59 protein-coding genes (1 of these 59 running past the window's edge) are annotated in these 57,671 nt (G+C 50.1%); 29 read left to right on the top strand and 30 right to left on the bottom strand.

Annotated elements, in window-relative coordinates; translation table 11 throughout:
* Positions 1-189 carry the 5' end (the start) of an RNA polymerase sigma factor gene (locus tag V7676_RS16330; RefSeq protein WP_335660674.1) on the bottom strand. It extends 426 nt beyond the left edge of the window, so only the first 189 of its 615 coding nucleotides appear in the window; it begins with the start codon at positions 187-189; its stop codon lies off the left edge, out of view.
* A 309-nt stretch (positions 190-498) separates the two neighbouring features.
* Here V7676_RS16330 and V7676_RS16325 point away from each other — a divergent pair, with 309 nt between their 5' ends.
* The 10 genes from V7676_RS16325 to V7676_RS16280 all read left to right on the top strand — a co-directional run bounded on the left by V7676_RS16325 (position 499) and on the right by V7676_RS16280 (position 12,435).
* A complete protein-coding gene (locus V7676_RS16325) occupies positions 499-768 on the top strand; it encodes a hypothetical protein (RefSeq protein WP_335660673.1) in 270 nt (89 codons plus the stop codon).
* A 283-nt stretch (positions 769-1,051) separates the two neighbouring features.
* Positions 1,052-2,626, top strand: coding sequence for an oleate hydratase (locus V7676_RS16320; RefSeq protein WP_335660672.1), 1,575 nt, complete (start codon positions 1,052-1,054; stop codon positions 2,624-2,626).
* A 347-nt stretch (positions 2,627-2,973) separates the two neighbouring features.
* Positions 2,974-4,371 carry a hypothetical protein gene (locus V7676_RS16315; RefSeq protein ID WP_335660671.1) on the top strand — a complete coding sequence of 466 codons (1,398 nt, stop codon included), beginning with the start codon at positions 2,974-2,976 and terminating at the stop codon, positions 4,369-4,371.
* Between the two features lie 18 nt (positions 4,372-4,389).
* Positions 4,390-5,832, top strand: a complete 1,443-nt coding sequence (locus V7676_RS16310) for a YfcC family protein (RefSeq protein WP_335660670.1) — start codon at positions 4,390-4,392, stop codon at positions 5,830-5,832.
* Positions 5,833-5,986: 154 nt separating this feature from the next.
* Positions 5,987-7,216 (top strand): arginine deiminase, encoded by a 1,230-nt coding sequence (locus V7676_RS16305; protein ID WP_335660669.1) that lies wholly within the window; start codon positions 5,987-5,989, stop codon positions 7,214-7,216.
* Positions 7,217-7,255: 39 nt separating this feature from the next.
* Positions 7,256-8,257: an ornithine carbamoyltransferase gene (gene argF / locus V7676_RS16300; RefSeq protein ID WP_335660668.1), complete on the top strand. Its 1,002-nt coding sequence runs from the start codon at positions 7,256-7,258 to the stop codon at positions 8,255-8,257.
* Between the two features lie 3 nt (positions 8,258-8,260).
* A complete protein-coding gene (arcC, locus tag V7676_RS16295; RefSeq protein ID WP_335660667.1) occupies positions 8,261-9,217 on the top strand; it encodes a carbamate kinase in 957 nt (318 codons plus the stop codon).
* Positions 9,214-9,888: a type 1 glutamine amidotransferase domain-containing protein gene (locus V7676_RS16290; RefSeq protein ID WP_335660666.1), complete on the top strand. Its 675-nt coding sequence runs from the start codon at positions 9,214-9,216 to the stop codon at positions 9,886-9,888. Before arcC ends, V7676_RS16290 begins: the two co-directional genes overlap by 4 nt.
* A 296-nt stretch (positions 9,889-10,184) precedes the next feature.
* Positions 10,185-10,910 (top strand): lysophospholipid acyltransferase family protein, encoded by a 726-nt coding sequence (locus tag V7676_RS16285; RefSeq protein WP_335660665.1) that lies wholly within the window; start codon positions 10,185-10,187, stop codon positions 10,908-10,910.
* Between the two features lie 241 nt (positions 10,911-11,151).
* On the top strand, positions 11,152-12,435 hold the full coding sequence (locus tag V7676_RS16280; protein WP_335660664.1) for a hypothetical protein: 1,284 nt from the start codon (positions 11,152-11,154) through the stop codon (positions 12,433-12,435).
* A gap of 116 nt (positions 12,436-12,551) precedes the next feature.
* Here V7676_RS16280 and V7676_RS16275 read toward each other — a convergent pair whose 3' ends face one another.
* Genes V7676_RS16275 through V7676_RS16265 form a run of 3 tightly spaced genes read right to left on the bottom strand, consistent with a single transcriptional unit; the run spans position 12,552 to position 14,138 of the window.
* Positions 12,552-13,319: a hypothetical protein gene (locus V7676_RS16275; RefSeq protein ID WP_066746010.1), complete on the bottom strand. Its 768-nt coding sequence runs from the start codon at positions 13,317-13,319 to the stop codon at positions 12,552-12,554.
* 22 nt (positions 13,320-13,341) lie between these two features.
* A complete protein-coding gene (locus tag V7676_RS16270; protein WP_335660663.1) occupies positions 13,342-13,794 on the bottom strand; it encodes a DoxX family protein in 453 nt (150 codons plus the stop codon).
* Positions 13,791-14,138, bottom strand: a complete 348-nt coding sequence (locus V7676_RS16265) for an ArsR/SmtB family transcription factor (protein ID WP_335660662.1) — start codon at positions 14,136-14,138, stop codon at positions 13,791-13,793. The genes V7676_RS16270 and V7676_RS16265 overlap by 4 nt, the downstream gene beginning before the upstream one ends.
* A gap of 220 nt (positions 14,139-14,358) precedes the next feature.
* Between V7676_RS16265 and V7676_RS16260 the strand changes: the two genes are divergently transcribed.
* Positions 14,359-15,381, top strand: coding sequence for an IS110 family transposase (locus V7676_RS16260; RefSeq protein WP_335660661.1), 1,023 nt, complete (start codon positions 14,359-14,361; stop codon positions 15,379-15,381).
* 280 nt (positions 15,382-15,661) lie between these two features.
* Here V7676_RS16260 and V7676_RS16255 read toward each other — a convergent pair whose 3' ends face one another.
* From V7676_RS16255 to V7676_RS16240, 4 genes are all read right to left on the bottom strand, one after another.
* The gene (locus tag V7676_RS16255; protein WP_335660660.1) at positions 15,662-15,928 is read right to left on the bottom strand and encodes a hypothetical protein; all 267 of its coding nucleotides are present in this window, start codon (positions 15,926-15,928) and stop codon (positions 15,662-15,664) included.
* Between the two features lie 53 nt (positions 15,929-15,981).
* Positions 15,982-17,052 (bottom strand): IS110 family transposase, encoded by a 1,071-nt coding sequence (locus V7676_RS16250; protein WP_335660659.1) that lies wholly within the window; start codon positions 17,050-17,052, stop codon positions 15,982-15,984.
* Between the two features lie 131 nt (positions 17,053-17,183).
* Positions 17,184-18,851 (bottom strand): SulP family inorganic anion transporter, encoded by a 1,668-nt coding sequence (locus tag V7676_RS16245; protein ID WP_335660658.1) that lies wholly within the window; start codon positions 18,849-18,851, stop codon positions 17,184-17,186.
* 5 nt (positions 18,852-18,856) lie between these two features.
* Positions 18,857-19,177: a helix-turn-helix domain-containing protein gene (locus V7676_RS16240; RefSeq protein WP_335660657.1), complete on the bottom strand. Its 321-nt coding sequence runs from the start codon at positions 19,175-19,177 to the stop codon at positions 18,857-18,859.
* Positions 19,178-19,285: 108 nt separating this feature from the next.
* On the opposite strand from V7676_RS16240, the gene V7676_RS16235 reads away from it, so the two are divergent.
* Positions 19,286-19,453, top strand: coding sequence for a hypothetical protein (locus V7676_RS16235; protein ID WP_335660656.1), 168 nt, complete (start codon positions 19,286-19,288; stop codon positions 19,451-19,453).
* Complete coding sequence (locus tag V7676_RS16230) at positions 19,446-19,979, top strand: DUF983 domain-containing protein (protein ID WP_335660655.1); 534 nt, start codon at positions 19,446-19,448, stop codon at positions 19,977-19,979. The genes V7676_RS16235 and V7676_RS16230 overlap by 8 nt, the downstream gene beginning before the upstream one ends.
* A gap of 336 nt (positions 19,980-20,315) precedes the next feature.
* Here the strand turns inward: V7676_RS16230 and V7676_RS16225 are convergent, their stop codons facing one another.
* From V7676_RS16225 to V7676_RS16180, 10 genes are all read right to left on the bottom strand, one after another.
* Positions 20,316-21,422 carry an ABC transporter permease gene (locus tag V7676_RS16225; RefSeq protein WP_335660654.1) on the bottom strand — a complete coding sequence of 369 codons (1,107 nt, stop codon included), beginning with the start codon at positions 21,420-21,422 and terminating at the stop codon, positions 20,316-20,318.
* Positions 21,423-21,427: 5 nt separating this feature from the next.
* A complete protein-coding gene (locus tag V7676_RS16220; RefSeq protein ID WP_335660653.1) occupies positions 21,428-22,573 on the bottom strand; it encodes an ABC transporter permease in 1,146 nt (381 codons plus the stop codon).
* The gene (locus V7676_RS16215) at positions 22,570-24,309 is read right to left on the bottom strand and encodes an ATP-binding cassette domain-containing protein (RefSeq protein WP_335660652.1); all 1,740 of its coding nucleotides are present in this window, start codon (positions 24,307-24,309) and stop codon (positions 22,570-22,572) included. The genes V7676_RS16220 and V7676_RS16215 overlap by 4 nt, the downstream gene beginning before the upstream one ends.
* Complete coding sequence (locus tag V7676_RS16210) at positions 24,306-25,304, bottom strand: HlyD family efflux transporter periplasmic adaptor subunit (protein ID WP_335660651.1); 999 nt, start codon at positions 25,302-25,304, stop codon at positions 24,306-24,308. The genes V7676_RS16215 and V7676_RS16210 overlap by 4 nt, the downstream gene beginning before the upstream one ends.
* Before the next feature lie 92 nt (positions 25,305-25,396).
* A complete protein-coding gene (petA, locus tag V7676_RS16205; RefSeq protein WP_335660650.1) occupies positions 25,397-25,954 on the bottom strand; it encodes a ubiquinol-cytochrome c reductase iron-sulfur subunit in 558 nt (185 codons plus the stop codon).
* Between the two features lie 64 nt (positions 25,955-26,018).
* Positions 26,019-26,687, bottom strand: a complete 669-nt coding sequence (locus V7676_RS16200) for a methyltransferase family protein (RefSeq protein WP_335660649.1) — start codon at positions 26,685-26,687, stop codon at positions 26,019-26,021.
* Positions 26,687-26,956, bottom strand: coding sequence for a DUF2933 domain-containing protein (locus tag V7676_RS16195; RefSeq protein ID WP_335660648.1), 270 nt, complete (start codon positions 26,954-26,956; stop codon positions 26,687-26,689). Before V7676_RS16195 ends, V7676_RS16200 begins: the two co-directional genes overlap by 1 nt.
* Positions 26,957-27,131: 175 nt before the next feature.
* Positions 27,132-28,289, bottom strand: coding sequence for an NAD(P)/FAD-dependent oxidoreductase (locus tag V7676_RS16190; RefSeq protein WP_335660647.1), 1,158 nt, complete (start codon positions 28,287-28,289; stop codon positions 27,132-27,134).
* 50 nt (positions 28,290-28,339) lie between these two features.
* Entirely contained in the window at positions 28,340-30,688 is a 2,349-nt protein-coding gene (locus V7676_RS16185; protein WP_335660646.1) for a heavy metal translocating P-type ATPase, read from the bottom strand.
* A gap of 181 nt (positions 30,689-30,869) precedes the next feature.
* On the bottom strand, positions 30,870-31,463 hold the full coding sequence (locus V7676_RS16180) for an RNA polymerase sigma factor (protein WP_335660645.1): 594 nt from the start codon (positions 31,461-31,463) through the stop codon (positions 30,870-30,872).
* A gap of 200 nt (positions 31,464-31,663) precedes the next feature.
* Between V7676_RS16180 and V7676_RS16175 the strand changes: the two genes are divergently transcribed.
* The 9 genes from V7676_RS16175 (at position 31,664) to mrdA (ending at position 42,240) form a co-directional block, all read left to right on the top strand.
* Positions 31,664-32,896: a cyclopropane-fatty-acyl-phospholipid synthase family protein gene (locus V7676_RS16175; protein WP_335660644.1), complete on the top strand. Its 1,233-nt coding sequence runs from the start codon at positions 31,664-31,666 to the stop codon at positions 32,894-32,896.
* A 171-nt stretch (positions 32,897-33,067) separates the two neighbouring features.
* Entirely contained in the window at positions 33,068-33,298 is a 231-nt protein-coding gene (locus tag V7676_RS16170; protein ID WP_066745965.1) for a hypothetical protein, read from the top strand.
* 109 nt (positions 33,299-33,407) lie between these two features.
* Positions 33,408-34,955, top strand: coding sequence for a CYTH and CHAD domain-containing protein (locus V7676_RS16165; RefSeq protein ID WP_335660643.1), 1,548 nt, complete (start codon positions 33,408-33,410; stop codon positions 34,953-34,955).
* 64 nt (positions 34,956-35,019) lie between these two features.
* Positions 35,020-36,060, top strand: a complete 1,041-nt coding sequence (locus V7676_RS16160; RefSeq protein ID WP_335660642.1) for an inorganic phosphate transporter — start codon at positions 35,020-35,022, stop codon at positions 36,058-36,060.
* 139 nt (positions 36,061-36,199) lie between these two features.
* Positions 36,200-37,459 (top strand): MgtC/SapB family protein, encoded by a 1,260-nt coding sequence (locus V7676_RS16155; protein WP_335660641.1) that lies wholly within the window; start codon positions 36,200-36,202, stop codon positions 37,457-37,459.
* Positions 37,460-37,704: 245 nt separating this feature from the next.
* A complete protein-coding gene (locus tag V7676_RS16150; RefSeq protein ID WP_335660640.1) occupies positions 37,705-38,382 on the top strand; it encodes a DUF47 domain-containing protein in 678 nt (225 codons plus the stop codon).
* 43 nt (positions 38,383-38,425) lie between these two features.
* A complete protein-coding gene (gene ppk2 / locus V7676_RS16145) occupies positions 38,426-39,199 on the top strand; it encodes a polyphosphate kinase 2 (protein ID WP_066745951.1) in 774 nt (257 codons plus the stop codon).
* Between the two features lie 76 nt (positions 39,200-39,275).
* A complete protein-coding gene (locus tag V7676_RS16140; RefSeq protein WP_335660639.1) occupies positions 39,276-40,169 on the top strand; it encodes a DMT family transporter in 894 nt (297 codons plus the stop codon).
* Positions 40,170-40,320: 151 nt separating this feature from the next.
* The gene (gene mrdA, locus V7676_RS16135; RefSeq protein ID WP_335660638.1) at positions 40,321-42,240 is read left to right on the top strand and encodes a penicillin-binding protein 2; all 1,920 of its coding nucleotides are present in this window, start codon (positions 40,321-40,323) and stop codon (positions 42,238-42,240) included.
* Here mrdA and cls read toward each other — a convergent pair.
* From cls to V7676_RS16120, 3 genes are all read right to left on the bottom strand, one after another.
* Positions 42,224-43,669, bottom strand: a complete 1,446-nt coding sequence (gene cls / locus V7676_RS16130; RefSeq protein ID WP_066745934.1) for a cardiolipin synthase — start codon at positions 43,667-43,669, stop codon at positions 42,224-42,226. The two genes, mrdA and cls, sit on opposite strands and share 17 nt — an antisense overlap.
* A 145-nt stretch (positions 43,670-43,814) precedes the next feature.
* Entirely contained in the window at positions 43,815-44,618 is an 804-nt protein-coding gene (locus tag V7676_RS16125) for an alpha/beta fold hydrolase (RefSeq protein ID WP_335660637.1), read from the bottom strand.
* Positions 44,619-44,701: 83 nt separating this feature from the next.
* Positions 44,702-45,499, bottom strand: a complete 798-nt coding sequence (locus V7676_RS16120; RefSeq protein WP_335660636.1) for a universal stress protein — start codon at positions 45,497-45,499, stop codon at positions 44,702-44,704.
* Between the two features lie 383 nt (positions 45,500-45,882).
* Between V7676_RS16120 and V7676_RS16115 the strand changes: the two genes are divergently transcribed.
* Together V7676_RS16115 and V7676_RS16110 are read left to right on the top strand one after the other, a co-directional pair.
* Positions 45,883-46,518, top strand: a complete 636-nt coding sequence (locus V7676_RS16115) for a methyltransferase family protein (protein WP_335660635.1) — start codon at positions 45,883-45,885, stop codon at positions 46,516-46,518.
* 108 nt (positions 46,519-46,626) lie between these two features.
* Positions 46,627-47,829: a hypothetical protein gene (locus tag V7676_RS16110; RefSeq protein ID WP_335660634.1), complete on the top strand. Its 1,203-nt coding sequence runs from the start codon at positions 46,627-46,629 to the stop codon at positions 47,827-47,829.
* Between the two features lie 110 nt (positions 47,830-47,939).
* On the opposite strand, the gene V7676_RS16105 is transcribed toward V7676_RS16110, so the two are convergent.
* The 8 genes from V7676_RS16105 to V7676_RS16070 all read right to left on the bottom strand — a co-directional run bounded on the left by V7676_RS16105 (position 47,940) and on the right by V7676_RS16070 (position 53,919).
* Complete coding sequence (locus V7676_RS16105; RefSeq protein WP_335660633.1) at positions 47,940-48,653, bottom strand: PepSY domain-containing protein; 714 nt, start codon at positions 48,651-48,653, stop codon at positions 47,940-47,942.
* Positions 48,654-48,696: 43 nt separating this feature from the next.
* A complete protein-coding gene (locus tag V7676_RS16100; protein WP_335660632.1) occupies positions 48,697-49,206 on the bottom strand; it encodes a YybH family protein in 510 nt (169 codons plus the stop codon).
* Between the two features lie 203 nt (positions 49,207-49,409).
* Complete coding sequence (locus tag V7676_RS16095) at positions 49,410-49,637, bottom strand: DUF2933 domain-containing protein (protein ID WP_335660631.1); 228 nt, start codon at positions 49,635-49,637, stop codon at positions 49,410-49,412.
* Between the two features lie 36 nt (positions 49,638-49,673).
* Positions 49,674-50,798, bottom strand: a complete 1,125-nt coding sequence (locus V7676_RS16090; protein ID WP_335660630.1) for a copper resistance protein B — start codon at positions 50,796-50,798, stop codon at positions 49,674-49,676.
* Positions 50,795-52,555, bottom strand: coding sequence for a copper resistance system multicopper oxidase (locus V7676_RS16085; RefSeq protein ID WP_335660629.1), 1,761 nt, complete (start codon positions 52,553-52,555; stop codon positions 50,795-50,797). The genes V7676_RS16090 and V7676_RS16085 overlap by 4 nt, the downstream gene beginning before the upstream one ends.
* A gap of 55 nt (positions 52,556-52,610) precedes the next feature.
* Positions 52,611-53,183: an RNA polymerase sigma factor gene (locus V7676_RS16080; protein ID WP_066745905.1), complete on the bottom strand. Its 573-nt coding sequence runs from the start codon at positions 53,181-53,183 to the stop codon at positions 52,611-52,613.
* Between the two features lie 20 nt (positions 53,184-53,203).
* Entirely contained in the window at positions 53,204-53,644 is a 441-nt protein-coding gene (locus tag V7676_RS16075) for a periplasmic heavy metal sensor (protein WP_335660628.1), read from the bottom strand.
* Positions 53,641-53,919: a hypothetical protein gene (locus V7676_RS16070; RefSeq protein WP_335660627.1), complete on the bottom strand. Its 279-nt coding sequence runs from the start codon at positions 53,917-53,919 to the stop codon at positions 53,641-53,643. Before V7676_RS16070 ends, V7676_RS16075 begins: the two co-directional genes overlap by 4 nt.
* Before the next feature lie 146 nt (positions 53,920-54,065).
* On the opposite strand from V7676_RS16070, the gene V7676_RS16065 reads away from it, so the two are divergent.
* From V7676_RS16065 to V7676_RS16055, 3 genes are read left to right on the top strand one after another with little or no spacing between them, the layout of a single operon-like run.
* On the top strand, positions 54,066-54,701 hold the full coding sequence (locus V7676_RS16065) for a DUF2231 domain-containing protein (protein WP_335660626.1): 636 nt from the start codon (positions 54,066-54,068) through the stop codon (positions 54,699-54,701).
* A 10-nt stretch (positions 54,702-54,711) separates the two neighbouring features.
* Entirely contained in the window at positions 54,712-55,179 is a 468-nt protein-coding gene (locus V7676_RS16060; protein WP_335660625.1) for a DUF411 domain-containing protein, read from the top strand.
* 25 nt (positions 55,180-55,204) lie between these two features.
* A complete protein-coding gene (locus tag V7676_RS16055) occupies positions 55,205-55,456 on the top strand; it encodes a hypothetical protein (RefSeq protein WP_335660624.1) in 252 nt (83 codons plus the stop codon).
* A gap of 57 nt (positions 55,457-55,513) precedes the next feature.
* Here V7676_RS16055 and V7676_RS16050 read toward each other — a convergent pair whose 3' ends face one another.
* Positions 55,514-55,786 carry a metal-sensitive transcriptional regulator gene (locus V7676_RS16050; protein ID WP_335660623.1) on the bottom strand — a complete coding sequence of 91 codons (273 nt, stop codon included), beginning with the start codon at positions 55,784-55,786 and terminating at the stop codon, positions 55,514-55,516.
* 127 nt (positions 55,787-55,913) lie between these two features.
* Between V7676_RS16050 and V7676_RS16045 the strand changes: the two genes are divergently transcribed.
* Together V7676_RS16045 and V7676_RS16040 are read left to right on the top strand one after the other, a co-directional pair.
* On the top strand, positions 55,914-56,201 hold the full coding sequence (locus V7676_RS16045; protein ID WP_335660622.1) for a hypothetical protein: 288 nt from the start codon (positions 55,914-55,916) through the stop codon (positions 56,199-56,201).
* The coding region (locus V7676_RS16040) for an HAD-IC family P-type ATPase (protein WP_442955457.1) at positions 56,194-57,671 on the top strand (1,478 nt) is incomplete at its 3' end. The genes V7676_RS16045 and V7676_RS16040, both read left to right, overlap by 8 nt.

The following is a 57,671-nucleotide window of genomic DNA, read 5'->3' as shown; positions in this document are numbered from 1 at the left end:
CTCGCAGCTTTGAAGATCATCGGCCCGTGTCAAAACACGGACGAAAAAATCCTGCAACACATCCTGTGCATCTTGTTCATTCCGGGTGTGCCGCAGGAGAAAGTGAAAGATACGATCTTTGGATTCCACCAGTGCCTCGTTTACTAATCTTCGATTTTTCGAAATGGAACTCTTAATCTGGGTAGACATTTTTATTCCTTCCCTCTTGCGTTTGATTTCCTGGTTTTGGCTCGCCTCAAAATTTGTATTTTACATAAGGAGATACGACCGTGCAGGAGGGACCCCTCAAAAAAATCGCCATTATACGTATAATTACTGAGGGGTGAAGCGAGCCCGCTCGTATGAGCGTACGGTGCCTTTGCAAAAAATATCGGCCGAGCAAGGGCACCGGGCGGCATGAAACCTTCTTTGTTTTTTCGTGCTGCGTGAGCAGAATTTATATGTGTTTGTCAGGGTAAGGAGTTACTAGATTGTGTCGCTGGCCGAGAGATAACATATTTGATTTATGTGACGGTGGTGATTGGCCCGCTTTTATTGTCCTCTATTCGTGACGTGCGTATCTTTGGCGTGCTCGCAGCTCTGGTTCTAGCGGTCACGTTCATGTTTTTCGCTTATGCCTATGCGTCGTTGTTTTGCTTTGGAGGCGCGTTGATGTCGGCCTATCTTGTCTGGATGATATTCCGTGGCCGCGAGCGTCCCGGCATGGCCGAGAATGTAGCCGACGGAGAATCCCAGGACAGCAACATTGCTTATAAAGCGTCGGTATAAGTATCAGCTGTTTATCTCAGCCATCGGCTGCCGCTTCAGCTTGCCGGATATATCGTTTGTTTCGCTTTTTGCATTCGATGAAAAATGCGTCACCTGCGTATTTTGTCGTAAAAATTGGTGTTCGATGGGAGCGTGGGTAGTGTTGATCAGAATGCTTCATCAACTCAATAGGCAGCGATTAAGAAAAATAGTGTAATATCGTACCGCAGCTCGCGTCCTTGTTTTTGTCCAGCTGATGCCGTGAAATATGTAACGCGGCTGACTTGACCGAAGGGAAAGCAGAATGGTTGAAGATAAAAAAGCATATCTTGTTGGCGGCGGGATAGGGTCTCTTGCTGCTGCTGCATTCATGATCAGGGATGGCGGCATGCCAGGCGCAAATATAACCATCTTTGATGCAATGGCTGTTTTAGGAGGAAGCCTAGATGGCGCTGGGGATCCAGAAAAAGGGTATGTAATACGTGGCGGCAGAATGCTCACAACCGATAATTATGAATGCACATGGGAGCTTTTCAAAACGATTCCCTCAATTCAAGATCCGGACGTATCGGTTTATGATGAGACAATCGCCTTTAATTTGCGGATGAAAGCGCATTCCAAGGCACGACTGGTCGATCATAATCGCTCAATTTTGGATGTCAGTTCAATGGGCTTTAGCATGTCAGACCGGATGGAGCTGCTAAAACTGACGCAAGCAAGCGAAGAAACACTGGGGACCAGCATTATAACAGACTGGCTTTCCCCGGCGTTTTTTACCACCAATTTCTGGCACATGTGGCAGACGACTTTTGCTTTTCAACCTTGGCATAGCGCTGTTGAATTTAGGCGATACCTGCATCGGTTCATGAAAGAATTTTCAAGAATTGAAACGCTCGCGGGCGTGAAGCGCACCGAATATAATCAATATGACTCGCTCGTTCTCCCGCTTTTAAATTGGCTTGAGGCAAAAGATGTGCGGTTTCTTCACGACACTATGGTGACAGACATTTCGCTCAAAACTGACAAATCCATGATCACAGTTACTGATATCAAGCTAAATCAAGACGGCGCGGAGAAATCCATCGCGGTCAATGAAAATGACATTGTCATCTTCCAAAATGGTTCAATGACTGATGCCTCCAGCCTTGGCTCGATGAAAAGCGCTCCCGATAAACTAACAAAAGCCGATAGCGGCGGCTGGGCCCTTTGGGAAAAACTGGCCGAAGGCCGACCGGATTTTGGCAATCCTGCGGCATTTAAATCGAGCATTCCGGAGTCCTATTGGGCTTCCTTTACCGTGACGCTGAAAGATCCATCTTTTTTTGATCAAATGGAGGCCTTCTCTGGCAATAAGGCTGGTACCGGCGGTTTGGTTACGTTCAAGGACTCCAATTGGCTTATGTCAGTTGTGTTGGCCCATCAGCCACATTTCATCAATCAGCCTGATAATATTCAGGTGTTTTGGGGTTATGCATTGCACCCAGATCGGATCGGCGATTTTGTAGCGAAACCAATGTCCGACTGTACCGGTGAAGATATTCTTCGGGAACTTTGCGGCCATCTCAACTTTGACATGAATACGACTTTCCAAAACGCAAACTGTATTCCGTGCCGGTTGCCCTATATTACCAGCATGTTTATGCCGCGGGCGTTGACCGATCGCCCGCTCCCGGTCCCGGAAATATCCCGGAACCTTGGATTTGTAAGCCAGTTTGTAGAAGTGCCCGAAGATGTAGTTTTTACAGTTGAATATTCTATCCGAGCTGCCCAGATGGCCGTGTACCAACTCATGGATATAGACATGGAAATCCCGCCAATCCGCCACCACGACAAATCTCTGAAGGTCAATATTGATGCCGTAATCAAGTCCTTCAAATAGGACCGGATATCCAGGATTGCCCGGTTAAACTCTGATATGAATTGAACATTCCAAGGCATTCCTGTTTGCATACAGCAATGCAGCGCCAAAGGCGTTTGACCTTTCAAGTTTAGGTCATTGGGATAATTGCATTTATTAAGCCGCTGCAGGAATGAGCCAAATCATCGGAAGCCTCAACCATCTGGCTCACTCTAGCGAGCTTGGAGGTCTCCAACACCACCTCATCGGCGCAGACGGACTGTAATGAAATACCTGGCTCTACGTCCTTCATAGTATCGTTCGAAGAATGTTTCAGCACCCGCTGCTCGGCAGCTGCGTGTCCGCAGTCTATCAGGAAATGACTTAATATGTATCCAATAGCCCATCATGTCGTCGTTCCACTACGCACTGGACGACTGTCAGGTCTGAAAAGCCATTCGCGAGGCTCATCCAAGACGGCCTTCATTTGCAGTTTACCATTCCTGTTAGCAGGATTGGTTGTCAATTCTGCGCCTGCCGCTGCGCAAGTGAACGTCTATGACTCCGAAGAATTATCGGTTGATGTTGCCCTTGATGCCTCTTCGGTGTTGTTCGTCCAGAGCAATTCCTGGTTTGGCGAGCCCGAAGCCAATATTGGTGTTGATAGCAAAAACTGGGCGGAATTTGCGATCGAACCGCAAATATACTTCAAAGTAAAAGATATTTTTGGAGGAGAGCTGTCTGCTGCGGCTTCCGTGGTCAGCACAAAAACCTATGGGGAAAGTGCGGACGGTTTCGCCGCAGGCCTCAACGATCCGGGCAAGACAACATTGGAGAAGCTCTATGTTGGATGGAAAGCTGAATTGGGCGCTGATGACTTTATCGAGGTGATAGGCGGCGATTTTGACTATCAGATTGGTACCGGATTTCTCGTCAAGGATGGGGGCCGCGATGGCGGCGACCGAGGTGGGTTTTATCTCGGCGCGCGGAGTGCTTCCAGAAACAGTGCATTGGTGCGGGTGAAATATGATAACCTGCAGGTAGAGGGTTTTTATCTCGGCAACAATCCTGGCCGTGGCGGAATTAAGGCGCATGTCGGAGGGGTTAATGCTGAATATAGCATCCCGGACCGTTTCTCGATTGGCGCGACATACATCCAGGTGGCTCACTTTGATGACCCTCTTTTAGCAAACACAGCTGAAAACCTGAAGACTTATGACGTTCGCGGTTCTGTCAATGTCAACGATCAACTCAAGCTGTCCGGTGAATATGCGATCCAGCGTGGCGCCGCTTTTTACCGCGGCCAGGGTTGGTATCTACAGACTGATTATACGGTCGATAGTCTGCCGTTCACGCCGACAATTACATATCGCTATGCGGTTGTTAGCGGCGATGACCCTGGCACTCCTCAGAACGAAGAATTTATTCCGCTAGCATATGGCTTCACCGATTATGGTCAATGGTATCAGGGCGAAATTGCCGGGAATTGGATATTCGGAAACTCAAATCAGAAAACTCACATGATAAAGGGCTCTGCGGCGTTAAGTGACAAAGTTTCGCTGACCGGATCATGGCTGAATTTCACTCTGGACGAACCTGAAAAACTTGGTGTCACGGACAGCGCATTTGGCAACGAATTTGACCTTTGGCTCGATTGGCAAGCCTCAGAGCGATTGTTCCTGTCTGCTGCTGGTGCGGTGCTGGTTCCACAAGACGGTGCCAAACAATTTACCGGGGGCAGCAAAACATGGGCTCATTTCATGCTCTATGCGAGTGTTTCATTTTAAAAAATAGGCGGGTTCAACATGACCGACAAGACCGACAGCGCTCCAACAAAAACCAGATCTTTCAAATTCCCAACCGCATATACGATCCTCTTCGCCCTGATTGCCCTTGCCGCGGCTGCAAGTTGGGTCGTTCCAGCGGGCCAGTATGACCGAATTGAAAGCGTTGAACTGGGACAGGAGGTTCCGGTTCCCGGTTCCTACAAGCCTGTTGAGGCCAACCCCCAAGGCGTCGTTGATGTTTTTCTAGCCCCAATTGGAGGCTTTTACGATTCTGATACCGGGAAAGCTCGTGCGATTGATGTCGCTCTATTCGTGTTAATAATCGGCGGATTTCTGGGAGTCGTGAACAGCACCGGAGCGATTGAGAAGGGCATTGCAAGAGCCATGCAGCGATTAAAGGGACATGAAATTTTGATGATCCCGATATTGATGGCGCTGTTTGCAGTAGGGGGCACGACGATTGGGATGGCTGAAGAGACGCTCGCATTTTATGCGCTTCTTATCCCGGTGCTGATTGCTGCGGGCTATGACAAGGTCGTTGCGGTTGCGGTGATATTGTTGGGTGCCGGCATTGGCGTTCTGGGCTCAACCATCAACCCATTTGCCACCGTGATTGCATCCAATGCCGCTGGTATTCCGTTCACAGATGGCTTGGCCTTGCGGGCCATATTGCTTGTCCTAGGTTGGACAGCGTGTGTGGCCTATGTCATGCGCTATGCTGCCCGTGTCAAAAAGGATCCGTCAAAATCGATTCTGGCAGACTTGGCTTCGCCAGTTGATACGCCTTCAACAGACGAAGTGACGGAAACCGACAGCGACAATCTGTCGTGGTCTCAATTCGCTGTTTTGGGCATCTTCATATTAACATTCGCTGTGATGATCTGGGGCGTATCCTCCCAAGGTTGGTGGATGGACAAAATGTCCGCCCTGTTTCTGTTTGCCGCCATTGTTGTAGCTTTGGTTACCTGGATGGGCGAAGAAAAATTCACCGGATCGTTCGTCAGCGGCGCCCGCGATTTATTAGGTGTGGCGCTTATCATCGGCATCGCCCGGGGCATTGTTGTGATCATGGACGCCGGAAAGATAACTGACACGATATTATTCGCTGGCGCGGACCTTCTCAGCGGCCTTTCCCCCGTGGGCTTTGTGAATGTGTCGTTTGGGATAGAATTGGTTTTATCCTTTTTTGTTCCGTCATCCTCAGGTCTCGCGGTGCTTACAATGCCCATTATGGCTCCTCTGGCAGACTTTGCCCAAGTTGATCGATCATTAGTGGTGACGGCGTATCAATCTGCCAATGGCCTTGTAAATCTTATCAATCCAACCTTCGCAGTTGTTATGGGCGCGCTGGCCATTGGCGGGGTCCCCTACAACCGGTGGCTTCGTTTTATGTGGCCGCTTTTGGTTCTGCTAACTGTACTCATCATGGCAGGGCTCAGCATTTCCGTGATAGCCGCCTGATGTTGGCACATTCTGGACAAACAGATGCCGTCAGTTGGTTTTCTGAAGACTTTGAGAACGGCTTTACGAGTCTCGCGGTACTTTCTGGTTCTCAAACGAATAGTTTTAGGATTGAATTTTTGCATTTTCAAAAAACGAAAAAAGGAAATTAGTCATGACCGGATTTGGTGTTCACTCAGAGATTGGTAAGCTTCGTAAGGTGATAACCTGCCAACCAGGTTTAGCGCATTCGCGGCTAACCCCGGAAAATGCTGAAAGGCTGCTGTATGATGATGTATTGTGGGTTCAAAAAGCGCGAACCGATCACGCCGATTTCAGAATGAAAATGACTGATAGAGGCGTCGAAGTCTACGAATTCAGCGAGCTTTTACGGGATATATTGAAGAAGGTTGAGGCGCGCGCGTGGGTTCTTGATCGTCGCATTACAGAGGATCAGGTGGGAATAGGTCTGATTGGCGAGCTTCGGGCTTGGTTGAACGAGCTTGCCGCTGATCAGCTGGCTCAGTTTCTAATTGGAGGCATCGCTGTTCATGATGTTCCTTTTGCAGTGCACGGTATGTTCGGAAGCTATTTGGGCGTTGACGGATTCATAATACCGCCCTTGCCAAATACGCAATTTCCGCGCGACAATAGCTGCTGGATAGGAAATGGATTGACTCTGAATCCAATGTATTGGCCAGCGCGTCGACCCGAAACCCTTTTGGTCGCTGCGGTTTATCGTTTTCATCCAGCTTTTTCAGAGGGAGACTTTAAAATATGGTGGGGAGACCCTGACACCAACCACGGTCCGGCAACTCTTGAGGGAGGTGATGTCATGCCTTGGGGTGACGGAACGGTTCTTATTGGAATGGGCGAGAGGACATCCCCACAAGCAGTCGGGCAAGTTGCGCGTTCCTTGTTTCAAAATGATGTCGCTACACGCGTTGTTGCCTGCCAGATGCCGCGATCGCGCAGTTCAATGCATTTGGACACTGTTTTTACCCATTGCGACAAAGACGTCGCGACTGCCTTTGTTGAAGTCTGCGATCAGATTCAATGCTACAGTTTGAGGCCTGGCGACAAGCCGAATGAAATCGATTTCAGGACAGAAGATAAGCATCTCTTCGAAATCGCCGCCGAAGCCCTTGGCATTAAAAAGCTAAATATCGTGCAAACTGGAGGCGATGCCTATCAGCAAGAGCGAGAACAATGGGACGACGGTAACAATGTAGTGGCAATCGAGCCAGGGGTCGTCATCGCTTACGACCGAAACACTTCGACCAATACTTTGCTTCGCAAAGCAGGCGTCGAAGTTATCACGGTGAAAGGTTCTGAACTTGGGCGCGGCCGCGGCGGCGGACATTGCATGACCTGTCCGGTTTGGCGCGACCCAGTAGAATTTTGAACAGGTTGATCACTTAACTCCATTTTGAGGACACTATAAATGCCATATAATTTAGCAGGTCGCAGCTTCCTGAAGTTGCTCGATTTTGACGAAAAAGCAGTCCAGTATTTGCTGGATTTGGCACGCGATCTAAAGCGTGCGAAATATGCGGGGACTGAGCATCAACATCTCAAGGGTAAGAATGTATGCCTAATTTTCGAAAAGAGTTCGACAAGGACAATGTGCGCATTTGAAGTTGCTTTGATGGATCAGGGCGCCGGATATACCTATCTCGGGCCATCAGGTTCTCACATCGGCCATAAGGAGACAATGAAGGACACCGCCCGTGTGCTGGGCCGCATGTATGATGCGATAGAATATCGCGGCTTTGGTCAAGATACAGTAGAAGTGCTTGCCAGATTTGCCGGTGTACCAGTGTATAACGGATTGACTGATGAGTTTCATCCAACCCAGATGCTTGCCGACCTCATGACGATGCGAGAGCATGGAGGTAAGCCGTTGAATCAAATTTCCTATGCGTTTGTCGGAGACGGGCGCAGTAATGTTGGGCATTCGCTCATGATTGCAGGATGCATGATGGGCATGGATGTGCGGATTGGCGCACCGAAAGCGAATTGGCCGACCGACGAATATGTCAAACCGGCACGAGAGTTTGCCGAAAAATCGGGCGCCCGGCTGACTATTACGGAGGATCCGGTTGCGGCCGTAGCGGATTGTGATTTTGTCAGTACTGACGTCTGGGTCTCAATGGGAGAGGCAGAGGATGTCTGGGCCGAGCGCATCAAGCTGCTCATGCCCTATCAGGTCAATAAAGCTTTGATGGATGCCACCGGCAATCCCGCCGCCAAGTTCATGCATTGCTTGCCCGCTTTTCATAATGATGAGACCGAAATCGGCAAAGACATATTCAAAAAATTCGGGATTACTGAAATGGAAGTTACAGACGAAGTTTTTGAGTCACCTGCAGGCATCCAATTTGATCAGGCTGAAAACCGGCTTCATACCATCAAAGCAATCCTTGTCTCGACGATCGGAGCATAGGTCATGCGCATAGTAGTTGCCCTAGGCGGGAATGCACTGCTCCGGCGAGGACAGGCCCTTACAGCAGAAAATCAACGTGAAAATGTCAGGGTTGCAGCCAATGCGCTTGCCCCGATCGCCGCTGAACATGAGCTAGTTATAACTCATGGTAATGGGCCTCAAGTGGGCCTTCTCGCGTTGCAAGGCTCGGCTTACAAGCCTGATGAAGTTTTTCCATTGGACGTGCTTGGCGCGGAAACAGAGGGAATGATTGGCTATATGATTGAGCAGGAGCTGGCCAATCTTATGCCCAACGGCAAGCAATTTGCCACCGTTTTGACGATGATTCAGGTTAATGCGGATGATCCAGCATTTGCAGAACCAACAAAATTTGTTGGCCCTATATATGCAAAGAGCGAAGCGGACCAGCTTGCTGCTGAGAAAGGTTGGCGGGTAAAGAAGGACGGGAACGGGTGGCGGCGAGTTGTGGCGTCCCCCCGGCCTGTCAGAATCCTCGAGATTGAACCTATTCGCTGGTTGATTGAAAAAGGTGCTATTGTGATATGTGCCGGTGGGGGAGGGATTCCTGCTGTGCAAAATACCGAGGGCAAGCTTGAAGGCGTTGAGGCTGTAATTGATAAAGATTATGCGAGCGAACTTCTGGCAAGGAAGCTCAATGCTGATCTCTATATAATGGCAACCGATGTCGAGGCCGCTTATTCAGATTGGGGCGGGCCGACACAACGCGAAATCCGGCGTGCGACGGTCGATGGAATTGGGGCTTACGATTTTCCTGCTGGCTCAATGGGACCGAAAGTCGATGCAGCTCAGATGTTTGTGAGCGCGACCGGACGAAAGGCGGCCATAGGCGCTCTCAGTCATTTAGCGGCAATTGTTGGAGGATATGCAGGGACAACTATTGCTGCCGATGGCCCTGCACTTGAATGGGGTGACACAGACAAAAAAGGGAAATACTCATGAAAATACTCATAGTTCTGACCTCACATGATACGCTGGGCGAATCGGGCAGAAAAACTGGCTTTTGGCTTGAGGAGTTTGCCGCTCCCTATTATGTTTTTAAGGATGCCGGCGCGGATATTATCCTGGCCTCGCCTAAGGGCGGACAGCCGCCGATTGATCCAGTAAGTGATGAAGAAGATGCACAAACCGAGGCGACCAAGCGATTTAAAGCCGACAAGGATGCGCAAAAAGCACTGGCTGAGACCGAGATATTGGCTCAGGTCAGCGATACGGGTTTTAACGCCATTTTTTATCCGGGCGGACATGGCCCGTTGTGGGATTTGGTACAAGACGCCGACAGCAAACGCCTGATCGAGAGTTTCGCCGCCAGCGGCCTGCCCATCGGTGCCGTTTGCCATGCGCCCGCTATATTCAAGCACACCAAAAGCGTGGATGGTACACCGCTGGTTATGGGCAAACGTGTTACTGGTTTTAGCAACACAGAAGAGGCGGCCGTTGGCTTGACTGACATCGTACCGTTCCTTGTCGAGGATATGCTCGCTTCAAATGGTGGTAGCTATGAGAAAGGTGACGATTGGGAGTCATTTGTAGTGATCGATGAGAAACTCGTGACCGGCCAGAATCCAGCCTCTTCCGCAGACGCGGCCCATAAGTTGTTGTCGCTGCTGTAAGAGAGACAAGCTTGCAAAGTTCACTGCAGCTAATATTTCGATTGTTTCAAAATGCAAAAATGTACTGGAAATCGATCTGGCTCCCCGTCTGGAATTTGCAACCGATTATCCAAACGAGACAACTTTTCTCAGCAAATGTGTTTGTGTGCACGGTGACAGCAATCCGGAAAATTATCTACTAATGTCTGGTAGAAAAGCTTTCTATTTTCCGTTGGCTCTTTCGGTGTAACGAAAGTTTCGCTGCGGCGTCTTTAAGGCATGAGGGATGTAACCTCGGTTAATGCCAAAGGTTTTATATGGATACCGTGCGTTCTATCATATTTTATATTGCATGGGCGCTATGGACCGCCCTGTTTGGATTAGCTATTCCCTTCCTCTGGCTGAGCGGCTCACCTCCTAAAATCATCCGGATGCTTTCAAGGTTCTGGGCGCGCGGTATTCTTATTATGCTTTCTGGTATTGTGGGACTAAAATACGTATTATGGAACGGAAAGAGCGCTCCATCAGGGCCTAGCCTGATCATTTCAAACCATCAATCGATGTGGGAAACCCTAGCCGCGTTGGTTTTATTTCCAGATGTCGCAATTGTTGCCAAGCGCGAGCTCCTGCGTATCCCTGTTATGGGCTGGTATTTGCGGCGTTCACCGATGATACTGATCAATCGTGACGCCGCCGCCAATGCTCTACGCCAGATGGTGGATCAAAGCCGGGCAGCTGTAGCCGCCGGGCGCTCCGTGCTCATCTTTCCTGAAGGGACACGCAAGCGCGTCGGTGCGCCCATCGAGTTTAAACGCGGCGTCGAGCTGCTTTACAAGATGCTTGACGTGCCTTCTATCCCCATGGTTGTAAATTCTGGCTCGTTCTGGGGGATTGGCGGTGGCCCGTTGCGGCCGGGCGTCATTACTGTAGCCTTTGCGGCACCCGTCGATCCCAAACTAAACTCGCGAGATTTCATGAAAACGACCACCGCTTTGATGGAGTCAGAGAAGGCCATCATCGACTATCATTTTGACATCAAATAAGAAACGAGACAGTTAAATAACCAGCAAAACCCAAATTTCCATCTAGAAAAAGCTATGCTGTAATATTGTGTAGTTCCGATACTAATAGCCTTAAGGCCTCCGTCTAGCGAACCTTTTGCAATGAGTTCCTGTGGTACTCTGGACGGCCAGTACAGCATATTTGTGCAGGAGCCTGGCCACTCGTCATGGAAAATGTCATAGTCTATGGGCCACCAAATTCACCATCAAACGAAGGAATGGAATGAAAACAGGGTCGGAGATACGCAATGGTGCTCAGCATGCAAATGCGGCCTGTTCATGCATTACGCTTGACCAAGAAATGTTGGTAAAAATACTAGATGAAAACGCCGGCTCGGAAGGTTTCGGCGTTAGCTTGGCGGCCTCGCACCCCTATCTTTTTGCGAACTCGCCGGTCTTTATGTCACTCGAAACAATGGCGGCAATGAAGGCGGTCGTCGAGGCTGTTGAAGCGGGTGTCGCGCTGCCGCCGTTTCGTGCTGCAGCACTCGAATGGGCGCCGGATATCTCTGCCGCAGACTTTGGGCCCGCTGGCGCGCTGATGGGCTATGACTTTCATCTCACCGAAGCCGGGCCCGTTCTGATTGAAGTCAATACGAATGCGGGTGGTGCGTTTCTCAACGCTATTCTCGCCAAGGCCCAACGGGTCTGTTGCTTCGAGGCGGGTTTGGGTATCGATCCATCCCGGCCAAAGCAGGATTTTGATCTCGAGATCGTCGCCATGTTTGAGAGTGAGTGGAAGCACCAGAGACGCAGCGGGCGTCCGGCGGTAATTGCCATCGTCGATGATGAGCCCGAAACGCAGCATCTCTACCCAGAATTGTTGCTGGCAAAGGCGGTGCTAGAAAAGAACGGTTTTTCAGTAATCATTGCCGACCCGAAAACGCTAGTGGTTTCTGATGACGGACTATCAGTTGACGGGGTTCATATCGATCTTGTCTACAACCGACTGGTCGATTTTACGCTCGACGAACCGGATCATAGAGCGCTCAGGAACGCTTATTTGCACGGAAAGGTTGTCGTCACACCTAACCCGCATGTTCATGCTATGTTTGCCGACAAACGCAATCTTGCGCTGCTTTCCGATGCCCCGTTACTTGCTCAAGCGGGATTGGCGGCAGGGGAGGCTAAGATTCTCAAGTCTGCTGTTCCAAAAACTGTGCTCGTTACCGGCGATAATGCGGACGCACTTTGGGCCGATCGCCGCAATTTGTTCTTCAAGCCGGCACGCGGCTATGGCAGTAAGGCCGCCTATCGTGGAGCCAAGCTGACCCGCAAGGTTTGGTCCCAAATCATCGTTGGAAACTATATCGCTCAGACCTATGCCCCGCCGAGTTTCCGCCGCGTCGAGCGCGATGGCAAAACGCTGGAGATGAAGATCGATGTGCGGCTTTATACTTATGAGGGAAACGTGTTGTTGATTGCGGCGCGCTTGTACCAAGGGCAAACGACCAATATGCGGACGCCGGGCGGCGGGTTCGCGCCGGTACTGGAAACACCAAACTAACGACGATATTGTAAAATAAGAATTTCAACCACCCAACACATCTTCGCAGCATATATTATACAAAATTGACAATTCCGATACGCCCAATGGCTGCACAACGTCTGATCCTAATCGATTTACGGGACAATAACGCTGGTTCGGTCAACTCCTGTATTGCCCGTGCGCGTATTTCGTGCCGATACGAACAGCTCGTAGGCGCCTTTTTCGGGTAGGGTGAGATCGCCTCCAAATCGGCCCGGGGCTTCAACGAAATCAAGCTTGCCGCTGGCGATTTTGCGGCCAGCTTGATAGGCTGCGACTTCAACTTCATAGTCTTTAGCATCCCAAAGACCACCACTGGTAATCGGACAGCCGCACATAAGCATGGTTGAGCTCATAACCTCGATTGTTCGGCTACCCTTAGCGCTGTGCGTATTAGGTTGTGGTGCGATAATGTTGACGGCCAAACCGGGTAACTCGACTACCCAACCATCTCCGCTGGTAACGGGCTGTCCGGGAACAATCCAGCGCTGTGACGTAACGCGAATGCTGGCTTGCATCTGAGCCAACGGACCAACGACTTCTGCCGTTATGAGTGTAGGTTGCGACAGATCAAGCTGCGTGGTGAACGCTGCGGCGTCTGGCGTAGCCAGCATTGGGCTTCGCCCTGTCGAATCCATAATCTGTTTGGTGTTCCCTGTGCCTCCGGTTGTTATTCCATCGGCCAGCACTTCCCCGGTTTCTGCGTCGCGCAATACAACTCGGGCACCGCCCATCTGATCACCGACAAACTTGGCATCCTGACTGATAACCCGCACCACCACTTCCGTCGGTTCGGCAAGCGCCGGCGATGACATAGCTAAAATGCCAGCTGTGATTATCTTGTATAATTTTGCAAATTTCATTTTCGCGCTCTCCTTCCGTGCATTAAATACTGTGCTCTTTGCCCTGTCGGTCAATCGCAAACCGGCCCGGTCCGTTCGCATAAAAATAGAGCAATGCGCCCATGATAGCGATATTTTTGAATAGCGGCCCTGTATGACCAGGCGCAATGTGTATGGCCAGTGTAATGGGAATAAGCGTCAGGAGAATCAGCAATGCCGATATCCGAGTCAGGTAGCCAAACGCCAGCGCAGTCCCGAAAACAATAAAGACAGCGCCACTTGTCCAGAGCAACAACGAGGGATCGCCAATCATATTTACAGCATCGCGCCAGGGAGAGTCTTCCATCCGGGCAAGCATGTGAGGATGGGCACCAAAATGGCCAAAACCGCCAATGACAAATATCAAACTCGTAGTAATACGAAAGATGGGATCAAACCAAGTTTTCCTGATTTCAGCCGGTGCAAGCCATGTGTTGAGTTGAGTAAGTCGATTCATGAAATTCTCTCTCCCTGTTCTGACGTTTCAGTACCAAGTTCGGGACAATAAATGTCGCGCAACACCTCAATCACACGGCCTGAGTTCGGGTCAGTAATTCGGTAATATAGCGTCTGCGCTTCGCGCCGAAATGACACTAGCCCATCGCTGCGCAAACGCGCTAAATGCTGCGACAATGCCGACTGACTAAGGCCAACTTCATCTACTAGCGCTCCCACCGTAAGTTCACCGGAGGCAATCAGATGACACATTATCAGTAAGCGCTTTTCATTAGAAAGCGCTTTAAGCAAGTTTGCGGCTTCTGCAGCCTTGTCAGAAAGTAGGGACAGAGATTGATCAGGCATCGAACAGATTCTTATATAAGGAATATCTAAATTAGAGTAATCTAATTTAATGTCAATCGATGTTTGTGTGGCAAAAACTTAGCTAGATTACCCGATGAGTTGTGAATGCCCGCTATTGGAAATTTTCGGCTCATCCCAAAACAACCGCAATTGATGACGTGGACGGCTCTCCATCTACCCTGCATTATGGTGTGCGGGGCAATTTGGAAGGAGAGCAGTTATGGGAACGGTTACGATTATTGGTCTGGATATAGCGAAGTCTGTTTTTCAGGTTCACGGCGTGGATGTGCAAGGCGAGGCTGTTCTTCGGCGGCGCCTGACGCGCGGCCGCTTATTGAAGTTCTTTGCAGGATTGTCGCCTTGCCTGATTGGCATTGAGGCGTGCTCCTCGTCGCATTTCTGGGCTCGTGAACTGGTGGCTTTGGGGCATGAGGTGAAGCTGATGCCCGCTCAGTATGTTAAACCCTATGTGAAGCGCGGCAAAAATGATGCTGCCGATGCCGAGGCGATTTGCGAGGCGGTGACGCGCCCGACTATGCGGTTTGTCGGCATCAAGTCACCCGAGCAGCAAAGCGCGATGATGTTGCACCGGGTGCGTCTGATCTTGAACCGTCAGAGGACACAGCTCTCGAATGCGATGCGGGCTCATCTGGCCGAGTTTGGTATTATCGCTCCTGCTGGCCGCAATGGCCTGGAACGATTGCTCGATGTTATCGCAGACCCTGAAGACATGCGCCTTCCGGCCGAAGCCCGCTTCTGCCTGGGGATGCTGGTGAGCCAGCTGCGGGTGGTCAAGGAACAGATACTGGAGAATGACCGGCGCATATTGGCGCAGGCCCGCGAAACGGACGTGGGCCGCCGCCTTATGGAGATCCCGGGAGTGGGGCCATTACTGGCCAGCGCCTTTGTTGCAACGATCACCGATCCTGCTGTCTTCAAATCGGGCCGGAACCTTGCTGCCTGGATCGGCCTTGTTCCGCGTCAGAACTCAAGTGGGTCTACAATGCGGCTTGGCGGAATCTCCAAGGCAGGCAATCGCTATCTGCGGCAGATGCTCATCGTGGGAGCCATGGCCGTCATCCGTCAGGCCATGCGTTATGGCGACAAGTATCCCTGGCTTTCGCAGCTTCTGGCGCGCCGAAAGGCCAAGGTCGCAGCTGTTGCACTGGCCAACAGAAACGCGCGCACGATATGGGCAATGATGATGAGCGGAGAACACTATCGCAATCCGGTTGCGACATGATATAAGCAGCGCTGAGTAGAGCGCGCTAACGAGGTTGGAAAGGAGCGACAGGAGTTGATGCAAAAAGCCGGTTGAAACCGCCGAAACGGAAAAACCCAAACCGCCCCAGCACTTCGAGTGCGTGCAATTGATCGGGACCCGCTTCGCGCGAAAGGCATTAGGGCCAGCGGCAATATGTGCCGCATAAACAGGTCGGACACATGACCGCTCCAACCAGCAATGCAGACGCACCAGTCAAACCCTCACCAACGGAGAGCCGTCCACACAGGGGCGTTGGCTGTCAGGCTGCTTTTGTTTCGACCCTGCCATGCTGTAATGTCGCAAACTGGGTGGGAACCGGAATGGCATATGTGGACGGCCTCCTTCTTACAAGGGCCTGGAGGGATAATTTGATCGGATCGCTTGCGTGCATATGTCCGGCCTGTTGATGCGTTTGTTTGTAAACGCTGGCCAAGTTGGTTTCCGCGGCGCGTGTTCCAAACAGGTTTGCGGCTTCAGGAGCCACCGCCATTCTCGGAGTGTCACGCGTCATGGATCGATCGATCATACCATCTGTTTCCTTGCAAGTTCACGCATCAGTTCTGCGCGGTCGCTTTCATATTAAGCGCACCGTGGCAGGCTGATCTCTGTGGCTGCAGTTGCCATTGCAGGCGGCGCAGCTTTGTTCTGATAGGTTTCGCCGGTCAGCATGAGCTTCCAAGCGATCCGGGCGATTTTATTGGCCAGCGCAATGGCGACAAGCTTGGGCGGCTTGCGTTCGAGCATATCTTGCATCCATGGGGTGGCGTGTTTGCTTTTGCCGAGCCGGACCTGGAACAGCAGCGATGTTGCTCCTTGCACCAGTGTGCTGCGCAAGACTTCATCTCCCGCACGCGTGATCCTGCCAAGCCTGAGCTTGCCGCCGGTAGAATGATCTCTTGGTGTAAGACCAATCCAGGCAGCAAAATCGCGGCCCGAACGGAACAGGCTTGGTGCGGGCGTTTTCATCAGCAGCATTGATGCCCCAATCGGACCAACGCCAGGATTCTGCGCCAAACGGCGGCTGCATTCGTTGCTGCGATGCCAAGCTAATAGCTTCGCTTCAACGGCTTCAAGTTCGGATTGCAGATGAACATATTCATCTTCCAGCAGCGCGAACATATCACGTGCCAGTGCAGGTATCGCCTCATCGGCAGCAATCTGCTCAAACAGCTTGCTAATATGACATAGACCCCGGCCAACCGTTAGGCCAAATTCTCCAGCATGGCCGCGAATGGCATTGGATAGCTGGGTACGCCTGCGCACCAGGCGATCTCGAACCGTGACCAGCATCAACGCCGCTTGCTGCTCTTCCGTTTTGGTAGGCACGCAGCGCATCGTCGGACGCGACATCGCCTCGCACAACGCTTCGGCATCAGATGCATCATTCTTGCCGCGCTTTACATAGGGCTTCACATGCTGCGGGGAAAGTAACCGCACTTCATGTCCAAATGATTGTAAAAGACGCGACCAATGGTGGGATCCACTACACGCTTCAATCGCTACCACTGTTGCAGGCAGCTTCTCAAAAAACGTCACCATCTGGCTGCGCCTCAGCTTCTTGCGCAAAATAGGCTCCTCAGATCCATTTACGCCATGCAGCTGAAAATATTGCTTTGATGTATCCATACCAATGCGGCTAATCTGTTCCACGGACGGTCTCCTTCGCTTGAGTTGTAACGACTCACTCTGGCACATTGCGATGCCGTACGGAGGCCGTCCACCCCAACAGGTTTGCTGTTAAATATGCAAAAAGCTGTCGAAGCATTCTCAATAGTATTATTTCAATGGATTGTAATGGTCGCAAGGCGTTCTGCCAGTTCCAGAGCGCCCTTATAGTCGTTTTCAAAGAACAGTCCGTCTTCATTGTCGTTCAGTCCAACACGGGTCAGCATTTCTCTCGGTTGCGGTTGGACGGCGGACAAAATTATTTTTGCGCCCGACAGCTTTGCCTGCTCGATAAACTCTTCGATCATTGTGACACCGCTTGCATCGAGCAATGGAACTAGACGCATCCGCAAAATGATGACCTTTGGCTTGCGGCCTATCTTGCGCATCGCATCGAGCAGTTCACCTGCCACACCAAAAAACACAGGCCCATTAATACGAAACACTTCTACATCCTTAGGCAGGTCGTCGCGCTGGCCCAGATCATCTTCGTCAAGATCGCCGTCTTTGCCAATCCCGGTGCCATTCTGAACGCTAACCGTCTCGCTCATTCGCGCCATAAATAACAAGGAGGCGAGCGTAACGCCAACACCAATGGCAACGGTCAAATCAACTAGTACGGTTAATCCAAAGGTCAACAGCAGAACTGCGCGGTCACTGTTGGGCATACGCAGCAGCGCAACGAAGCGATCATATTCACTCATGCCCCATGCCACGACGAACAATATTGCCGCCAGCGCCGCCATCGGCACATAAGCCATCAGGTCCGTGCCAAATAAAATGAACGCCAATATAAAAACAGAATGCATCATGGCGGCAACGGGCGTTTTCCCTCCCGCTTTGATATTAGTGGCCGTCCGCGCAATTGCGCCTGTTGCAGGCAGCCCGCCAAACATCACAGAGCCCAGATTGGCGATACCTTGCCCCATTAGCTCTTGATTGGAACGATGCCGCGTGCCGATCATTCCATCGGCAACCACAGCTGATAGCAGCGCTTCGATGCCAGCCAAAAATGCAATGGTGAAAGCGGACGGCAGTACTTCAGCGACCTTCTCCCATGACACGACAGGCAAGGATGGCATGGGTAGGCCGGAGGGAATATCGGGAAAGCGCGTGCCAATAGTATCGACGGGTAGCTTCAACAGCGCCACCACAATCGACGCCAGTATAATGGCGATCAAAAAGCCGGGAAGCTTTGGAGCAAATTTTCGCAAAGCCATAATGGTAACCAGCGCGCCTACACCGACACCTACTGTCATGACCTGTATGCTGGAAAAAGCGTCAAAATAGGCCTGCCATTTGGGCAGAAAATCAGCAGGGACATTCTGCATCGAAAGTCCGAGAAAATCCTTCACCTGGCTGGACGCAATGATGACCGCGATCCCGGCGGTAAAGCCGGTGACCACCGGATGCGGAATGAATTTAATCAATCGGCCAAGCTCGAACAGCCCGGCTATGAACAGAATGAATCCTGCAATGGCCGTTGCCAGCAGCAAGCCATCATAACCATGTAATGCAATGACGTTGAACACGACTACCACGAAGGCTCCCGTTGGCCCGCCCACCTGAACACGCGACCCGCCAAAAAGTGCAATCAGAAATCCCGCGACAACGGCAGTAATCAACCCCTTGTCGGGAGATGCGCCGCTGGCAATCGCCAAAGCCATTGATAGAGGTAAGGCAACAATCGCAACCGTCAACCCAGCGATGCTGTCAGTCTTGAAGCAGCCGAAATCGTAACCTTCCTGCATGGTGGTGATTATTTTGGGTTCAAATTTTTGCACGGGGTTTAGCCTCGGGTACCGTCTACTTCGGTTTGATCGAAAAGAGCCGAAGCGATATTGCCAGCAGATTTTCCTTCCACATTCTCGCGCAAACGCACTCCGCGGCCGCGGCCCGTGCTCGGCGCATTGTCGCCGATGAGTTCTATGCCCTGAACTTCCAGTGCGCGAATAACTTTTACCAAAGTATCAACCACCCCGCGCACTTGGCCGTCCGATGCTTCCATCCGCTGGATTGTGGGCAATGACAGTCCGGCAAGTCCCGCAAGTTGCCGCTGGTCAATTCCGAGCAAGGCCCGAGCAGCGCGCATTTGCTGTGAAGTAATCATTTATCATCCTTGATATATTAAACATCAAATATCATCTTTATCATATGACTATTAAACTGTATAGGTGCTTTTCATCGTAAGCAATCAATAGCAAAACCGGAGGCCAATATGGTGATCGTCGCAATCATCATTATCTCGATCATACTTATGGCTCTTTTTATCGGAGTTACGATCGTTGGCGGCAAATCTCATGATCGTAATAATGCAATTGCCAAACAGCGGGCGAGCGATATTGATGATAAAACAAGCATCGAGGACGATCAGATTAATGGCTGAATATGACACTATGGTTGATCGCTTCTATCGGGACAAAAATGCCAAATTGGAGGAGCATCAAGAAGAATTAACGCGCCCAATGCCGTGGCAGGAATGGCACCTACCGCAATCCGGGCGGCAGGCCATATGGCGCGGTATGCGCAATCAATGCCCAAGCTGCGGGCGGACGAAATTCTTTCCCAAATTGCTCAAACCCATAGAACATTGTTCTGTTTGCGATCAGGATTGGACACACCAGCAAGCCGACGATTTTCCTGCCTATCTCGCCATAATTTTAACCGGCCACATCATGGCCCCGATCATGATTGCTATCATCAGCAAGACTGACCTGCCACTTTGGGCAAACATGGCGATAATAATCTCTTTGGCGATCATCCTGATCGGTGCGCTTCTCCAGCCCGCAAAGGGAGCTGTCATCGCCGTTCAATGGTGGATGGGTATGCATGATTTTGTGCGACCACCCAAAGCCATTCAAGAACCTTACGAAGGTGATGAAGGTGATGAAGGTGATGAAGGCATCACATAAATGTAAGAGATTTAATCTCAACCCTGAAAAAAAATATGCAGAATCCGCAGCGCGTTCTTTTAACCCCAAAGACTGAACCGCCAATTTACTAAGAAGCATATTATGATGTTCCACCTCTAAGCTTCTTTGAACGGATAAGGCATAATGTTTTGAATGTCTGGTTTCAGGGAGCAAACTCAACGGCGGGAATATCGCAAATTGGGGCGATACCGGAATTGCAGCTTTTATTTAGGGTCCTACCCTGAATCTGTGTCCCAATAATCTACAGAGGCCCAATGAAAAATATCAAACTTGTCATGATACGAAAAAAGGCATCGGGCCAAGCTTTTTTGAATATCAAGAAACGCGCCGCCTGAACAGCCATGCTCCTGAACCAAGCGTTACAAAGGCGATCAGCACCATGGGCCAGCTATGCTGGAACACGACTGCCAATGGCGCGTCCTTAAGAAACACGCCTTTGCAGATAACGATGAAGTGGCGGATAGGATTGGTTTCTGCGACCCATTGCAGAAAATCCGGCATATTTTCTACTGGTGTTGCATAGCCAGAAATCAAAACCGCAGGTACCATGTAAACAAACAAGCCGACTATAGCCTGTTGCTGCGTGGCAGCGAGAGAAGAGATAAACAGGCCGATGCCGATGATGGAGGCTAGATAGATGATCATCGATAGATAAAGCAGCACCAGCGAACCTCTTACCGGAACGTCAAGAACGAGCGTCCCAAGGACTAACATGGCTGTTGCGCTTGTAATAGCGATGAGCAATGCTGGCGCAGTTTTGCCAATGAGTATTTCAAGCGGCTTGAGAGGAGATACCAGTAATTGTTCAAAAGTACCCATTTCGCGTTCTCGCGCAATAGTGAGAGCTGAAATCATAAATCCGACAATGGCGGTCATTACGGCGAAAAGGGAAGGAACTGCTGACCAAATTGGTTTTAGATTTGGGTTAAACCAAATGCGAGAGACGATCTTGGTTGGAGCGCTAAATCCGCGCTCGGCCAACCGTTCGCGATTATAGCTTTCCAATATTTGTGAAACGTAACCGATCAAAATCTGTGCTGTGTTCGAACGCCTACCATCTAGAATAATTTGGATATTTACCTCTTCGCCCGCCGCCAGTTTACGCGAGAAGTCTGGACCAAACTGAATAACCATCGCGGCACTTTTGGATTCTATAGTGGAGATAATTTCAGCTGAACTTTGTAGATATTCAATCTTGCTGAAGGTACTAGAACCTTCCAGCCTGCCTATGAATTCTCGCGATTCAACGCCCATATCTTGATTGTATATCGCAATCGGCACGTTGCTGACATCTTGTGTTATGGCAAAAGCATATATGAGCAACAAAAAGGGAGGGGAGAAGAGAACCACCCAGCGTGTTTTAGGATCGCGCGCGTTGGTCCACAATTCTTTGATGATTAGAGCCAAAATACGGTGCCACATCTACCCTAATCCAACGTCGTTCGTGTCACGCGTGCCGTTATCGCAAAAATTAGCACGGCAAATAGCCCAAGCCCAATGAGATCAGGCCCAATGACGGACCAGATATCGCCGGACAGAAACAAAGTTTGCAGGCTTGAAACGAAATAACGCGCCGGTACGGCATAACTGATCATGCGCAGTGCCCACGGCATGCTATCAATTTCGAATACAAAGTTTGAAAAATAGAAAGCTGGAAGGAACGCGCTCAATATCGACACCTGGGCCGCTACCAGTTGATTGCGGGTTATAGTCGAAATCAAAAGCCCTTGCCCTAGCGAGCAAAGCATGAATACGGATGACGTAAGAAGCAACAGCAAGAATGACCCCCGGAAAGGAACGTCGAAAACCAAAATTGCAGTTATCACCGACAGGACCATCGAACCCAGTCCGAGGAGGAAATAGGGAATGATTTTTCCGATGATGAGTTCAGTGATGCCAACGGGCGTGGCCAATAATGCTTCCATGGTCCCCCGTTCCCATTCGCGCGCAACTACCAGCGCCGTCAACAATGCCCCTATCATCGTCAGCGTGATTGCCACCGACCCCGGGACTAGATAATTTTTGCTGGAGACTTCAGAATTATACCATATTTGCGGTTCAAGACTGGCGAGAGGAGGCCCGGGCGACTGACCGCTGCTGATAGATACCTGCTCAAGCCAGTTCGCCCAGAGGAGCTGTACATAATTGTTAACAAGATAAGCGGTATTGGGATCACTACCATCGACAATGACCTGTATCGGCGCTGTGTCGGCGCGATAAACAACCCGCGCAAAATCTTCTCTTAGTATAATGATTCCATTAAGACGACCGGCGACGAGATCTTGTTCGAAGAAGCGCCGATCACGGCTGGTTTCCACTTGGAAAAATCGTGAATTTTCTAGAGACGCCTTAAAACTTCCTGTTTCAGCCGTTGGTTGTTCGATCACTAAGCCAACATTAAATGATCGGGGGTCAAATGTTACGCCATATCCAAATAGAAACAACAGCAGGAGAGGTAATATGACCGCAATCATTATCGTGCTGGGATCCCGCAAAACTTGAAGAGTTTCCTTCCGGGTTAGCCCGACCATCCGTGTCATGGAGACTGGCAGAGGGAAAAAACGGCGGCTCAAGTCTGTTCTCTCTGGCGGTCGTCTTTTTCCACCAGCGCGATGAAAGCATCTTCTAGTGTCGGCTCTGGAATATCTTCTGAACGTGCACTGGCTTTCAGCTCATCGGGAGCGCCAGCAGCGATCATTCGTCCGCGATAAATTAGCGCCATGCGGTCGCAATATTCAGCTTCTTCCAAAAAATGTGTGGTGACAACGACGGTAACGCCATTTCCGACCATTGCATTAATATGTGACCAAAATTCCCGGCGCGTCAGGGGATCAACGCCGGACGTCGGTTCATCCAAAAACAGCACATCTGGTTCGTGCAAGACGGCACATGCCAAAGCAAGTCTCTGTTTATAACCCAAAGGCAACATGATAGCGTTTGTTTCCAAATAGGAAGCCAGGCCAAAAGTCGAGACGAGTGTTTCGATTGCCTCACGGCGCTTCTTCCCAGTCAGCCCATAGATTCCAGCGAAAAAGTCCATATTTTGGCTCACACTCAGATCACCATATAGTGAAAATTTCTGCGCCATATAACCTAGGCGTGCCCGGGCTTTGCTCGGTGCTTTCTGCAAGTCCATACCGGCAACGCGGGCAAAACCTTCCGAGGGTTTTAGGAGACCGCATAGCATCTTGAAGGTGGTCGATTTGCCCGCTCCATTGGGTCCAATCAGGCCATATATTTCTCCGCGTTTCACTTCGAAACTTATGTTGTCTGTGGCCGTAAAATCACCGAAACGGCGGGTTAGTCCCATTGCTTCAACGGCAATTTCGTTTTGGTGCGCTTTAGTCGATTGTAATTTCAAAAAGGGCGAGGGCTGTTTTTGGCCGCCGCCCATGAGGTCCATGAAAGCATCTTCGAAGCGAGGCGGAGTGGAAGCCATAATTGCGGCTTCGCCGGCCAATAAATCCGATGGTAAAGGGGTTATCGCTCCCTTTGCAGTTACGATACGAATATTTCGTCCCTGAATGACGCCATCTAAAATAGCAGTTTTTTCCAGAGTGCGCGCGAGCACTGACCGCCTGTCTCCCTCTATGTTGCTTAAGAGAAAGGCTCGTCCTTGAACCCGGTCGGTGAGTGCATCCGGCGGACCATCATATATAAGTTTTCCTTCATTGAGTAGCATGACGGAGGCACAGCGTTCAGCCTCGTCCAGATAGGCTGTACTCCAAATCACACCAATACCCTGATCGACCAATTCGTAGACCATTTGCCACAATTCCCGCCTGGACAAAGGATCGACACCAACACTTGGTTCGTCGAGCAATAGCAGGCGAGGCGTTTCGATCAAAGCGCACGCAATCCCAAGTTTCTGTTTCATCCCCCCAGATAAGGCGCCTGCCAAGCGCTTGGTGAAGGGTTTCAGTCCAGTAAACTCCAACAGTCGCTCAAAGGTGGCAGCGCGCTGCGGCCCGGTTACTGACCTTAAATCAGCGTACAAATTGAGATTTTCAAAGACGGTAAGATCGTCATAGAGGCCAAAGCGTTGGGGCATATAGGCGACAACCTCATGAACCGAATTGGGCTCCTTTACAGGATCAAAGCCGCAAACTTCCAGTTTCCCTTCACTCGGCCGCAAAAGACCAGAAATGAGGCGCAGGAGAGTTGTTTTCCCGGCACCATCTGGTCCAACCAGACCAGTCACTCTCCCCGGCCTAATTTGGCTCGTAAGATCAAAAATTGCTGGAATATTGGCATTCTCAAATAGCTTCGAGACGCCGCTTATCGTAACTAGTGCTGTGTCATGCTTCACTGTTTGACCGTGGGTTTGAGAATAACCGTGACGGGCATGCCCTGTTTGAGGCGTGAGCCGGCATCTTCAACAATGATTCTGACACGGTATACCAAACTTGTGCGCAGTTCTGGCGTTTCCACTGTTTTGGGCGTAAATTCAGCAACTGGGGAAATAAATCCGACTTTTCCGGTATAGATTCCGCCGGAATCCGTTTGGACTTCTGCTTTCATTCCTGGTTTGACGCGGTCCAGGTCTGGCTCCGCCAAGAAAGCGCGCACCCAGACCGGCGAAACCAATGATACCGAAACTATTGTTTCACCGGCTCCGATTATCGAACCGGGTTCTCTGACCCTTGTCAATATGCGTCCGCCTGAAGGCGCAATGAGATTGGCATCTTTTAGGCGCCGTTCAGATAGGTTGAGCGCCGCCTGTTCCGCTTTTAGCGCAGCCCGGGCACGTTCAATATCTTCAGAGCGCGGCCCGATGCGCGCCAATTTATATGCCTTGTCCGCAACTTCTTTTGAGGCAGCGGCTCGATCTCTTTCGGTCTGTGCTGTTTCAAGGCCTTGAGGGGAGACAAAATCACGGTCCGCCAAAAACTGCTGACGCTTCAAGGTATTTTCGGCAAGCGAGAGGGAGGCATTCGCTTCGGCTAGTATGGCGGCGGCTTGATCAATTTCCTGTGGACGGGTTCCCGTTTGCAGCGCCGCCAATTGTGCCGCCTGACCGCTTACTCTGGCTTGCGACAAACTCACGTCGTCCTCGTAATCTTGCGGTTCAAGAATGGCTATCAGCTTTCCGGCCTTAACAGTGTCGCCTTCTTCAACATTGACTGCACGAAGCCTGCCGGGAATTTTGAATGCCAGGTTAACTTGGCGGACATCGACATTACCATACAGAATAATATGCCCATCGGTCTGGTGATCGTCTCGGAGCGCATAGTAAACATAAGTCCCAACCGCGAGTAGGATCAAAATAGCTATCAGCGCATATATGCGGTTTCTCGTTATCATGGGCCTATTGTTTTGAACTCCGGTGGAAATTTTATCTGCGGTAAAATCTGAATATATATTTGGTGCGCTTCAAAGCCATGCCGTAAGGCTACTTATCCGATACGGATTTGTGTGCCGCTTAAGAACACATATGGTGGAATATCGAGATTTCTCGGGGCCGGGCCGCGCCGGACACGACCAGACGCATCATAAAGCGAACCGTGACACGGGCAAAACCATCCACCGTATTTCCCCTGCATATCCCCCTCTTTTTGTCCCAGAGGGATGCAGCCAAGATGGGTGCAAACACCGATCATAATTAGCCACTCGGTCTGCAGCACGCGCGAACTATCGCTTGCGGGATCGATCAGCGCTGGATTGGCATCGTCGGCGCGCGCGCGGGTAATATCGTTTGCGGTGCGCCTTACTATGAATATTGGCTGATTACGCCAGCTGACAGTTATTCGCTGCCCAGGTTCGATTGATGAAAGGTCTACTTCAATCACAGCAACCGCCAGCACGTCTGCTGATGGGTTCATGCTGTCAACAAGAGGTATGGCCGATGCTGCAAGGCCCACGGCGGCAAAAGATACTGGCGCAATATGGATAAAGTCTCTCCGCCTGATACCAGCTGGATCTAAATTTGTCTTTTTTTCGGCAAAGGTCTCCATCACAGCCTCTCTGGACTATTCTCAGCATTGTGATGTGCCGCTGATGTGCCCTTGCCAACTTGGCTCATGATCCATCCTGACTGACGAGAACTGTCGCTGATTTACTGCCCCATCGCGGAATAAAGCGGGGGACCTGCGCTGCGTAGCTGCGGTAAACATCTCCCAACTGTGCTTCGACTTCGCGTTCTTCTTTAAGTGCGAGCCGCCAGTACATGATCAGCAAAACGGGAAACATTGCCAGCGTCAGCAGGGTTGGCCATTGGAATAGAAATCCAATCATGATCATCACAAAACCGACATATTGCGGATGTCTTACCCGCGCGTAGGGCCCCGTTTGTGCCAGTTCGCCGCTATGCTGAGCTTTGTAAAGAACGCGCCAAGCTGCGGAGAGCAAATAGAATCCGCCGCCGATGAAGATAAAACTCAAGAGGTGAAAAGGTCCAAGGTGAGGGTTGGCTTCCCATCCGAAAATCATTTCCAGCAAATGCCCGCCATCATGCGCGAACCAGTCAATATTGGGGTAGTTGGATTGCAACCAGCCAGCGAGGAAGTAAATGGTCAAAGGGAAACCATACATTTCCGTAAAAAGAGCAACAATAAATGCGCTAAAGGCCCCAAACGAACGCCAATCTCGCTTTGTTCGGGGTTTGAAAAAACTAAATGCAAAGATGATGAAGATAGCCGAGTTGAAGACGACCAGAAACCATAGACCATAGGCAGACATATCCATCATTATTCCCCTATTTTGTCGGGCATTGATCCTTGATCAGGCTCGCCGCGCTTGGAACCATGCCCACCATGCCCACCATGCCCAGCGTGCATGAAACTGTGCATGACAACACAGACAAGCAGCAGGCCGCCAAGCAGCAGATAGTCGCCAGGGATATGGGCCTGATGCTCAAAATATAGGGCAAAGGCAGCTATTGCCAAAAACCCATAAAATATAAATTTTACGCGGGAGTTGGATGGCTGCGACGCGGATGACTTGTGTTGGTATTGCATGATATGTTTCTTCCGTTTTCGTAATCGCATGAGCGCGGCGTTTTAAAAAATCGCCGCTTAAAGATTGCTTATGGGAATAGACGTTTGAAAACGCGCTGCGTTACAGTCGACAACTCAAATTCGGCAACTTTGGACAGCTGCGGCTCTTGAAATTTGTGCGCGGCCGACAGAATATTTAGATCGCGTGACCCACTCCATGCTCACACCAGACACATTGGCATGCAATATGATCACAGCCTGGGTCATGAAGCGGGCGGCGAAATTGCCGCCGTGCAAGCGGAAATATGATTTTCGTCAGTAAGGAGGGTTGATACAGACGATGCAGCCTTGCAGAGGCGTCCGATCGGCTGATATCCTGTAGCGCCAATCGTGCCCCTCGGTCACCGGCGGCATTGTACAAAAAACGGTTGCTGATGCCGGTTTTAAGCAATGGCAGGAGTTGCGCGCGCCACAAACCAGTGTAATCAGAGCCATCAATCAAGCTTTGGGCCGCCAAAATGCCCGAACGCAAGGCGTATCGCATTCCAAAGCCTGCAAGCATATCCTGAAAGCCGGCTTGTTCGCCAATCAGCGGATGGCCGCCTTGCATCGCTGTGTTGGGAATACGGAAATTTCCAAACCCACCGAACGGACGCGGAGAGTTCATTTTTAGGCCGGTTTTGTCTTCGAAAAACTTTACAGAGCGGGCCACGTGCATCGCCTGGTTCTTGAAGCCGCTGAACATGCAGCTTGCTAGCGTACCACGGCCATTGTGGATCAGCAAATAAGCATAGCCACGGGGCGCAAGCCTGTTATCAAAAGCAATATGATTGCTGTCGGCCTCACCGGTTTCGAATATATAACCCGCTGCAATTGCATCGGCTGATCTAGGTCCGATCGCCGAGATTGCAGGCCCGTCGATGCTCACCGCGCGGTCACCAAAACGAATTTCCACACCGGCTGAAATAGCTTGATCGAGCAGGCCTTGTTCCAGACTGCCCGTCTGACCTCCACGCTGTACGAGATAATATAACGGCCGATCACCGATTATCGGGTAATCTTTACCGCGATAATCATAGGCTGTACCTTGAAAGACGGGGTGAGCGTTGAAACTTGTTTCGATACCCGCTTCGTTCAGTTCTTCCAGCGCATCGCGCTTGCCGCTCCAGTTTTCAATACCTTGGTAATCGCCGTGAAACCGGCTTCCAACGGTCTTGTGCCATTCATGCACTACCACTTTGCGTCCGGCCCGCGCGAGCAGAATGGCACAAGCTAGACCTGCCGGACCGGCACCGACAATAGCAATCGGCTCGCTTCGTGATTTCAAGCTATTCGATAGAAGGTTTTCAGCCATGTCAGTGAATTTCTCCTTCGGCGGTCTAGCTTGGCTTAGGCCCCATAAATCTATGCGGGCACCGGTGCTGCATGGATACCCTCCAGACGGGTCCGTTTCAGCAATAATGCATTGACGGCGACCAAGGCAGAACTGCCTGACATGGCAAGCGCTGCAACCTCCGGACTTATGATGAAAGGATAAAGAACGCCGGCTGCCATCGGAAACGCTATGACGTTATAGGCGACGGCCCAGAATAGATTTTGATGCATTTTCCGCAATGTTGCGCGCGATAATTCAATCGCGCCCAGAACATCATAAGGGTCACTTTTCATGAGCACGACATCGGCGCTTTCGATCGCGACGTCTGTGCCAGCACCAATGGCAAATCCGACATCAGCCTGGGTTAGGGCAGGGGCGTCATTGACGCCGTCCCCTACCATGCCGACCTTTTTGCCTTGATCCTGCAGTTCTTTGATTTTTTCAGCTTTTTGTCCTGGCAAAACGTCGGCTAGGACGGTGGTAATTCCAAGACCAGAGGCGATCCGCTCTGCGGTTTCTTGGTTATCGCCTGTGAGCATGGCGACTTCGACACCCCGCTTGCTTAGCATTTTGACCATGGCAGCGGCTGTCGGACGCGGCGCGTCGGAAATTGCGATGAGGCCAGTTAGCTTGCCGCCCTTGGCAATGTGAACAACAGTCTGGCCGGCTGCTTGCAATCGCGCCGCTTCGGCTTTGAGTTCACTCATCGAAACGTCACGCTCATCCATGAGCCTTCGGTTGCCGAGAAGAATCTCTTCGCCGTCAAGCTCGGCGCGCGCGCCTTTACCTTCGATATTTTCGAAAGCTGCCAATTTTTGCTTTGGCAGATCACCAGCGCGCTTCATTATGGCCTGCGCCAGGGGATGATCAGAACCTTGCTCGACAGTTGCCGCCATCGCAAGTACCTCATCGATGGACACTTCAGAAGATGTAACAACCTCGACCACTTCGGGAGCGCCCATCGTCAATGTTCCGGTTTTATCAAAGACGATGATATCGAGTTTTGTGGCGTCCTCGAGCGCGCTGGCGTTTTTGAAAAGAATACCGTTCATCGCACCCAGCCCTGTGCCAACCATAACGGCCATGGGCGTTGCGAGACCAAGAGCGTCAGGGCAGGCGATTACAAAGACAGTAATGGTCAATGTCAAAGCGAACAAAAGAGGTTGCCCGAGCCACCAAAACCAGACGGCAAAGGTTGCAAGACCGATAACAACAGCGATCAGGACCAGCCACTGGGAGGCTTTGTCGGCTAGCAGCTGGGATGGGGCCTTTGAATTTTGGGCTTCCTGAACCAGTTTGACGATTTGCGCGAGCGCGGTATCTGCACCAACCTTGGTCGCGCGATATTGGAAGCTACCGCTTTTGTTGATCGTTGCGCCAAAGACATTGTCTCCCGGCTTCTTGTTGACGGGCATGGATTCGCCGGTCAACATTGATTCATCGACGAGCGTTTCGCCCTCCAGAATTTCTCCATCTACCGGAATTTTATTACCTGGCCGAATGACCACTATGTCGTCCTTGAGAACTTCGGCCGTTGATATTTCTATTTCCTTGCCGTCGCGCAATACGGTAGCTTTCGGCGGCGCTAAGTCCATTAGCGAACGAATAGCGTTGGATGCGCCTGCGCGTGCCCGCATTTCGAGCCAGTGTCCCAGCAGAATGAAAACCAGAAGCACTGCTACTGCCTCAAAAAACTGCACCCCAGGGAAAAAGAATGTTGATCCGACACTGAAAAAATATCCGGTTCCGACAGACAAGACGACGAGCACCGCCATATTAAGCACACCGTTACGAAGCGCGCGCCAGGCGGCGATAAAGAACGGCCAGCTAGGGTAAACAATCGCTGCGCTGCCAAGGAAAAATAGCCAAAGATCCAGGCGCAGCCCGAAAGGCGGTGCTGGCGGAGTAAACAGTCCGCCCATTGGCGAATAAATGAAAATGGGAATAGCAAATATCAGCGCAATCCAGAAGCGATTGCGCATGTCTTTTACCATTTCGGCCATGTCCATACCGCCGCCATGACCCATTTCATGAGCGGTATGATCGGTTGCGGCCTGCTTGTCATCTTTGCCCAGCTCAGCGGCTTTTTTACCATGACCCTTGTGTTTCGTATGATCAGCAGCGCCGGTCTTTGATTGTTCTTTTTCGCATAGATGCTTTGGCAACAGTTCTCCGCCGCAGTGATAGCCGCATTCGGCAATTTTTGTTTCGATTTCTACCAGCCCTATTTCTTTTTCATCGAAAGTTACGGTGGCGCTGCCGCTGGCATAATTTACGGATGCTTTTTCTATTCCCCTTAACTTGGAAAGCTGTTTTTCAACGCCCTGTGAACTTAATGGTGAAAGCAACCCGGAGACTTCAATTACAGCGGTCCGCATTATGTATCCCTCTTTGATTTTTCATCTTTTTGGCGGTTCATTGCCAAACGACAGCATAATCTTCAATATCAACTAGTCGACAGATCGCGGTTGGAAAGATTGCGCCCAACAGCGATACTCAAACTAACAGCAAGATAGACGGACTGGGATGCGCTTCGTTACAGTCGAATGATATTGAGGCTCAATCGAGGGGAGCTGCGTGGGTCGCGTGCGAACAATCGCAATTGAGAAACCCATGCACAGGACAGGTTTCACATGTTTCTTTCAATCGATCGCGCAGCGCGTGACGCGCGCGGTGCAGGCGTACCCGCAAATTACTTTCACTGATATCCAGGGAGGCGGATACACTCTCGCGGGCTTCGCCAACGATATCAATACGCCAGAGAATATCGGCATAATCGGATTTCAAGGTCGGGAGGAGTTGATACAGACAAATGCAAATCATGCGATCCAATTCATGTTCTGCTTCTTCGCTATCCATCAGCTTCTCAAAGTTTGCATATTCCTTTTCAATGACGCGTCGTTTGCCCTGAGTACGATAGTAGTCGATCAAGGTTGTATGGAGCACTTTGCGCATCCATCCTCTTAATTTTTCGCTGTCTCGTACATCATCAATGCGATCCAAAACCCTGACATAGAAATTTTGCAGCACGTCCGCTGCTTCGTCTCTATTTCCAAGCTTATAGACCAAAAACCGAAGGAACTCCGCTTGAACCTCGGCCATGACCTTATGCACAGAATAATCCTCCCCCGATTCTTTGTCTTCAGATGCCATATTCACTCCCGGCAAGCAGCGCTTGGGCCGCTCCGTACCTGTATATCGTCATGTCTACAATGTTTAGTGGACCCGATTACCTGGTAGTTGTCAAACTGTAACAAACCCACTTCGTTGCCGTCCCTCACATTGACGCAAGATATTTAAAACGGGCCAAAAAGCCCTGTCTTGCAATCACAGACAGATAGTGAGGACAGCAAATGTGGACATATCTTCTATCAAAATTTCTTTCCGGTTTCATAAAAAACGGTGCCCTGCGTGTAGTCTTTCCGGACGGAAAGGAACAGCAATATGGCCCAGATTGTAAAAATCCAATAAGTATCAAAATACATTCGCGCAGTCTGCCCAGAAAGCTATTTCTCAACCCCGAGCTTATTTTGGGCGAGGCCTATATGGACGGTTCGCTGACCGTAGCAAATGACGATCTTTATGGATTGCTGGAGTTGTTGATCAACAACCAAGCATTGCAACGCCCAAGCTGGTTTTCTCGCAAAGTTACCCTTTATCGGCAATTTCATCGATATTTCGCTCAACATAATCCGTTGACCATAGCCCGCAACAATGTGGCGCATCATTATGATCTTTCGAAAGATTTTTATCGGCTCTTTCTGGACGATGACATGCAATATTCCTGCGCATATTTTGTCGGTCCCGATGACAGCCTGGAAACGGCACAGAAAAACAAGAAAAATCATATTGCTGCCAAGCTAATGCTTGAGCCGGGTCATCATGTTTTGGATATCGGGTGCGGTTGGGGCGGGTTAGGCCTTCATCTGGTCAAAGAGCACGGCGCGCATGTAACCGGGGTTACGCTGTCATGTGAGCAACACAATGTTGCCCTTGAGAGGGCAGAAAAATTGCAGACAAGTGCCCGCGCAGAATTTCGTTTGCAAGATTATCGAGAGGTCACCGAAACCTTTGATCGCATAGTGTCGGTCGGTATGTTCGAACATGTCGGCATACCCCACTATTCGGAGTTTTTTTCCAAGTTACATGGCAGTCTAGCGGACGATGGGATCGCGCTCCTGCATTTTATTGGTCGAGCCGATGGCCCGAGCGCGACAAATCCTTGGATTGCAAAATATATATTTCCTGGAGGATATTCTCCGGCTCTTTCCGAAGTAATGGCTGCTGCCGAACGCTCCGGCCTATATGTTACAGATGTCGAAGTTTTACGCCTCCATTATGCCGAGACACTCAAAGCATGGCGCGACAGATTCGAACAAAAAATCGATGAGGTTCGCAAAATATATGATGAACGGTTCTGCCGTATGTGGCGGTTTTACCTTGTCGTCAGCGAGCTCGCGTTCAGACAAAATGGGCATGTGGTCTTTCAGGTTCAATTGGCCAAAAAGCAGGACGCTGTCCCGCTTACACGCGACTATCTCGTTCCTTCGCAACCGCAGGACAGATATTCAAGGCGTGCTGCATGATCCGGGAGTTTGGTAGGAAGGCATGAGGCACATTTAACATAGTGTAACAAATCATTGTTTGCCACGTCCTTATAATTGAACCCAACAGACCGTTCTCGATGTCGAGGAACGCCGCTAGTTTGAGACATCACCATGTATCCAGTCACTTAGGAAAATTTTGGAGAATTTCAGATGAACGATGCCGAAAATGATAATGCAGACAAAGAGATTATCACGATGTACGCCCCAATATTCCGGCAGAAGCTTGCCAGGCTGGAAGCGCATGGCCAGCAAGACACTACCGAGGCCGATGAATTGCGCACAGTATTATCACGGATTGATCGTGCACAAACCTTCGCTGAGCGTGAACCGACGATAATCCGTCATGAGACTAACCGTCACCGAGAACATCAAGCTGCCTGACTCTGACTGGGCGGAGTAACCCAAGCATTAGTTGCGTTGGCCTGCAATTTAACTAGCGACCGCGGAATCCCGAAGAACCTCTTTACCGCAAAGGAAAGAACCAGTGTCAATGAACAATGAAATGGAATTAAAAGGGGTATTCAAGGCCGAACAGCTGGAGCAGTTAAAACGTCTTTCTGCCATTACCGATCTGGCAGTCAATAAGGCAGTTTCTCGCGTTCTGACAACGACATATTTTGATACGCCCGATCATGCCCTTCACAAGCACGGCTATTCATTGCGTGTTCGCAAAATCGGCAAGACTTATACCCAGTGCCTGAAACGGCAAAGCGAACCTTTGGGTGCCATTATAGGGAGAATAGAATGGGACGCTGAATTGCCGGATCAAATCCCACAAATTGACCTTCTTGAAAACAAGAAAATCCGGACCAAGTTAAAACGGTTGACGGGATATAATCTACAAGCTGTTTTCCAATCCGTTGTTAGACGGCAGTCCCGTAAACTCAAATTTGATGATGGTACGACAGTGTCGCTCGACATCGATGTGGGCGAAGTCACCGCAGGTGATGCAGTCCAACCAATTTGTGAATTAGAGCTTGAACTTTTGAGCGGTTCAGCCGCTCACATATTTGAACTTGCGGCAACTATTAATCAGACAGTCCCATTTCGGATCAGCACTGTTAGCAAAGCAGCGCGCGGCTATTCATTGTTATCGAAGGAAGAGCCACGCGCTCAAAAATGGCGGCAGTCTAAGCTGTTGAAGAACTTCACTGGAGAACAGGCCTTTGTCGACAATCTTCAACAGGCAATCAGCTATCTCCAAGCCAATGAAGCGTCGGTTCTCCTGGACGATGCTAAGGGCATTCATCAAATGCGTGTTGCCTTGCGGCGTTTGCGTGCAGGCTTGGAGATTTTCCAGGCCAATATTGCACAAGAAAAATATGATTGGATTGTGAGCGAAGCAAAGTGGCTTAGGGATGAGCTGTCAGCAGCGCGCAGCTGGGATGTTTTTATCGATGAGTTCGTGACACCGGTCGCCAAACTTTCCGAACCGGCCACCAGATTTGAACTGCTTTTGTCGGCTGCCGAGAAAGAAAGAGTTCTTCATCGCAAACAAGCCCGCAGCGCAGTCAATTCCGCGCGCTATACGAAGTTTATTCTAGAGCTTAGTACATTGCTTTATAATGACAACTGGCCGGATAGCGCAGCCTCTTCTAAAACAATGGACCTGTCAGAGCCGGCCAGAAAGTTTTGCGCAAAGCAACTCAAAAAACAGAATAAGCTTGTGCGAGAAAAGTGTAAAAAGCTTGAGAAAATGTCTAAGGAAGAACGGCATAAGCTAAGATTAACTGTTAAGAAACTGCGCTATACCGTAGATTTTTCTGCTAATATTTATCCAGATAAGCAAGTTCTGAAATTTCAGAAAACGCTTAGTCCCATTCAAAGTCGGATGGGTTATTTGAATGATGTCCTGGCTGCGGAACTGCTCGTCGAGAAAATGCTGAGTGCGGAACCCGATGCTGCCACGCCAGCATGGTTTTATACCGCTGGCATTGTCATCGGATGGCACCAACGCGAAGCTAAATTTACCGAAAAAAAGCTCTTCAAGGATGTAAACCGGTTCCTCGATACCAAAGCTTTCTGGGATAGAAAATGATACCGGTGCAGAATCGGAACGCGAGGGCAGGCCGGTTCAAACGATATCAAAATGAGGCTCCGCTATGAGCGGTGTGATGGTCCTTGTCATCCTGGGCGTCTTCATTGCTCTGTTGTTTGACTATTCGAACGGAATGCAAGACGCTGCCAACATGTTGGCTACGGCAATTGCCTCGCATGCAATGACCCCAATACAGGCAATTATTCTAGTGTCCTCGTTCACTTTTCTTGGACCTATCATTGGAGGAACTGCGGTGGCCAATACGATCGGTAGTTTTGTTGATGTTTCCGATCTGGGGAATATTTTTTCACTGACTGTCATATTATCAGGTCTGGGCGGCGCGATCATCTGGAATTTTCTAACCTGGTGGTTTGGACTTCCCGTCTCCTCTTCCCAAGCTCTTGTGGGAGGTCTCGTAGGGGTGGTAATTGTCGCTGCGGGTCCAGGCCATGTCGTCTGGGGTTTTGAGCTAACTGACGGCTTTCATCTCAAGGGTGTCGCCAAGATAGTGGGAGCTTTGTTTCTTTCACCCATTCTGGGGTTTTTCCTGGGCGGCCTATTACACCGCATCATGGTCTTCGCCTTGCGGGCCGCCAAGCCATCGGCCAATAAATATCTTCGCGCCTTTCAATGGCTGACAACGGCGGCTCTGGCGTTTTCTCATGGAACAAATGATGCCCAGAAAGGCATGGGTGTGATTGCCATGATCCTAGTCCTGGGCGGCATCAGCGGGCAGTTCTATGTGCCGTTTTGGGTTATTTTGGCGAGCGCAACAGCGATCACAATAGGCACGCTGACAGGCGGTTGGCGCATTGTGCGAACATTGGGTTTCGGGATCTACAAAGTTCGGCCAATCCACGCGTTGGATGCACAATTGACGTCAGCTGGCGTGATTTTGGCGGCATCTGCTCTCGGAGCGCCTGTTTCCACCACCCAGGTGGTCAGCACAGCGATTATGGGCGTTGGCACATCAGAGCGGCCGAAGTCAGTTCACTGGGGCACTGCAAAGCATATCTTCGGGACATGGTTGATCACGATACCTGGCGCTGCGAGCGTTTCCATTGCCATTTACGGATTGATCCAATTGGCTGGAAAGTTTTTTTGATGGAAAACCATATATGGCAGGCTCCCAAATCCGGAAAAGTAGCATTTTGCGCGATTGGCCCAATGGGCTTCTGGCAAAGCTCGCGTCTAAGACAGCACATGTGCGTTTCTCAACGGGGCTTTTGGGAAATTAGTCAAAGATGATTAACGATGCCCCTCAAATTTCGCATTTGATGCTCTTTGGCCAAAGCCTGGCCCTTGGCTTTTTGGTCGGATTGGAGAGACAGCGCCATGAAAATTCCATCGCAGGGCTACGGACTTTCACATTAATCGCACTTGCTGGTTCGCTCGGCGGCTATATCTGGGCGCAAACTGATTCTCAGATCGGCGGCTGGACGCTTTTGATACTTGTCGCCGCCTGTCTGATGATCGCCCAAATAAAATCCCTGGCTAAAGAGCCTGATACCACGACGGTAGTCGCTGCGCTAATTACCTTTATATTGGGTTATATTTTATGGATTGGCCATCCGTTGTTGCCCGCCGCGATTGCTGTGACAATGACTGCGTTGCTCTATTTCCGTAAAGAATTGCGAGAGGTACCGCAAAGGTTGACCAAACAGGAAATAATATCGTTTTTCCAATTCGCAGCGATCGCCGTTATCTTATTGCCAATATTACCAAACAACAATTACGGCCCTTACGAGGTATTTAACCCCTATCAAATCGGTTGGCTGGTGGTCCTCATCAGCGGGCTTAGCTTATTGGGTTATCTCGCACTTAAAATATTTGGGCATAAGTCGGGCGTCGCAATTGCCGGAGTTTTGGGAGGCATGGCTTCAACGACGGCAACGACCCTGGTTTATGCGAAATATAGCAAGGAACAGGCCGGGTTCTCCAACATAGCAGCAACCATAATATTATTGTCCCACCTAGTTCAGCTCGTACGCATTGGAATAATCGTGGGGATATTGGAATTTATGCTGATACCCCTCATGCTACCATGGCTGATAGGGGGCGGGGTGGCTGGCAGTCTGTTTGTTTTGTGGTCGTATCGCAGGATTGAAGATGCAAAGGAGCCTCTACCGTCAGTATCAACCCGAAATCCAGCGGAAATAGTAAGCGCGGCTATCTTTGCGCTTAGCTTTGCCGGGATATTGTTTCTCGTCGCCTGGATGAATGACGTCTTTGCCGAAGCTGGAGTTTTCTTAGTGTCCTTTCTATCGGGATTGACCGATATTGACGCCATAACAGTTTCAAATCTGAAACTCGTATCGGATGATATCCTTGATCCCAATATTGCCGTTTACGCAATTATATTGGCCTTCTTCGCCAACCTCATTTTTAAACTTGGGATAGTTTTTGTGTTTGCCGACAAGAAGCTACGACGCCCTATTTTAACCGGTTACTTGGTTTTAGTATTTGGCATCTCGGCAGGAGTTCTGATCAATGTTTATATCTGAACCGAATAGGGAGTGCCGTTGGCCATATCGGGTAAAGCTGGCCGAATGCCAGCTATATAGGCGACAAGGGGACGGCTTTTCGCCAACGAAGCAAAAGCCACGCGACGGGGCCACTCGGCTCAGTCAATCGAGCAACGATTGGACAGGCTATGCAATCTGATACTGAGAGCACAGAAACAAAACAAGTTTCGCGATTTTCGAGAATTATAAACACCGTGTTCCCGCGAACGCCGGACTTCTATTCAATGCTTAATGATCAATGTGATGTCGTTGTGCAGGCAATGGAAATGCTGGCCGCCTATATGCAAACAGGCGAGCAGAAACGAGCCGACGATGTGCGAAGACTGGAGCACGAAGGGGATATTCTCAAAATAAGAAATATTGATACCCTTAACCGCTCTTTTTCAACGCCGTTCGACCGTGAGGATATTTATCGGGCGATCACCTCAATCGATGAGGGTTTAAATTATGCCAAGACGACCGTGCGGGAAATGGAAATTCTTGGGATCGAACCCGATGCCCAAATGCTCGAAATGGCAAAGCTTCTGCAATCAAGTGCGCGAAAGCTTCAAAGCGGTTTCGCCACTTTGAAAAAGGACCCGGCCGTGGCCGAACAAAGCGCTGCGGCCGTTCAAAAAGTGGAAAGACAGGTTGAAAAACTATATCGCAAAGCGCTTTCTCAGTTGTTCGATGCAAAATACTATTCCGCCAAACCCCGGGCAGAACAATCCAGCAATCATGATGATTTCTTGCAACTATTGGGACCTTTGGAGGAAACCGATTGTAGGGCAGTGGCTAGTGGATTGGCCTATGTGATGGAAGTTTTGAAGCGGCGTGAAATCTATCGCCATTTGTCAAACGCATCCGACCATTTCGCGCATGCCGGGGATATACTGCATAACATAACTGTAAAAACAACATGATCGGTATTGCAAAGATAGAAATCAATTTTTGAAAGGTGATTGAATGAGTGAAAAGAAAATGCAAAAAAAGGCGTACAAAGCCTCCCTGGAGCGACTCCAATTAGAGTTGGTGAAGCTGCAACGGCATCTGATTAAAAATGATCTCCAGATTTTGATTATATTTGAAGGCCGAGATGCGGCAGGAAAAGACGGCGTTATCAAGCGAATTACCGAACATCTGAGCCCGAGGGAAACGCGCGTGGTTGCCTTGGGCAAGCCTTCTGACAAAGAGCTCCGTTCCTGGTATTTCGAAAGATATGTCGCTCAGCTTCCAACAAGTCAGGAAATGGTTTTGATGAACCGTAGCTGGTATAACCGGGCCGGTGTCGAACGCGTTATGGGCTATTGCACTGAGAGTGAGTATCAAACTTTTATGTCGTCTGTAGTCCCTTTCGAGCGGTTACTAATTGGGTCGGGCATACAAGTTTACAAATATTATCTTGATATCTCAAAAGACGAACAGAAAAGCCGACTTCGCGACCGACGGATAGATCCTTTAAAACAATGGAAAATCAGTCCTGTGGATGAAGTCGCAATTAAGCATTGGGATGATTATAGCGAGGCGCGAAATGCAATGTTCCGCCGGACTCATTCCGACCTTGCACCATGGTACGTGGTTATAACGGACGATAAAAAAACGGCCCGTATAAATGTCATTCGTCACTTGATGTCCCTGGTAGATTGTCCGGACAAGGACAAACATGCTGAGCAGCCTGATGCTAAAATAGTCTTTCCGTTTGACGAGAAATTGCTGGAAAATAAAATAATCGCACCGTGATGGAGATTACTGGCGGAGCCAGTTTGAAGCTCCGCCAGAGAGCGCACCAAGCATCTGACAAAATTCGAGTATCACAATGAATTTATCCCTTATTTTCCAGATCATCACCGTGATGTTTCTTTGGGCCATCTGCTTTCCGTTTATTAGCTGGGGCATAGAGTCTGCGCCGCATCTGACATTTGCTACGCTCCGCGCGGTCCTGTCCGGTCTCGTGTTGATTGTCATTGCGCTAGCATTGCGCCAGCCCTTCCCCACAAATTGGCATGATTGGAAAAACATAGCGGTGGTAGGTATAGGGGCAACCAGCCTTGGTTTTTTTGGAATGTTTCACGCAGCTGAATTCGTGTCTCCAGGTATTGCTACCGTAATTTCAAATGCGCAGCCTTTGCTGGCTGCAATTCTCGCAGCCTTTGTCTTGAGGGAAAAGCTGACGCGGTTGGGTATTCTAGGGATGCTGCTCGGCTTCGGCGGAATCATCTTCATAGCGCTGCCTGGATATCTTTCGGGTGAAAATGCAAGCTATGGGATTGGCGTGGCGTATATCATCCTCGCTGCCCTGGGCATAACCTTTAGCAATGTCTGGATTAAGAAAATCGCCGGATCCGTCGATGCCCTGATGGCAATGGGCCTTCAGCTCCTAATTGGGAGCATCCCACTTGCTATAGCAGCCTCTGTATTTGAAGAGCCCACAACTGTAGAATGGTCCGCCCAGTTCGTACTGATACTCGGGGTTCTGAGTATTTTCGGAACTTCTTTGGTCTATTGGATGTGGTTTTGCATTCTCGAAAAAACATCGTTGAACCGGGCTAATAGCTTCAGTTTCTTCATTCCAGTTTTTGGTTTGGCAATGGGGGCAGTTTTATTTGGCGAATACATCTCCGTGCTCCAATGGCTTGGTATTGTTCTGACCATTTCCGGGGTGTCAATGACCTTTTTGCTTGGTTCAGACCAGAAACAGCCGATCACATGAAGAGCTCAGCTACGACAGCATCCTATATACAGAAGGCCATTCAAGAGCATTGTCTGGTGGTCCGTTTGGCAAAGAACATAGGCTCGTCCTGGAAGTACGAATATACATCCGTCTATAACGTTAGACGTCCAGAAATTCTGAAATTATCGTGATGAAGAAAACCAGAACGATAACCGGCAGCATTCAATCTCTGACCTTCTCCAGACGCGCAACATTGTTAGGCGGTGTGTCAGCAGGTATCGGACTGGTCCTAGCGGGTCGGCTGGGCTACCTTTCGGTCGTCGAGAATAGCCGCTACAAATTGCTATCAGAAAGCAACCGTGTAAATTTAACGCTTATTCCGCCGCGCCGAGGTTGGCTGTTGGACCGCAGCGGAAAGCCTATCGCAAACAACAAAACTGATTTCCGTATCGACCTGAATCCCAGTCGTCTCAAGGACAAGCATGCGACTATTGCAACTCTCAGAAAATTACTAAGTTTGGAAGCGGAAGAGGTTGCGCGAATAAAAGCCGAATTGACACAGGCGAATAATTTTCAGCCAATCCATGTTGCGTCAGACCTGGATTTGAACCGCTTTGCAGCGGTAAGTGTCCGCTTGCCTGATTTACCGGGGGTATCTGCTAGTCGCGGTTTTTCAAGAGATTATCCGCCCGGTGCCGCCGTGGGCCATCTTGTGGGCTATGTGGGAACGCCATCTGCTGAAGAATATGAGAAAAATCCGTCACCAATTCTTCTCGCGCCGGGGTACAAGATCGGCAAGGATGGGTTGGAAAAGAGATTTGAAGAGACTCTGCAAGGTAAACCAGGGGCCAAACGTGTCGAGGTAACCGCAAGAGGCAAGATAGTAAGGGAGCTGGAAACAAGATCGGATGTTCCGGGCAAATCCATTCAACTCACATTAAACGCAGATCTCCAGCGCTATGCGGCTAGGCGGCTAGGCGAAGAATCAGGCTCGGTTGCGGTTCTTGATAGCCAAACCGGGGAGATTCTGACCATGACCTCCATGCCGTCTTTCGACCCAAACAGCTTTTCAGACGGGATTAGCCAGAAAGAATGGCAAATGCTGTCGAGCGATGATCATGTTCCTTTGAGGGACAAGTCACTACGCGGCCTTTATCCGCCTGGATCAACCATCAAGCCAATGGTCGCATTGGCGCTTTTGAAGGCGGGGGTTAAAAAGGATGACACTGTAATTTGCACAGGGCGATTGAAGGTTGGCAATAGCTACTTCCATTGCTGGAAACGTGGGGGTCACGGGCGAGTTAACATGGCCAAAGCCATATATCAAAGCTGCGATATTTATTTTTATCAAATGGCGTTGAGGGTCGGAATTGCGCCAATTGCGCAGATGGCTAAGGCCCTCGGCCTCGGGGAAAAATATGATTTGCCAGTTGCCTCTCAAAGCTACGGCACCGTCCCAGATGCTCGATGGAAACTACGGAAATATAATGAAAAGTGGCAAGCCTATGATACGGTAAACACTACGATCGGGCAGGGGTATATGCTCTCCAATCCCTTGCAATTGGCCGTTATGGTAGCTCGAATGGCTTCAGGACGAGATATTGCGCCTTCATTGCTGCTCGCCAAAAAAATGCCCCCATCTGCAACTCTTGAAATTCCACCAGAACATCTTGCCTTTGTGCGGCAGGCTATGGGTGATGTGGTAAGCCCAATAGGCACAGCCCGCCGGGCCGCGCTGCCGCTTCTAGATATAAAAATGGGAGGTAAAACGGGAACTGCGCAAGTGCGCCGGATAACAATGGCAGAACGGGCAGGGGGTGTCAGGTCCAATGCAAGTTTACCTTGGCGTTACCGCGACCATGGACTTTTTATCGCCTTTGCGCCGGTCGATAATCCGAGATATGCAATTTCTGTTGTGGTAGAGCATGGTGGCGGTTCAGGTTCGGCCTATCCGATTGCGCGCGATGTCATGACATTCCTGTATGACCCGGAAATTGCAATGGATGCGTTGCTCAAACTCGAAGCCAATTGGGGCGGCAGTATAGAAGAGCGAATGGCTAGAAAGCTAGCGGAATTCAAGGGCCGTCAAGTGGTCAAAGCAGGGGACTGACCAGCCGCGCAATATTTTCCACTAGCTTGACTGGCCGCGGACGCTGATCCCAGCTTTCACGGTTTAACCGGTCGCTTGCAGCAATGTTTTTATCTTGTTCTGCTTCTAGCATGTTCGCTACTTTCTCATCATAGAGGATGAGACTTGCTTCAGCGTTCAACTGAAATGACCGGATGTCGATATTTGTGGACCCAATAACACAAATAAGTTCGTCGATCATGATGTGTTTGGCGTGAAGGAGACCGTCGGGATAGAGATAGATGGCTATGCCCGCACGCAGCATCTGCTCATAATAAGAGCGTTGAGCAAGGCCGACCAATTGGCTGTCGGAGGCCCTTGAGAGTATCAGGATTACCTCAACCCCGCGCATAACTGCTGTTTCCAGAGCCTGTACCAAGGCAACGTCGGGAATGAAATAGGGGGTTGTTATGACAATGCGCCGCCGCGCACTGTAAATGAGCGCCACCACAAGCCGGCCAGCGCCAGCAACAGGATAATCGGGGCCGCTCGGCAGCAGCTGGGCTGTTGTGGATCCTGCGCCATGGCGATGTTGAAAAAATGTAGCTTCGTCTAAAACCTGACCGGTTTCAAGAAACCAGTCAGCGGCAAAAACTGCTTGCATTTCAAGTACAACTGGTCCGGCAACATGAACCACCAACTCCCGGTTGAACAAACCAGGTGCGTATTGTGCATCAATAATATTTTGTGAGCCTATAAATCCATGCGATGAGTCGATAATTGCGATTTTCCGATGATTACGCAGGTCTGCGCGGGCCGAACGTCGGCGCAAAAATGTAACCGGAAGCGCCCGCGCTGCTTGAACGCCGCCACTTGTTAGTTGATCAATAATGTCCCGCGACCAGCGACGTGAGCCAAGTGCATCAATTAACACCCTGCATTCAACGCCCCGCTCAGCTGCGTTTTTCAGGGCTTCGATGATTTTCGATCCTGTGCGGTCATTGGCGAATATATAGGTCAGAATATGAACATGATGACGAGCCCGATTTATGTCAGCAACAAGCTCGTCAATCACTCCGTCATAGTCGGCAAGAAGATTGACTTTATTGCCGCCCATTATTGGGAACTGGCCAAGATTCTCAACCAGTTTTGAAGCAGAAGCATACGTATCAGGCAATACGGGCCGCGAGCAAAACTCAGAATGGTTGATTTCATCCGTCGCAATCGCCAGCATTTGCCGTGCTTTTGTGAAACGCTTCCGCCGCCAACGCGGATAGGTCGGCCGACCTATCAACAAATACAGGATAAGCGCTGGAATGGGGATAAAAAGAGCGGCCACTAACCAACCGCGTGCCGATCCGGGGGGCCGCCTTAAGGGGACGACTATCAGCATAGCTATGCGGATCGTCCACTCGGCTATGACGTATCCGATGGAAAATATATCAATGATATTCTGGTTCAAATACGGCATGTGATTTATACCGATCTACATCGCTTTTGCCTGAGCATATTTACCTCCCAAACCTCTGCAGACTTTGAAATTTCTAATTTTTGGCACGCATATCTCGGCAATATTGCTGATTGCTTGGTCGACTTCAAAATGGCGGTTGGGTTGACTAATTTTTCATCGCCAGCGCAATCTGCTCGAGGCACCATTGCTGATTTCGCAAAAGAGGATGATGATCTCCATCTGCCAAAATTTGGATTTTCCACTGCGAACGATTGGCTAACAGTTTCTGGACGCCGGATAGCGGAGCGGTTTTGTCTGCGCTTCCATGCAGGCAAAGGACATTGAAATTGGGATCCAAACTGTCGGCGTCAGCAAAAAGATCATGGCCATAAACGCCGTCCCATAACGAAGAGGTATAAGAGCGCCAAGTGTGGCGGGTCAGATCCTCAACGACTTCACTCGGCATATCGCGCAGTACATAGGGAAGAAACCATCGCAGAACCCAGCGTGTCATCATACAAGCAAGCGCTGCAAAGGCGATATTCGTTGTAACGTACCGTTCAGCCAAATGGCTTTCACTAAAATATTTGATAGCGCCTTGTTTATCGCCAAAATAGGGAAGACTGATCAGGATAAGACGTTTTACCAAGTGGGGAAAGCGAGCGCAAAAAGCTATTGCGACGATGGCCCCGAATGAATGACCGACAATGGTCATTGCCTTTTCGTCACGAAGGACCTGATAAAGTTCGTCGACATGGCGATCAACAGTATATTTTGTCCAGGGTTTTGGGGACTGGCCGTAACCCAGTAGATCAACCAACAATAGCTGATGATGGTGGGCCAGTGGTTTGACGCGAGATTTCCAATAACGCGTTGAGCCGGCTATACCATGTAAGAAAACCATGGTTTCGCCTTCTCCGCCGAGTTGTTCGCTATAGAGCATAATGGCTAAAAATTCTGTAGAGCGCATATTCTTGACCCGCGAGTTTCTCATTTCGCGCCAGTTCAAATCTGCGTATCACTTCCACCCAATCATCCAACTGCTAGCAATCCTCAATGGGACAACAAGAGAGGAATGGCGCTGTTTTGTAGCATGTGCCGGGTAACACCGCCAAAGATCATTTCGCGTGTTCGAGAATGACCATAGGCGCCCATTATAATGCAACTGGCTTGAATGTCGCGAGCAGCTATTTCCAAAGTCTCTTCTATCGACGCCTTCGCGGTAAGTGTTTTGATTTCGGCCGAAATGCCATGCCGGGACAAAAAGTTACCTGCATCTTCTGCCGGGAAGGCTGAAGAGGCTTCATCGATAACAACCAGATCAACGCTCGCAGCTTTGGAGATAAGCGGCAAGCTGTTTCGAAGAGCATTGGCAGCCTCGGCTGATCCATTCCAAGCGATCATCATTGGTCCGACCGGATCGAAGCTCGAAGCATTAACCGGAAATGCCAGTACGGGAATGGAGACGTGAACCGCTAAATCGGCCGCAATATGAACCGCAGGTGCATCGTCTCCGGAACCACTCCCAACGATGACCATATCCGCCAACCGAGCAGCCATAATCAATTCACTAACTGTATCGCCCGTGCGAACCTGCCAGTCCCAGCTAAGCTCTTCTTCAGAAAGCCGTGTCTCTGTTTCACTTCGTAAGATCTTGGAGGCCCCTTCGGCGTCGCTAAGCATTTGACCATAATTCATTCCCGACGCCTCTCCTGCCCATAATACATAGGGTAATGGCAGTATTTGCAGGCAGCTCAGATGGGCTTCTTGGTCATGCGCGAGGGATAAAGCCGCTTGCAAACGGCCTTCCATGCCAGAATTGCCCACGATAGGCAGAAGAATGGTTTTCATAATGGTCCTTTCCGGAAATCACTGTCGAACGATGTGTAAGAATAATGACGGATGATAGACCTGAACGTTACAGTTAGCCGATTCTGGCAGCGACCTGTGAGAGCATTTCGAAAATGAGGACTTACGCCATTGGAGGCAGATTATATTCATCGTTTTGCACCAATGTGTTTCACGATTTTGCGATTAAAATAGCGTTAGCACTGTAACGAAAAACACAAGTCTGCGTCTGTATCTACTAACGCCGGAAAATCATCTTTTTTCGTTCTTCCTTCAGCCATGAAACTTATTTGGGAAATTGAAGGCAGGGCAGGGATATTTTTTGGGGACCGCAGGGCATTTTTCTACGCAAATGGTTTAACTGATTATTGGTACGGAGATTATTTATGGGCACGTTTGGATGGGGGTTGGCCGTGATCATGGTCATCGTGATCTCTTGGGTATTCTATAGATATTTTGCACCAAAGGGTTGGCGCGAATGGGCAGGCGCGGGACTGGTACAGGCATTTATCATCGCGCTTTATGCCGAAATGTACGGCTTCCCGTTGACCGTGTACCTCGCCATCCGCTTTTTTGGTTTGGATAGGGAATATGTTAGTAACAGCTTATGGTCGACATTGCTGGACTTTAGCGAAACAGGAATGTTTGCGGCGATGATTTTGGGCTACGGCGTGGCATTTACCGGAATCGGCCTTTTCATTAAAGGTTGGAAAGAGGTTTATCGTGCCCGTCAAGAAAACGTGTTGGTGACTACCGGCCTGTACCGGTTTGCAAGACACCCTCAATATACTGGACTTTTCATTGCCCTGTTTGGGGAAGGCATCATTCATTGGCCTACCATATTTTCGATTAGCCTCCTGCCACTCATCGTGATTGCTTACTATTTTCTTGCACGCAAGGAAGAGCGGGAAATGCTCCGGAAGTTTGGGGATGATTACCGTGTGTATCAAAGCCAGGTTCCAATGTTCATCCCTCAATGGGGGCGATGGAAAGCGATGAGGAAAAGCTCACAGGAATCTTGATGTCAAAAATTCAGTTTGTGGATTGATGCAATTAAGCTTTGGCGGGATTATTCTTCTTGAACGTTCTGCCGCGATCATCAATCTATGATGCCCTAGCGGGATGACAATATGATATTGAATGTTGTAATCATCGCAGCCATAATTTTTGCAGGTGCGTTGCAGCTTTCCCCCAGACTTTCGCGATCACCGGTTTGGCGGGCAACTGTTACGCCATTGGCGTCGATTATCGGTAGCGGATTTCTAGTTCTCGCCCCCATTTTGGTGTACGCCTATGGAAGCAAGGCGCCGCTTGTTATGGGCGCACTCGTCTTTGGCGCCTATTTGTTTGGCAGTGCAATCCGTTTCAATATCACGGTCCGCAATGGGCCAGTCACTTTTCAGGACTACGTAGCAGAGAAACTGGAAACTGTTGCCTCCTGGGCGCTGGCGCTCGCCTTCATGATTTCTGTCACCTATTATCTCAATCTCTTTGGCGCCTTCGGGCTTAGCCTGACATCGCTCAATAATCCTGCCAATGCCAAGCTACTCACCTCATTCATTTTTCTGGTCATTTTGATCGTTGGGTATACGCGCGGTTTTTCCGCACTTGAAAAAATGGAATATATAGCCGTTACGATCAAACTGGCGATCATCGCCGGCTTGTTGGTGGGCCTCAGCTACTATTGCTACGAAAAGGCCATGAGTGCAGCGCTCGTCGTTCACCCGCCGCAATTAACGGGTTGGGCGGCCATTACACTTGCTTTTGGCTTGATTATTACTGTCCAGGGGTTTGAGACTTCAAGATATCTGGGCGATGATTATAGCGCCGCTGTTCGGGTTAAATCGATGCAGCTAGCGCAATTGGTGGCCGCTGCAATTTACATGATTTATATCACGCTGTTCGCATTGTCATTTGAGCATGAAGAATTCCAGCTGACGGAAACGGCAATCATTGATGTGATGGAAATTGTTTCTCCAATATTGCCCTGGATATTGGTAGCCGGGGCGTTGGCTGCTCAATTCAGCGCCGCCATAGCCGATACAAGCGGGTCTGGCGGTCTGATTGCAGAATTAACAAAAGGCAGGATTAGTCCGCGCAATGGCTATGTGTTGCTCGCAATCATAGGTTTGATATTAACTTGGAGCGCGGACGTTTTTCAGATTATCAGTTATGCCTCTCGCGCCTTCGCCCTTTATTACACTCTGCAGGCAGCAATCGCTGCTCGAATGGCATTTCTCCTTCCAAAGCAGAGATGGCGCGGCTGTCTCTTTTCCCTTCTCGTGATTTTTGGTATTCTAATTGTTGGGTTTGGCGATGCAGTTGAAGTCTGACGCGCGCAGACACAAATAAAAACTCAATGTAAGCTAATCACCACGTTTTACGCAACGGCGCTATGGTGAGGTTTTGTTGATAGGGTTGAGCCTGATTCTTTGTCCAAACACTAGCTAGCATTTTTTCTCCGTCGGCGTTTCAATGGCCAGCGTTTGACAAGAAGTGTCAAACCCGAAACGGACATTACGACACCGCCGAGCGCAAAGGCTATCAGCCACCAGCTGTTGAAGTTTTCATGATTTTTCCAGTCCATTATGTGAAGTGACCAGAAGAAGTCGTAAAATCGCCAGGTAGTACTTCGGACAGCCGAAATGTCCCCTGTAGCCACAGGAATGAAAATCCTCACGTCATCAATTGTGCTCACTTGCCATGCGGGCAAAGCACCGCGATACTCGACCGAATTTTGGGTGATTTTGTTAACTGCAGCGAATTGAGGCTCACCGTCAATCCACGCCTTGCTGGCAATATTAAGTGCATCGGCTTTGGTGATCGGTGCGAGTGGCTTTGCAGTTAAGCCATCAAGGAGATAAGTTTTTTCATCCATCCCAGTTACTTCCGCAACGGGCCGTTCCATCAGCATCCGGTATCGCAAGGCACGAATTGGGCCGCCGGCTTGCTCTGCAATTATACTCGGCGAAACCAGCTTGCTAATATTCGCGACTGGCTGCACCTCGCGCGATACCAAATGTTCGCTTCGCACGGTCTCGATAGGCAAAATGCTCATGATCGAGCCGCTTACAAACCAGAGCAGTAGCTGCGCGCCGATGATCAGTGCGAGCCATTTATGTATTTTGCTTGCCTTATTATGAACTTTTGTCGACATCTATCCCCCCGAAAGCACGCTGACTATTTTACTTGGAGCTTCATCATTCAGCCTTTTTGGGAGCGCGCGAAGAAGAATGGTACCGCAGAATTTTCCAGTTATCGCCTTCACGAACCAGCACAGACGTCGCAATGCCGGTGCGTTCGATTTTACGATCATCATGCAAAACTATTACATAGCCATAGGTCTCGGTTGCAAACGCTGTATTATCAACCTGAGTTATTGAGACTGTCGGCTGCGTGAAAGTAAAGCTTTTTACATGATCTAATTCGGGACCCAGATGATGTTCCAGATAATGAAGAAATGTTCCCTCAGCCTTACCATTTTCGAATATTTGAGATTCTTCTGAAAACAGCGGCTTCATCTTTGAAGCATCAAGCCTTTGAATGGCGTCCCGATAGGCGGTTAGAACATTTTCTGGAGAGGATCGCGTTGAATTTTGAGGATCCGCTTGAATTGCGATCGTCTTACTATCAATTTGGGCGTCACTCGATTGTGCTGCGAGACCACTGGCTGGTGCGAGAGCGAGCAAGATTGCATTGAAAATTATCATAGTTTTATCCATTGGTTATTGTCCCCGGCCTATTAACTAAGCGCAGAAACCTTCCGGCAGTTTTGCCAAGTTTGGCTTTAACCTCACGCCTATCATAAATACTAAGCCGCCCATATATGATTGTAAGAATTGGAAATATGGCGCTGATCAGAATCAGCGACCAGTGAGGCAGGAAACCAGTCATTAGAAAGAAGTTTCCCTATTCATTCTTTCCCGTTCTTATTTGACGACCTTTCCCCCCCTCCACGCATAAACAGAAACATCGTAATGCAAGCTAGCAGCACGATGCCGAGGAGTAGATATACGCCAGGGATATGGGCCTGATGTTGGTGGGTCATCAAATAGCCGCCAATGACGACCGCGCCGAGAAAAACGACAATATAGGTGAGCGTTAACGCGATACGGCGGGGAGCCGGCTTGTTATTTTTCATCGAACTTTCCTTTGAACGGAACCACTTGAAATCCTGCTAGAACCAAAAACGTATTCCCACGACATAGTTGGTGACCGATGGATCTTCGCCCGCCGCTCGCGCAAAGTCACGGCTTCCTCCGAGCTTCCACTCTTGATCAATTCCGATATAGGGCGCAAATTCCCGCGCAAATTCGTAACGCAGCCGAAGCCCCACCTCTAAACTGTCCAGACCAGCGCCTACGCCAAGTTCGGGAATGTCTTGAGCGGCAAGACTAACCTCCGCACGCGGTTGCAAAATCAGGCGCTGGGTAATCTTCTGATCCAGCTCGCCTTCGATACTTGCTGTTAGATCACCCTTATTGGAAAGAAACAGTGCAGCATCCAATTCAAAAAGATAAGGTGCGAGACCTTGTATACCAATCACCGCGTGGGTGCGTTCGGGTCCTGTCAGGTCTTGTCTGATACCGGCCTGAAAATCGAAAAATGGTGCAATTGCCTTGCTGTACAGAGCTTGCACTTCTGCGCTTTCAATGGCTTCTCCAAAGCTGCCTTCGCCTTCACTTTTGAACCAGAACTTTTCAAGGTCGCCACCATAATAGCCCTGGACGTCCCACAAATAACCGTTTTTACCTTCCCGGGCTCGAAACTCTAGGCGGTCCCCTTGAAACCAAAATACTGGCGTGCCGCTGACCTCTCGGGCAACGCCAGCACGTGAAGCGGCCATTGCCTCTGCGCCAACAAACTGATCAGCGGCATATGTGGGTCCTTCAAACGCTTCTGGGGGTGGAGGCGCATTTACGGGCAAATCTAATGGCATGTCGTGACCGGTATGGGTATCAGCTATTTTGGATTGCTGGTTCATTTTGCCATGATCCATTTGGCTGTGATCCATTTGGGGATCACTCATGGAATCCATTTGCATATCCTGAGATGCTTCCGCTTCATCGGCGCCATCATGCGGCAGGCCTTCATGATCCATTTCATCATGGTTGACGGGAACATCATCCTGCGCCGTTTGGGCCGCATCCATATTATGGCCTGCATGAGGATCGGGTTCGTCGGCCAGCGGCTTTTCATCAGGGTCAACCATAGCGGGCATATTATGACCGTCATGACTTTGCGCGAACGCGACATTGGGCACTGCTGTGCTTGACAGCAGGAGAGCAATCATCATTTTCATGATTTGTCTCCATCCAGCGGGCGCACGGTGACGACCTGAAACATCCCGTTATGCATGTGATAGAGCAAGTGGCAGTGAAACGCCCAATCGCCCGGTTCGTCTGCCGTGAGGTCAAATTGCGCGCTACCGCCTGGTTGCACGATAACCGTGTGTTTCAGAGGTTGGCGATCATTTTTCGCGCCGTTTACCAGTTCGAAGAAATGGCCGTGCAAGTGGATGGGATGCGCCATCATCGTATCATTGACGAGTTTAACCCGGACACGCTCATTGAAAGCGAAGCGGATGGGATCATCTGTGACGGCAGAAAATTTCTTGCCGTCAAAGGACCACATATAGCGCTCCATGTTCCCGGTTAGGTGAATTTCTTTAAGCCGTGTGGGAGTTCGAACTTTGTTGGGTTTGGCGGCTACCAATTGTTTGTAATTGAGAACGCGGTGACCAACCTTATCAAGCCCAATTCCGGGATCGCCCATGCGATCAACGGGGTTCATCGCGACCATGTCTACACCCGGGCCGACCTTGACCGAAGGCGGCAATTTGGACGTATCACGCATATTCATGCCGCCCGACATATCCATATCGGCCATTGCCGCTCCGGCAACGGCACCGCTAGCGCCATGCGCCGAATGATCCGTCCCACCTTCGCCGTGTCCGGACATGCCCATATCGGCCATAGTAAGCAATGGTGGATCGCGAAGCGGAGGAACCGCCGCACGCGCTCCCGGGCGGCTTGCTAAGGTAGCAAGTCCCATGCCTGAGCGGTCCATTGATTCAGCAGCGATTGTATAGGCGTCGCTGCTCCCCGGCTCAACGATGACGTCATAAGTTTCGGCATTGCCAATTTGGAATTCGTCTACTTGAACCGGCCGGACGTTTTGTCCATCGGCTTGGATAACGGTCATTGGCAGGCCAGGAATACGGATATTGAAAAACGTTGCAGCGGCCCCGTTGATAAAGCGCAAACGTACACGCTCGCCCTTCTTGAAAAGATATTCGAGTCCATCTTCAGGACCATGCCCGTTGAGAAGATAGGTATAGGTTGCGGCAGATATATCTCCAATATCGGTTGGCATCATCCGCATTTTGGCCCACATTCGCCGCTCGTCTGCCGAAAGCGGATAGTCATCTGTCATCGTGCGCTGATTATAATTAAAATAGCCTTCGCCCTTTTTAAGTTTGGCCATGATCGTGTGCGGATTCATGGGCGACCAGTCAGACAGCATCACTACATAATCCCGGTCATATTCTACCGGCTCTGGTCCCTTGGGGTCGATGATGATTGGGCCATAGTGGCCCATTGGTTCCTGCAAAGTGTGGGCATGCCACCAATAGGTTCCTGCTTGGCGTATCGGGAATTCATAGCGAAATGTCTTGCCAGGTTCGAGCGCCGCCATTGTGACGCCGGGAACACCGTCCATTAAGAACGGAACAAGCAGCCCGTGCCAGTGAATTGACGTGCCTTCAGAACTATCATTGACCATGTCGACGACGAGGTTCTGGCCTTCCTTGAGGCGCACCAAAGGGCCAGGGATAGTGCCGTTTACGGTAACAGCCGGTCCGCGCCGACTGCCGGTCGTAAACGCGGCATCAGCAACCGTCATTTTCATATATTCGCCGGAGAGAACATCACTGCCTTTGCGGGCTAATGTGCCGTTTTTTGTTGCACGGGCCCATGCGGGCATCGCTGCTGATAATCCTGCAGCGCCGCCCAGCGCCAAAGATGAAGTAATTAATTTTCTGCGGTCGAGGGAAAGCATAAATTCTGTCCTGAATATAAGGTCTGTGTTCAACCTCATTACGCGCCCAAATGGCCTATCCCTCAAAATTTTTAGCTGCATCCCGCAGTTTATTTCGCGCGCGGTAAATTCGCGATTCAACTGCCTTTTCCGAAATGCCCAGAAGAGCAGCCGTTTCAGCCTGACTGCGTTCATCAAAAGTCACCAAAACGAAAGGCTCTCTTAAAGAATGGGGAAGGGTGGCGATTTTTTCTTCCATTAGAGAAAGCAACTGACGGGATTCCAGGTCGGAAGATTGATCCGGTGTTTCGTCAGCTGTTTCTAATTCGTACTCCTGGCCGCTTCCAAACTCAAAAAAGCGGCGCACTTTGCGCCGCCTCAAATGATCACGACATTTATTAAGCGTGATTCTGGTTAGCCACGGAGCCAACTCGCGGCTCTGATCAAATTGACCAATTTTGAACCATGCCGAAGCCATTGCGTCTTGCACAGCATCTTGCGCTTCGTCTGAGTTATGCAATGTTCTAAGGGCGATATTGAGCAAGCGCGGGCCATGGCGTTTCGCCAGAGTGCCAAACGCTCTCCGGTCTCCATCAGCAGCCCGGTTTGCAAGGATATTGTCCCCTTCAACTGAAATTGGCCGGTCCATTTCAAATTATGCAATTGATGTCATTGCGGGTCAGCGGTAAGTGCATCGCCTACGTGACGGTCAAATATCTTTTGCTGATCGGGCGTTAACAGGGAGCGCATTTCAAAAACATGCGCGATTGTTGCTTTTTGTAACTCCCCCATGCGGTCGTGAACGTCTTCTACCGCCAATGCAACTTTAGGACCAAATTCATGCTCTTCTTCCATAGCGGTCGCCAGTTCGCCATTGGCCGCGCGCAGCGATAGCTCCAACGTACGGCGCTTTACCGCAAATTTATTCTCCATTACGTCGAGGTCTTTCATTTGGGTCTGTGAAAGACGAAGTTCTTGATGAACAAACCCATGAAGGCTGAGACTTTCTCCATTTTGCGCTGACCATTTGTTGGCCGCTAAAGACCCCAGAAATCCAGCAGCCAGTGCCAGAAAAATCAGAAGCGCGATGCGAAAAGGCCCCATTCTCATGGTAAAATGTGCAGCAATGTGGCTGGTGAATAGTCCGGCCCATCGCTCAAATAACTGGAGCCACTGCTCGCTATAGCTTCATTGCCGCCACTTATCATGCCGACGCTTAACGCGGTGACCAGCATGATTGCTGCCAGGCCATTGCGTCCCCTTGCAAGCTGTCTGCTTTCAATTTGAGATACACGGGACCAGATACCGGCCTCAAAATCCGGACCAATATCAGGTGATCTTTGATGGCCTAGATCTTCCATAATTTTACTAAACTTCTCAGTCATTCAGCTTTCCTTTCCAAAACTGCCTTCCTGATTACCTTACGCGCCGCATTCGGAAAACCCTCAATAAAATTTGAGGGGTATGGGCGTTAGATGCGTAACAGTGACATAGCCGCAGTATCAAACAGCGGCAGATGTGGAGTCTTTTTATGCACTGGCGCGCAATCAGTTTGGCAGTATTTCTAATATTTTCGCCAGTTTCAGCATTGCAGGCGCACGAGGCGCACCGCAATAATGAGCCTGATCCCGTGGCCCAATCGACCGAACACAACCCCGCCGACAAAGGCATGCCGTCGATGCAATCTGGAGATACGCTAGATCCGCATGCCGAACATGCCCACAAGGCGGCAACCGACAAAGGCTTCGACCTCATCGATTTTCTCGGTCGCTTACATCCTATGGCGGTTCATTTCCCAATCGCACTTTTCCTGGTTGCCGCGCTGGCCGAGTTTATCATGATTATCAATCCGACGGCAGGTGTAGGGAGTTCGGTTCGGTTCCTTGTCTGGGTCGGCGCTGCCGGCGGCGTCGTTGCTGCAATATTGGGATGGCTTGCAGGCGGCATACGCATGAGTGATCGTTCGGAGATTTTGGGACTTCACAGGTGGACAGGCACCGGCATCGCCATAACCGGTATATTGCTCGCTCTTTTGTCCAATGCTCCCGCAAACTCGGGCAAACGCACCGTGTTCCGCGTCGGGCTGGCGGCCGTAGCACTGGCGATATTAATTCAAGGCTATTGGGGTGCAGAGATGTCGCTCGGCCCCAACCATATGGGAATGTAGAGGAATACTTATGACCAAAAACTTATCTATTAAATCTTTACGCAAAGCAGCCAGTGGTATGACGCTCGCGTTGCTGGCAGCCTGCACAACAGCGGTAAGCGCCGCCCCAATCGTTATGTACCGGGATGCTGGATGCGGTTGCTGTTTGAAGTGGGCGGATCATGCCGAGAAAGGTATGGATCGGACGATCACGGTTAAAGACGAAGCTAATATGCGGGCGCGTAAAACCGCTTTGGGCGTTCCGCCGATGCTGGCTTCTTGTCATACCGCTGTTATTGACGGCTATGTCATTGAGGGCCACGTCCCGGCAGCTGATATCAAGCGATTGCTCGAAACCCGCCCCGCTGGAGTGAAGGGTCTTGCCGTGGCAGGTATGCCTATTGGTTCGCCCGGCATGGAATATCAAAATCAAACCCAAGCCTACCAGGTCATTGCGTTCGGGACAGAAGCGCCGCGCGTTTTCGCATCGTACAATTGAGATTTAAACCAAGAAAGGAAATATCATGAAGAAACTGACACTAATTTTGGGAGCCATAGCTCTGACATCTGGCGGGGCGGCATTGGCACATGACCATAAAGCCGATGCGTCTCCACGGCCGCAATGCCAAATGATGAAGGACGGCAAGAAGGTAGAAGGCATGATGAAGAAAAATGCCGCCGGCAAAATGTCTTGCCAGATGATGGATCATTCAAAAATGGACCATAGCAAAATGGATCACAGTAAAATGGATCACGGCAAAGCCAAAAAAGAGTAAGGTCGCGGGATTGGTCCGGGGTCTTGATACCCTTGCCTCAGGGCTCCGGACGATTTTCTATTTTCCCATTTTTCCGAACAAGTTGATCAGCTCGGCTATTTTTTCCTTTTGATCAGCTTTGTCGCCAGAGGTGAGGGCTTCCTGCACGCAATGATTGGTGTGCGTTTCGAGAATTTTCATCTTGGCGGCACGCAATGCGGCCTCCACAGCAGAAAATTGCTGAAGAATGTCAATGCAGTAACGGCCATCCTCCATCATTTTGGCAATTCCGCGAACTTGACCTTCAATCCGGCGCATCCGTGTTATTTCTTTGGCGAATTTTTCTGTCATATTTTTCTTATGCCTTATTTTAGTTGGCTTGCAATCAAAAGAGTCTGCCCAAACTTCAATTTTCAGGATTGACTAATAAACTATACCCCTCTATGGTATATTTATCAACTAAAAGATGGAGATTAAAATGTCCAATATCTCAACGAGTAAGCAAATTTTTATTTGGGGATGGACGCTGAGTCTATTCCTGCTTATTAGCTATCTGATTTGCATCGGCTTTGGCGTGCTAGCTCCTCAATGGGCGCATATGCATGAAGCCTGGGCGCCTTGGCTCCCTGGATTTGAATGGCTAACATGGCCCGGTTTTCTCGCGGGCGCTGCCGGCAGCTTTGCTTATGGCTGGTATATTGCGCTGTTCGGCATTCCGCTCAAACGTTTCATTGAGAGCCGGATTGGAAACACCACTAATGGCTGAGGTTAATCCTTCCCCCGGTGGCCTTACAGGCCATGACCACAGCCACGAAGGCTCTTCAGATCATGTAACAGACCCTGTCTGCGGCATGACTGTTGAGCCGGATAAAACCGAGCATCATGCGCATCATGATGCTCGGGATTATCATTTTTGTTCTGGCGGATGCAAAACCAAATTTGTTGCCGATCCAGAATATTATATTTCTGGAAAGCATCGTGAGGCACAAGACAATACGCCCGCCGGAACGATCTATACGTGTCCGATGCATCCGGAAATCCGGCAGGAAGGGCCCGGCTCATGTCCCATTTGCGGCATGGCGTTGGAACCTGAGACCTTTTCACTCGAGACAGGTCCAGACCCAGAATATGTTGACATGCGTCGTCGTTTTTGGGTGAGTTCACTTTTCACAATCCCGTTATTTATTTTCGCCATGGGAGAGCTACTCCCAGGCAACCCGTTTGAAGACTGGTTTGACCCGCAGACGGGACAATGGCTGCAACTTCTACTTGCAAGCCCGGTCATATTGTGGGGTGCTTGGCCATTCTTTGTTCGCGGGATTCAATCTGTAAAAACAATGAACCTCAATATGTTCACCCTGATAGGTTTGGGCGTGGCTGTGGCTTACGGGTTCAGTGTTTTTGCTACTTTTTTCCCCAACATGTTCCCGGACGCTTTTCGGGGTCATAATGGCAATGTTGCGATATATTATGAAGCCGCGGCGGTCATTACGACGTTAGTTTTATTGGGGCAGGTTCTGGAACTCAAAGCCCGCGGTCAAACATCAAGCGCATTGCGCGCGCTTCTTGAGTTAGCACCACCAGTAGCCATTCGCGTAAATGCAGATGGCTCGGAGGAAGAAATTTCTCTTGATCAGGTGCAATTGGGCGACCGCTTGCGCGTGCGCCCCGGTGACAAGATACCGGTAGATGGCACAATTGCCAAAGGCTCAAGCACTGTAGATCAATCCATGATAACCGGCGAACCGATTCCGGTAAGCAAAGCCGAAGGTGATGACGTGACGGGGGGTACGGTCAACCAGACTGGTAGCTTCGTGATGACCGCTGACAGAATTGGCAAAGACACATTACTGGCAAAAATCGTACAAATGGTCGCAGAGGCACAGCGCAGCCGTGCGCCTATCCAAAAGCTTGCCGACACGGTAGCGGGCCTCTTCGTGCCTGCGGTGGTTCTCATCGCGATCGCCACATTCATCATATGGGGTGTCTGGGGGCCGCATCCCGCGCTGGCTTATGCGTTGGTCAATGCTGTAGCAGTGCTCATCATTGCCTGTCCATGTGCGCTTGGCCTTGCCACGCCCATGTCAATCATGGTCGGCACCGGCAAAGGCGCACAGAACGGGATATTAATCAAAAATGCCGAAGCACTCGAAACATTAGAGAAAATTGACACCATTGTGGTCGACAAGACCGGCACTCTCACGGAAGGCAAACCAAAGCTGGTATCAGTAGAGCC

This window comes from Parasphingorhabdus sp., assembly GCF_036963805.1.
In the GTDB taxonomy this organism is placed as follows: Bacteria; Pseudomonadota; Alphaproteobacteria; order Sphingomonadales; family Sphingomonadaceae; genus Parasphingorhabdus.
The sequence above is the reverse complement of the archived record's forward strand: the minus strand, read 5'-3'. Positions and strand labels throughout refer to the sequence as shown.

Excerpts from the sequence above, each read along its gene's own strand:
- mrdA (WP_335660638.1), top strand. The coding sequence starts at position 40,321 with ATGAAGAAAACCAGAACGATAACCGGCAGCATTCAATCTCTGACCTTC.
- V7676_RS16240 (WP_335660657.1), bottom strand. The coding sequence starts at position 19,177 with ATGATTACTTCACAGCAAATGCGCGCTGCTCGGGCCTTGCTCGGAATT.
- V7676_RS16310 (WP_335660670.1), top strand. The coding sequence starts at position 4,390 with ATGACCGACAAGACCGACAGCGCTCCAACAAAAACCAGATCTTTCAAA.
- V7676_RS16065 (WP_335660626.1), top strand. The coding sequence starts at position 54,066 with ATGCACTGGCGCGCAATCAGTTTGGCAGTATTTCTAATATTTTCGCCA.
- V7676_RS16225 (WP_335660654.1), bottom strand. The coding sequence starts at position 21,422 with ATGTGGCACCGTATTTTGGCTCTAATCATCAAAGAATTGTGGACCAAC.
- V7676_RS16175 (WP_335660644.1), top strand. The coding sequence starts at position 31,664 with ATGTGGACATATCTTCTATCAAAATTTCTTTCCGGTTTCATAAAAAAC.
- ppk2 (WP_066745951.1), top strand. The coding sequence starts at position 38,426 with ATGAGTGAAAAGAAAATGCAAAAAAAGGCGTACAAAGCCTCCCTGGAG.
- V7676_RS16200 (WP_335660649.1), bottom strand. The coding sequence starts at position 26,687 with ATGATGGATATGTCTGCCTATGGTCTATGGTTTCTGGTCGTCTTCAAC.
- V7676_RS16270 (WP_335660663.1), bottom strand. The coding sequence starts at position 13,794 with ATGAATCGACTTACTCAACTCAACACATGGCTTGCACCGGCTGAAATC.
- V7676_RS16230 (WP_335660655.1), top strand. The coding sequence starts at position 19,446 with ATGGCTGAATATGACACTATGGTTGATCGCTTCTATCGGGACAAAAAT.
- V7676_RS16170 (WP_066745965.1), top strand. The coding sequence starts at position 33,068 with ATGAACGATGCCGAAAATGATAATGCAGACAAAGAGATTATCACGATG.
- V7676_RS16100 (WP_335660632.1), bottom strand. The coding sequence starts at position 49,206 with ATGATAATTTTCAATGCAATCTTGCTCGCTCTCGCACCAGCCAGTGGT.
- argF (WP_335660668.1), top strand. The coding sequence starts at position 7,256 with ATGCCATATAATTTAGCAGGTCGCAGCTTCCTGAAGTTGCTCGATTTT.
- V7676_RS16055 (WP_335660624.1), top strand. The coding sequence starts at position 55,205 with ATGAAGAAACTGACACTAATTTTGGGAGCCATAGCTCTGACATCTGGC.
- V7676_RS16075 (WP_335660628.1), bottom strand. The coding sequence starts at position 53,644 with ATGAGAATGGGGCCTTTTCGCATCGCGCTTCTGATTTTTCTGGCACTG.
- V7676_RS16060 (WP_335660625.1), top strand. The coding sequence starts at position 54,712 with ATGACCAAAAACTTATCTATTAAATCTTTACGCAAAGCAGCCAGTGGT.
- V7676_RS16085 (WP_335660629.1), bottom strand. The coding sequence starts at position 52,555 with ATGCTTTCCCTCGACCGCAGAAAATTAATTACTTCATCTTTGGCGCTG.
- V7676_RS16125 (WP_335660637.1), bottom strand. The coding sequence starts at position 44,618 with ATGCGCTCTACAGAATTTTTAGCCATTATGCTCTATAGCGAACAACTC.
- V7676_RS16120 (WP_335660636.1), bottom strand. The coding sequence starts at position 45,499 with ATGAAAACCATTCTTCTGCCTATCGTGGGCAATTCTGGCATGGAAGGC.
- V7676_RS16165 (WP_335660643.1), top strand. The coding sequence starts at position 33,408 with ATGAACAATGAAATGGAATTAAAAGGGGTATTCAAGGCCGAACAGCTG.
- V7676_RS16260 (WP_335660661.1), top strand. The coding sequence starts at position 14,359 with ATGGGAACGGTTACGATTATTGGTCTGGATATAGCGAAGTCTGTTTTT.
- V7676_RS16070 (WP_335660627.1), bottom strand. The coding sequence starts at position 53,919 with ATGACTGAGAAGTTTAGTAAAATTATGGAAGATCTAGGCCATCAAAGA.
- V7676_RS16140 (WP_335660639.1), top strand. The coding sequence starts at position 39,276 with ATGAATTTATCCCTTATTTTCCAGATCATCACCGTGATGTTTCTTTGG.
- V7676_RS16235 (WP_335660656.1), top strand. The coding sequence starts at position 19,286 with ATGGTGATCGTCGCAATCATCATTATCTCGATCATACTTATGGCTCTT.
- V7676_RS16315 (WP_335660671.1), top strand. The coding sequence starts at position 2,974 with ATGTATCCAATAGCCCATCATGTCGTCGTTCCACTACGCACTGGACGA.
- V7676_RS16180 (WP_335660645.1), bottom strand. The coding sequence starts at position 31,463 with ATGGCATCTGAAGACAAAGAATCGGGGGAGGATTATTCTGTGCATAAG.
- cls (WP_066745934.1), bottom strand. The coding sequence starts at position 43,669 with ATGCCGTATTTGAACCAGAATATCATTGATATATTTTCCATCGGATAC.
- V7676_RS16110 (WP_335660634.1), top strand. The coding sequence starts at position 46,627 with ATGATATTGAATGTTGTAATCATCGCAGCCATAATTTTTGCAGGTGCG.
- V7676_RS16095 (WP_335660631.1), bottom strand. The coding sequence starts at position 49,637 with ATGAAAAATAACAAGCCGGCTCCCCGCCGTATCGCGTTAACGCTCACC.
- V7676_RS16195 (WP_335660648.1), bottom strand. The coding sequence starts at position 26,956 with ATGCAATACCAACACAAGTCATCCGCGTCGCAGCCATCCAACTCCCGC.
- arcC (WP_335660667.1), top strand. The coding sequence starts at position 8,261 with ATGCGCATAGTAGTTGCCCTAGGCGGGAATGCACTGCTCCGGCGAGGA.
- V7676_RS16305 (WP_335660669.1), top strand. The coding sequence starts at position 5,987 with ATGACCGGATTTGGTGTTCACTCAGAGATTGGTAAGCTTCGTAAGGTG.
- V7676_RS16210 (WP_335660651.1), bottom strand. The coding sequence starts at position 25,304 with ATGATAACGAGAAACCGCATATATGCGCTGATAGCTATTTTGATCCTA.
- V7676_RS16045 (WP_335660622.1), top strand. The coding sequence starts at position 55,914 with ATGTCCAATATCTCAACGAGTAAGCAAATTTTTATTTGGGGATGGACG.
- V7676_RS16185 (WP_335660646.1), bottom strand. The coding sequence starts at position 30,688 with ATGCGGACCGCTGTAATTGAAGTCTCCGGGTTGCTTTCACCATTAAGT.
- V7676_RS16190 (WP_335660647.1), bottom strand. The coding sequence starts at position 28,289 with ATGGCTGAAAACCTTCTATCGAATAGCTTGAAATCACGAAGCGAGCCG.
- V7676_RS16160 (WP_335660642.1), top strand. The coding sequence starts at position 35,020 with ATGAGCGGTGTGATGGTCCTTGTCATCCTGGGCGTCTTCATTGCTCTG.
- V7676_RS16320 (WP_335660672.1), top strand. The coding sequence starts at position 1,052 with ATGGTTGAAGATAAAAAAGCATATCTTGTTGGCGGCGGGATAGGGTCT.
- petA (WP_335660650.1), bottom strand. The coding sequence starts at position 25,954 with ATGGAGACCTTTGCCGAAAAAAAGACAAATTTAGATCCAGCTGGTATC.
- V7676_RS16255 (WP_335660660.1), bottom strand. The coding sequence starts at position 15,928 with ATGATCGATCGATCCATGACGCGTGACACTCCGAGAATGGCGGTGGCT.
- V7676_RS16265 (WP_335660662.1), bottom strand. The coding sequence starts at position 14,138 with ATGCCTGATCAATCTCTGTCCCTACTTTCTGACAAGGCTGCAGAAGCC.
- V7676_RS16155 (WP_335660641.1), top strand. The coding sequence starts at position 36,200 with ATGATTAACGATGCCCCTCAAATTTCGCATTTGATGCTCTTTGGCCAA.
- V7676_RS16150 (WP_335660640.1), top strand. The coding sequence starts at position 37,705 with ATGCTTAATGATCAATGTGATGTCGTTGTGCAGGCAATGGAAATGCTG.
- V7676_RS16285 (WP_335660665.1), top strand. The coding sequence starts at position 10,185 with ATGGATACCGTGCGTTCTATCATATTTTATATTGCATGGGCGCTATGG.
- V7676_RS16280 (WP_335660664.1), top strand. The coding sequence starts at position 11,152 with ATGAAAACAGGGTCGGAGATACGCAATGGTGCTCAGCATGCAAATGCG.
- V7676_RS16090 (WP_335660630.1), bottom strand. The coding sequence starts at position 50,798 with ATGAAAATGATGATTGCTCTCCTGCTGTCAAGCACAGCAGTGCCCAAT.
- V7676_RS16275 (WP_066746010.1), bottom strand. The coding sequence starts at position 13,319 with ATGAAATTTGCAAAATTATACAAGATAATCACAGCTGGCATTTTAGCT.
- V7676_RS16080 (WP_066745905.1), bottom strand. The coding sequence starts at position 53,183 with ATGGACCGGCCAATTTCAGTTGAAGGGGACAATATCCTTGCAAACCGG.
- V7676_RS16105 (WP_335660633.1), bottom strand. The coding sequence starts at position 48,653 with ATGTCGACAAAAGTTCATAATAAGGCAAGCAAAATACATAAATGGCTC.
- V7676_RS16115 (WP_335660635.1), top strand. The coding sequence starts at position 45,883 with ATGGGCACGTTTGGATGGGGGTTGGCCGTGATCATGGTCATCGTGATC.
- V7676_RS16050 (WP_335660623.1), bottom strand. The coding sequence starts at position 55,786 with ATGACAGAAAAATTCGCCAAAGAAATAACACGGATGCGCCGGATTGAA.
- V7676_RS16290 (WP_335660666.1), top strand. The coding sequence starts at position 9,214 with ATGAAAATACTCATAGTTCTGACCTCACATGATACGCTGGGCGAATCG.